This window comes from Thermoleptolyngbya sp. C42_A2020_037 (assembly GCF_015272455.1).
In the GTDB taxonomy this organism is placed as follows: Bacteria; Cyanobacteriota; Cyanobacteriia; order Elainellales; family Elainellaceae; genus Thermoleptolyngbya.
In genome coordinates, this window is the sequence record NZ_JACYLP010000035.1 from 1 (window position 1) to 57,671 (window position 57,671).

The 57,671-nt window shown below is 55.7% G+C and carries 42 protein-coding genes (1 of these 42 running past the window's edge); 22 read left to right on the plus strand and 20 right to left on the minus strand.

Translation table 11 applies throughout. The annotated features are described in order from the left end of the window. Positions 1-318: 318 nt before the first annotated feature. Positions 319-1,194 (plus strand): DNA adenine methylase, encoded by an 876-nt coding sequence (locus tag IGS16_RS11320; protein ID WP_297085499.1) that lies wholly within the window; start codon positions 319-321, stop codon positions 1,192-1,194. Continuing rightward, on the plus strand, positions 1,137-2,270 hold the full coding sequence (locus IGS16_RS11325; RefSeq protein ID WP_297085501.1) for a restriction endonuclease, SacI family: 1,134 nt from the start codon (positions 1,137-1,139) through the stop codon (positions 2,268-2,270). Before IGS16_RS11320 ends, IGS16_RS11325 begins: the two co-directional genes overlap by 58 nt. 237 nt (positions 2,271-2,507) lie before the next feature. On the opposite strand, the gene IGS16_RS11330 is transcribed toward IGS16_RS11325, so the two are convergent. Beyond that, positions 2,508-2,786, minus strand: a complete 279-nt coding sequence (locus tag IGS16_RS11330; protein ID WP_297085503.1) for a hypothetical protein — start codon at positions 2,784-2,786, stop codon at positions 2,508-2,510. A 578-nt stretch (positions 2,787-3,364) separates the two neighbouring features. Between IGS16_RS11330 and IGS16_RS11335 the strand changes: the two genes are divergently transcribed. The 4 genes from IGS16_RS11335 to IGS16_RS11350 all read left to right on the plus strand — a co-directional run bounded on the left by IGS16_RS11335 (position 3,365) and on the right by IGS16_RS11350 (position 6,037). After that, positions 3,365-4,231 carry a hypothetical protein gene (locus IGS16_RS11335; RefSeq protein WP_297085506.1) on the plus strand — a complete coding sequence of 289 codons (867 nt, stop codon included), beginning with the start codon at positions 3,365-3,367 and terminating at the stop codon, positions 4,229-4,231. Between the two features lie 113 nt (positions 4,232-4,344). Next, positions 4,345-4,824, plus strand: a complete 480-nt coding sequence (gene ispF / locus IGS16_RS11340) for a 2-C-methyl-D-erythritol 2,4-cyclodiphosphate synthase (RefSeq protein ID WP_172356556.1) — start codon at positions 4,345-4,347, stop codon at positions 4,822-4,824. Positions 4,825-4,893: 69 nt separating this feature from the next. Continuing rightward, the gene (locus IGS16_RS11345; RefSeq protein ID WP_297078283.1) at positions 4,894-5,451 is read left to right on the plus strand and encodes an NUDIX hydrolase; all 558 of its coding nucleotides are present in this window, start codon (positions 4,894-4,896) and stop codon (positions 5,449-5,451) included. 202 nt (positions 5,452-5,653) lie between these two features. Further along, positions 5,654-6,037, plus strand: a complete 384-nt coding sequence (locus tag IGS16_RS11350; RefSeq protein ID WP_297085508.1) for a RidA family protein — start codon at positions 5,654-5,656, stop codon at positions 6,035-6,037. Between the two features lie 654 nt (positions 6,038-6,691). Here the strand turns inward: IGS16_RS11350 and IGS16_RS11355 are convergent. Together IGS16_RS11355 and IGS16_RS11360 are read right to left on the minus strand one after the other, a co-directional pair. Next, the gene (locus IGS16_RS11355) at positions 6,692-7,717 is read right to left on the minus strand and encodes an AraC family transcriptional regulator (RefSeq protein ID WP_297085511.1); all 1,026 of its coding nucleotides are present in this window, start codon (positions 7,715-7,717) and stop codon (positions 6,692-6,694) included. A 14-nt stretch (positions 7,718-7,731) separates the two neighbouring features. Then, positions 7,732-8,703: an NAD(P)-dependent alcohol dehydrogenase gene (locus tag IGS16_RS11360; protein WP_367185781.1), complete on the minus strand. Its 972-nt coding sequence runs from the start codon at positions 8,701-8,703 to the stop codon at positions 7,732-7,734. A gap of 253 nt (positions 8,704-8,956) precedes the next feature. Here IGS16_RS11360 and IGS16_RS11365 point away from each other — a divergent pair, with 253 nt between their 5' ends. The 3 genes from IGS16_RS11365 (at position 8,957) to IGS16_RS11375 (ending at position 19,691) form a co-directional block, all read left to right on the plus strand. Continuing rightward, positions 8,957-9,625, plus strand: a complete 669-nt coding sequence (locus tag IGS16_RS11365; protein WP_367185778.1) for a TetR/AcrR family transcriptional regulator C-terminal domain-containing protein — start codon at positions 8,957-8,959, stop codon at positions 9,623-9,625. A gap of 251 nt (positions 9,626-9,876) precedes the next feature. Beyond that, on the plus strand, positions 9,877-11,127 hold the full coding sequence (locus IGS16_RS11370; RefSeq protein ID WP_297085517.1) for a hypothetical protein: 1,251 nt from the start codon (positions 9,877-9,879) through the stop codon (positions 11,125-11,127). A gap of 623 nt (positions 11,128-11,750) precedes the next feature. Next, positions 11,751-19,691 (plus strand): LamG-like jellyroll fold domain-containing protein, encoded by a 7,941-nt coding sequence (locus IGS16_RS11375; RefSeq protein WP_297085519.1) that lies wholly within the window; start codon positions 11,751-11,753, stop codon positions 19,689-19,691. 139 nt (positions 19,692-19,830) lie between these two features. On the opposite strand, the gene IGS16_RS11380 is transcribed toward IGS16_RS11375, so the two are convergent. After that, positions 19,831-20,988: a SpoIIE family protein phosphatase gene (locus tag IGS16_RS11380; RefSeq protein ID WP_297085520.1), complete on the minus strand. Its 1,158-nt coding sequence runs from the start codon at positions 20,986-20,988 to the stop codon at positions 19,831-19,833. A gap of 150 nt (positions 20,989-21,138) precedes the next feature. Here IGS16_RS11380 and IGS16_RS11385 point away from each other — a divergent pair, with 150 nt between their 5' ends. From IGS16_RS11385 to IGS16_RS11395, 3 genes are all read left to right on the plus strand, one after another. Beyond that, positions 21,139-21,579 (plus strand): ATP-binding protein, encoded by a 441-nt coding sequence (locus tag IGS16_RS11385; protein ID WP_297085522.1) that lies wholly within the window; start codon positions 21,139-21,141, stop codon positions 21,577-21,579. A 51-nt stretch (positions 21,580-21,630) separates the two neighbouring features. After that, positions 21,631-22,014, plus strand: a complete 384-nt coding sequence (gene cutA / locus IGS16_RS11390; protein WP_367185782.1) for a divalent-cation tolerance protein CutA — start codon at positions 21,631-21,633, stop codon at positions 22,012-22,014. A gap of 261 nt (positions 22,015-22,275) precedes the next feature. Beyond that, complete coding sequence (locus tag IGS16_RS11395) at positions 22,276-22,926, plus strand: LON peptidase substrate-binding domain-containing protein (protein WP_068511235.1); 651 nt, start codon at positions 22,276-22,278, stop codon at positions 22,924-22,926. Between the two features lie 130 nt (positions 22,927-23,056). On the opposite strand, the gene pheA is transcribed toward IGS16_RS11395, so the two are convergent. Then, positions 23,057-23,899 (minus strand): prephenate dehydratase, encoded by an 843-nt coding sequence (gene pheA / locus IGS16_RS11400; protein WP_297085526.1) that lies wholly within the window; start codon positions 23,897-23,899, stop codon positions 23,057-23,059. Positions 23,900-24,349: 450 nt separating this feature from the next. On the opposite strand from pheA, the gene IGS16_RS11405 reads away from it, so the two are divergent. Then, positions 24,350-24,934, plus strand: a complete 585-nt coding sequence (locus IGS16_RS11405) for a DUF1997 domain-containing protein (protein WP_297085527.1) — start codon at positions 24,350-24,352, stop codon at positions 24,932-24,934. A 66-nt stretch (positions 24,935-25,000) separates the two neighbouring features. On the opposite strand, the gene IGS16_RS11410 is transcribed toward IGS16_RS11405, so the two are convergent. From IGS16_RS11410 to IGS16_RS11425, 4 genes are all read right to left on the minus strand, one after another. Beyond that, positions 25,001-25,624: a ribonuclease HII gene (locus IGS16_RS11410; RefSeq protein ID WP_297085530.1), complete on the minus strand. Its 624-nt coding sequence runs from the start codon at positions 25,622-25,624 to the stop codon at positions 25,001-25,003. 36 nt (positions 25,625-25,660) lie between these two features. Then, positions 25,661-27,766, minus strand: a complete 2,106-nt coding sequence (locus IGS16_RS11415) for an Rne/Rng family ribonuclease (protein WP_297085531.1) — start codon at positions 27,764-27,766, stop codon at positions 25,661-25,663. 902 nt (positions 27,767-28,668) lie between these two features. Continuing rightward, the gene (locus tag IGS16_RS11420; RefSeq protein WP_297085533.1) at positions 28,669-31,338 is read right to left on the minus strand and encodes a TIGR03960 family B12-binding radical SAM protein; all 2,670 of its coding nucleotides are present in this window, start codon (positions 31,336-31,338) and stop codon (positions 28,669-28,671) included. Positions 31,339-31,498: 160 nt separating this feature from the next. After that, positions 31,499-31,867, minus strand: coding sequence for an STAS domain-containing protein (locus tag IGS16_RS11425; protein WP_084782602.1), 369 nt, complete (start codon positions 31,865-31,867; stop codon positions 31,499-31,501). A 725-nt stretch (positions 31,868-32,592) separates the two neighbouring features. On the opposite strand from IGS16_RS11425, the gene IGS16_RS11430 reads away from it, so the two are divergent. Continuing rightward, positions 32,593-32,787 carry a hypothetical protein gene (locus IGS16_RS11430; RefSeq protein ID WP_068511224.1) on the plus strand — a complete coding sequence of 65 codons (195 nt, stop codon included), beginning with the start codon at positions 32,593-32,595 and terminating at the stop codon, positions 32,785-32,787. Positions 32,788-32,790: 3 nt separating this feature from the next. Here IGS16_RS11430 and IGS16_RS11435 read toward each other — a convergent pair whose 3' ends face one another. Beyond that, positions 32,791-33,243, minus strand: coding sequence for a hypothetical protein (locus IGS16_RS11435; protein ID WP_297085535.1), 453 nt, complete (start codon positions 33,241-33,243; stop codon positions 32,791-32,793). A 791-nt stretch (positions 33,244-34,034) separates the two neighbouring features. On the opposite strand from IGS16_RS11435, the gene clpS reads away from it, so the two are divergent. Both clpS and IGS16_RS11445 read left to right on the plus strand, forming a co-directional pair. After that, the gene (gene clpS, locus IGS16_RS11440; protein ID WP_068511220.1) at positions 34,035-34,316 is read left to right on the plus strand and encodes an ATP-dependent Clp protease adapter ClpS; all 282 of its coding nucleotides are present in this window, start codon (positions 34,035-34,037) and stop codon (positions 34,314-34,316) included. 90 nt (positions 34,317-34,406) lie between these two features. Continuing rightward, positions 34,407-34,796 carry a hypothetical protein gene (locus IGS16_RS11445; RefSeq protein ID WP_068511218.1) on the plus strand — a complete coding sequence of 130 codons (390 nt, stop codon included), beginning with the start codon at positions 34,407-34,409 and terminating at the stop codon, positions 34,794-34,796. A gap of 74 nt (positions 34,797-34,870) precedes the next feature. Here the strand turns inward: IGS16_RS11445 and hisD are convergent, their stop codons facing one another. Beyond that, a complete protein-coding gene (gene hisD, locus IGS16_RS11450) occupies positions 34,871-36,223 on the minus strand; it encodes a histidinol dehydrogenase (protein WP_297085540.1) in 1,353 nt (450 codons plus the stop codon). Positions 36,224-36,514: 291 nt separating this feature from the next. On the opposite strand from hisD, the gene rpsT reads away from it, so the two are divergent. The 3 genes from rpsT to rpoB all read left to right on the plus strand — a co-directional run bounded on the left by rpsT (position 36,515) and on the right by rpoB (position 41,930). Continuing rightward, positions 36,515-36,817, plus strand: a complete 303-nt coding sequence (rpsT, locus tag IGS16_RS11455) for a 30S ribosomal protein S20 (protein WP_068511214.1) — start codon at positions 36,515-36,517, stop codon at positions 36,815-36,817. Positions 36,818-37,018: 201 nt separating this feature from the next. Further along, positions 37,019-37,909 (plus strand): TatD family hydrolase, encoded by an 891-nt coding sequence (locus IGS16_RS11460; RefSeq protein WP_297085542.1) that lies wholly within the window; start codon positions 37,019-37,021, stop codon positions 37,907-37,909. A gap of 727 nt (positions 37,910-38,636) precedes the next feature. Further along, the gene (gene rpoB / locus IGS16_RS11465) at positions 38,637-41,930 is read left to right on the plus strand and encodes a DNA-directed RNA polymerase subunit beta (protein WP_297085544.1); all 3,294 of its coding nucleotides are present in this window, start codon (positions 38,637-38,639) and stop codon (positions 41,928-41,930) included. Here rpoB and IGS16_RS11470 read toward each other — a convergent pair. Next, positions 41,885-42,013: a hypothetical protein gene (locus IGS16_RS11470; protein WP_297085545.1), complete on the minus strand. Its 129-nt coding sequence runs from the start codon at positions 42,011-42,013 to the stop codon at positions 41,885-41,887. The genes rpoB and IGS16_RS11470 overlap by 46 nt on opposite strands. Before the next feature lie 109 nt (positions 42,014-42,122). Between IGS16_RS11470 and IGS16_RS11475 the strand changes: the two genes are divergently transcribed. Then, positions 42,123-43,997, plus strand: coding sequence for a DNA-directed RNA polymerase subunit gamma (locus IGS16_RS11475; RefSeq protein ID WP_297085547.1), 1,875 nt, complete (start codon positions 42,123-42,125; stop codon positions 43,995-43,997). A 76-nt stretch (positions 43,998-44,073) separates the two neighbouring features. Here the strand turns inward: IGS16_RS11475 and IGS16_RS11480 are convergent, their stop codons facing one another. Then, positions 44,074-44,220, minus strand: coding sequence for a hypothetical protein (locus IGS16_RS11480; protein WP_297085549.1), 147 nt, complete (start codon positions 44,218-44,220; stop codon positions 44,074-44,076). A gap of 5 nt (positions 44,221-44,225) precedes the next feature. Between IGS16_RS11480 and IGS16_RS11485 the strand changes: the two genes are divergently transcribed. Further along, positions 44,226-48,230 (plus strand): DNA-directed RNA polymerase subunit beta', encoded by a 4,005-nt coding sequence (locus IGS16_RS11485; RefSeq protein ID WP_297085551.1) that lies wholly within the window; start codon positions 44,226-44,228, stop codon positions 48,228-48,230. A 246-nt stretch (positions 48,231-48,476) separates the two neighbouring features. Here IGS16_RS11485 and IGS16_RS11490 read toward each other — a convergent pair whose 3' ends face one another. The 3 genes from IGS16_RS11490 to IGS16_RS11500 all read right to left on the minus strand — a co-directional run bounded on the left by IGS16_RS11490 (position 48,477) and on the right by IGS16_RS11500 (position 51,013). Next, entirely contained in the window at positions 48,477-48,935 is a 459-nt protein-coding gene (locus IGS16_RS11490; protein WP_172353951.1) for a DUF3531 family protein, read from the minus strand. Positions 48,936-49,047: 112 nt separating this feature from the next. Next, complete coding sequence (locus IGS16_RS11495) at positions 49,048-50,205, minus strand: quinone-dependent dihydroorotate dehydrogenase (RefSeq protein WP_367185783.1); 1,158 nt, start codon at positions 50,203-50,205, stop codon at positions 49,048-49,050. 223 nt (positions 50,206-50,428) lie between these two features. Next, complete coding sequence (locus IGS16_RS11500; protein ID WP_297085555.1) at positions 50,429-51,013, minus strand: hypothetical protein; 585 nt, start codon at positions 51,011-51,013, stop codon at positions 50,429-50,431. Between the two features lie 338 nt (positions 51,014-51,351). Between IGS16_RS11500 and IGS16_RS11505 the strand changes: the two genes are divergently transcribed. After that, complete coding sequence (locus IGS16_RS11505; RefSeq protein WP_367185784.1) at positions 51,352-51,564, plus strand: hypothetical protein; 213 nt, start codon at positions 51,352-51,354, stop codon at positions 51,562-51,564. 18 nt (positions 51,565-51,582) lie between these two features. Here the strand turns inward: IGS16_RS11505 and IGS16_RS11510 are convergent, their stop codons facing one another. From IGS16_RS11510 to ligA, 4 genes are all read right to left on the minus strand, one after another. Continuing rightward, a complete protein-coding gene (locus IGS16_RS11510) occupies positions 51,583-53,259 on the minus strand; it encodes an RluA family pseudouridine synthase (RefSeq protein ID WP_297085558.1) in 1,677 nt (558 codons plus the stop codon). Between the two features lie 10 nt (positions 53,260-53,269). Further along, positions 53,270-53,926 carry a peptide-methionine (S)-S-oxide reductase MsrA gene (gene msrA / locus IGS16_RS11515; protein WP_297085559.1) on the minus strand — a complete coding sequence of 219 codons (657 nt, stop codon included), beginning with the start codon at positions 53,924-53,926 and terminating at the stop codon, positions 53,270-53,272. Between the two features lie 357 nt (positions 53,927-54,283). Next, positions 54,284-56,161, minus strand: coding sequence for an alpha/beta hydrolase (locus IGS16_RS11520; RefSeq protein WP_297085561.1), 1,878 nt, complete (start codon positions 56,159-56,161; stop codon positions 54,284-54,286). Between the two features lie 38 nt (positions 56,162-56,199). Beyond that, positions 56,200-57,671 carry the 3' portion of an NAD-dependent DNA ligase LigA gene (ligA, locus tag IGS16_RS11525; RefSeq protein WP_297085563.1) on the minus strand. It continues 625 nt past the right edge of the window, so only the last 1,472 of its 2,097 coding nucleotides appear in the window; the start codon falls outside the window, past its right edge — the gene reads right to left on this strand; its stop codon occupies positions 56,200-56,202.

Sequence of the window (57,671 nt, forward strand, 5' to 3'; positions counted from 1 at the left end):
CGCGCCTATTCATCAGCCCCACTTATCTGAAGCCTTTGTAAAGCCATCTGCCTAACTCCCTGAAACAGGGGTATCGTACAGACAGTTGTCAGCCTAATTCCCCGATTTGGGATCTTAGACAGAGAGATTTCAGCCTAATTGCCCTCTGCGGGGTAGATAGGCAGATGGGATCAGTCTAATTAATAGTTAGCTGGCTCCAAGTTATCTGTAGGACGGTATCTGAAACCACTGGTTGAGCATAAAGTTTTCAAGCGACCCCCGTCTCAAGGGCATTAGTTCGTGTATACTTCTTGTCCAGAGTCAACGTTGGGAAAGCAAATGGGCAAGGTAATTGCATTTGGGTGGTACGGTGGAAAATTTAATCACCTAAACTGGTTGCTTCCTTTATTGCCCCAAGCGACCCACTATTGTGAGCCGTTTGCAGGCTCCGCTGCTGTACTACTCAACCGGGAACCCTCTCCAGTTGAAACCTACAATGACATAGATGGAGAAGTCGTCAATTTCTTTCGAGTTTTGCGCGACCAGCAAGAAGACCTGATTCGAGCAATTGGGCTAACGCCGTTTTCTCGAGAAGAACTGAGAATTGCAGTTGAAGAACCCATTGATAATCTTTCGGAATTAGAAAGGGCGCGTCGTTTCTTTGTCCGTGCTCGTCAAGTGAGGACTGGCCTTGCACAGACAGCCAGTGCTGGAAGATGGGCACACTGCAAGCTGACCAGTCGAGCGGGCATGGCAGGAGCAGTTTCTCGTTGGCTTGGAAGTGTTGAAGGACTATCCGAGATTGTGCAACGGTTGTTGCGAGTTCAGATAGAAAACGCGACTGCTATCGAAGTGATTCAGCGATACGATAGCGAGGAAACTTTGTTCTATTGTGACCCTCCCTATCCTCATGATTCGCGGGGCGATATTCATGCTTATGGGTATGAAATGACTGACAACGATCACCGGGAACTTGCCGAAGTTCTGACTAACCTTAAAGGTAAGGTTGCTTTGTCCGGCTACCGTTGTGAATTACTAGATAAACTCTACAAAGACTGGAACTGTATTGAATCTCCGTCAAAACAATGTTTATCAGTTAAACAACCTCGAACGGAGATACTTTGGACTAATTATGATGTTCCAGGGGATATGAGTAAATGGCAGAACCAACTGAAATCCTCGATGCCGCTCTTCGACGCGCTAATGCAAACCTAGAACAGTCACTCGTTTCTGATCCGCAGATTAGAGAACGTGCCGACTATGTTGCCCGTAACCTCAAGAATCGGGCAGGAGTACGTCTTTTGATGGCTTGTTTACTGGCAAAACTTCACCGTCCTGATGTCGATATCAGGAAACCATACACGGAAATTGGAGATACTGACGCCTTCTCAGGCAGAACTTACGATGAGCGTTATATTACAACTTTTATTAATGAACATAATTTGCCATGCAATAGCACAACTGCTTTTCTTACACCCGCGTTACGGAACCGAAATACGACGCTAACTAAAGATGTGAATCTCGTCGGTAAACCACCGCAATTGTATCAGGCGGTACTCAGTCTGCTTGATGATGTTTACGGGGGGCGCGTGAGCGCCGATACTCTGATTGCCGAGATAGTCAGATTGCTTTTAATCGATAGAAATGAACGCCAGCAGCGCATTGAAGCATTAGTTGCAACGCTGAATACCACCAAAGATGCCGTGCCTTTGTCTTCTGAGGATATTGTCAACCTGATTGAAAAACACATGAGCCTCAAAGGAACGAGCCGTCTTTCTGTCCTTGTCGTAGCTGCTGCTTATCAATCTGCTGAAGAGTTTCTCGGAGAAAGAGTTCTCACACTGCAAGCACATAATGCTGCTGACATACAGACGGGTGCTTTAGGGGATGTTGAAATTACTCTTATTGGAGACGATGAAGTTATAACCAGTTATGAGATGAAAAATAAGCGAGTTAGTCGTGAAGATATAGACCGCGCCTTACAGAAATTGCTCTTAAGCAATAGGCGAGTCAACAATTATATTTTTATCACAACTGAGCCAGTGGACGAGGAAGTTCAAGACTACGCACGATTCTTGTACCATGAAACTGGAGGTATTGAGTTTGTCATTTTAGACTGTATTGGTTTCATCCGACATTTTCTACATCTGTTTCATAGGTTGAGAACTAGATTCCTTGAGGCTTATCAAGCATTGATTTTGTCAGAACCTCAAAGTGCTGTGAGCCAGCCAGTCAAAGAAGCTTTTTTGGCAATGAGACAAGCAGCAGAAACAGGGATAGAGGAGGAGTAGAGATGAACTTTAGTAAGTGACAGCCAGCTAACAAGACGATGAAGCGGACGGGCGAGAGATCTTGGCTGTGATGCAAAGGTTACCTGCCGCCGCTTATCTTTGTCGTTAGCCCTCAGCGTTTGGTTCAGTCAGCTTACGGGTGAGTAGGCGATTCGCCCCCTAATTGCGAAGATTTAGTGCTTCGAGATCTCGGTCAACCCGAAGAGTCCCAGACGCTTTCGGGTGAGTCGCTAAGGTTCAGTAACGATAAGCTTGGGTCAGCCGTTCGAGGTTCCGAGAGGTATCGGGGGGCGATCGCCGAAAGGTGCGGGTGCTGAGAGAGACGGGCGATCGCCCAGAGGTGCGGGTGCTGCCAGATGAGGGCGATCGCCCAGAGGTGTTGGTGTTGGGAGATGAAGGGCGATCGCGAAGGCTAACATAAACTGTGTTGCAGCGGATTGACCGAAACCGCTTGGGTTGGATGCAAAGACCTCGGCAACCGCTGACCCGAACCGTTAGAACCAGTCGATTCCCCAAGTCGCAAAACCCCCAAATCTCTTCCAGGGATTGAAACGGTACGGGATTAGAAAGGCTTCCACTTTCACGGCGGATACTTTGGACGTATGCCGCGATACGGGCGGCGTGGTGGCCCGCGTTTCGTCCGCTACGTCAAACGGACTCTTCAGGCGGCCAGTTTTTTGGATTCAGTTCCGATGAGTCTTTAAGAGCGTTTAAGTTTGCCTGCGGGATGGGGCTAGTGTGGCTGTCAATCAGGCGACTGGGAAGGGCACGTAGCGGGCGGAAACGGGGCGGATAGAATAGCGCTGAGGAATTCTGTAGCCAGTTCCTATTTGCTGGACAAATGTAACCAAAAACGCAGCGGTGAAGCAGATCCGGTTTTGGGACTGGTGAAGCACGGATACGACAATCAGGGGCACTTGAAAGTTTGTCGCCGCTGGATAAAGCGATACTATAAAAACCTGGTGATAGGGTTCGGAGCATACATAATAAAGGGGCGATCGCATTCCGATCGCCTTTCTTTGTTTACAATGGGTTTCTACAAACCGTAGTCTTAAAAATCACTGGAAACGCCATCAGGCTGCTGCCAAGCGATTATGGTAGACCCCATCGACGATATCGAGCGTCAGGCACGTCAAGGAAGCGTGTCGGCGATCATTCAGGTGCTGAACGAACGGCTGGCGGATGCTGGCGTGCGGACTCGTGCGGTGCTGGATCACGGCGTGCTTCAGCTTTTGTGTGAGGCGGAGACGCTGGAACAGTTGGAACAGCAGTCGCTCGTTGAAGATGTCCGCTACATCTTGGAGCGGCTCAGTCCCAATGGCATTCGTCGTGTCAATATCAACAGCCGTATTGTGCGAGAGCAGCAGCTTCTCTGGCTTGAGGATATCCAGCGCGACCCCAAAAAACAACTCCTCTGGTCGCAAGAAATTACCCTGCCCCAGCCCAACCCGCTCCAGCGCATGGTCGAAGACTGGCGCTATAACCGAATGCTCGACATTGCTAAACCTGCGGCCCAATCCCCCACCGAGGCACACGCCAAGCAACAGTTTTGGCGGGGCATTTTGATTGGCGGGCTGAGCCTGGGGGTGCTGGCGCTGCTGGTGGGCTGGGCCCTGGCCGACTGGCTGGGCATTCCTCTTCCCAAACCAATGGAGCAGGTCGTCGCGCCTGCCTCGCCAGTGGAGTCGTCCCCGTCCCCTGCGCCCGCCCCCACGCCCGATCCCTTTGTCCAGGCGGTGCGGCTGGCAGAGGCGGCCGTGCGCGATGGGCAAACGGCGCAAACCTCGGCCGACTGGCTAGATCTGGCCAGCCGATGGCAGCGAGCGTCCGATCTCATGGCCCAAGTGCCCGCCACCGACAGCCGCTATACCACTGCCCAAAACCGCGTCGTGCTTTACCGGGAGAACAGCAACGCCGCACTGCAACAGGCGGATCGACTGCGGCAAGGCGGCGGCAATTAGCCTGCAACCGGGCGCTGGGCGATCGCCCGCTTTCGAGCAGGGCTTAGCGTGAGAGAGCATCTTTTCTGCGACACACTTTCCACGAAACTCTTTCCACGAAATTCTGAAACTCTATGGCGATTCGGATTGGGAACGGCTACGACATTCATCGACTGGTGGGCGATCGCCCCCTCATCCTGGGCGGCGTTAAGATAGACCATGAACTAGGGCTGCTGGGCCACAGCGATGCCGATGTGCTGACCCATGCCATCATGGACGCGATGCTGGGAGCGCTCAGCTTAGGCGATATTGGGCACTACTTTCCGCCCACCGACCCGCAGTGGGCCGGAGCCGACAGCCTGAAGCTGCTGGAACAAGTCCACGCGCTAATTCAGTCACAAGGTTGGCAGATCGGAAATATCGATTCTGTCATCGTGGCAGAACGGCCCAAACTGAAGCCGCACATTAAAACAATGCGCGATCGCCTCGCCACCACCCTCCAACTCGCCCCGGATCAAATCGGCATCAAAGCCACCACCAACGAAAAGCTGGGCCCCGTCGGACGAGAAGAGGGGATCGCGGCCTACGCAGTGGCTCTGCTGATGCGAGCGTGACGGCATTATCCAGCAACCGTATCTCGTCCTCCCTCACCCCAAGATCTCGTTACCTACCCCTTCCAGACCATGGCCCACGAACCTCCCCAGCGCCTCAAGCAAAAGCTCCTCTTTCAGGGACGCAAGTTCAACTTTGAGGTGAGCCGCCTGCGCCTGCCAAACGGAGCCGAGGGCGATTGGGAATGTGTGCGGCATCCGGGCGGGGCAGTGGCCGTGCCCATGACGGCAGAGGGCAAGCTGGTGCTGGTGCGGCAATATCGCTTTGCGGCATCGCGGCGACTGCTGGAGTTTCCCGCAGGCACGATCGAGAAAGACGAAGACCCACTAACCACTGCCCAGCGCGAAATCCAGGAAGAGACCGGTTACAAAGCCAGCCAGTGGCACAAGCTGGGGCAGTTTTTCCTGGCTCCGGGCTATTCCGACGAGATTATCTATACTTACCTAGCGACGGAGTTGGAGAAGCTAGACACGCCGCCGGGATTGGATGAAGATGAGGATTTGGAAACCCTCTTGTTGACCCCGCAGGAGCTAGAGCAAGCCATCCTAGACGGGGAAGCAGTGGATTCCAAGTCGATTTCCAGCCTGCTGCTGCTGCGCTCCTACTTGCAGGCTCGGCAGTTGGGCTGAGGTTGATTTTGGATTTTAGATTGGCAGTTTTAGATTAGCGATTTTTAGATTGGCTTTTAGATGGCGAGTCTAGGAGGCTGCAAGGCTTCTCGTGATTTCATTTGGAACGCCGTTTGCAAGACTTGAATAGAAGCGCCTCGTTCATGATGAGGCCGTGGCTCTGTCCAGATTTCTGCAACCTAAAACCTGATTTCTCTGCATCATGAGTCGCCGCCTGATTTCCTCCGGTTCCTTTTTTGAACGTGAAGTCGCCTATTCTCGCGTCGTGGTGGAGGGCGATTGGGCGTTTGTGTCGGGCACCACGGGCTACGACTATCGCACCATGACGATTTCGGACGACGTAGTAGAGCAGGCAGAGCAAACCCTGAAAAATATCAGCGCCGCCCTAGACGAAGCCGGGTTTTCCCTGGCGGATGTGGTGCGCGTTCGCTATATCGTGCCCAACCGAGAAGACTTTGAACCCTGCTGGCCTGTGCTGCGAAAATACTTCGGAAAGATCCGCCCCGCTTCGACGATGATCGTGGCGGGATTAGCCGATTTGAATATGCGAATAGAAATCGAAGTGACGGCCTATCGCCCTTCCTGACCTGAGATTGGGGAACTTGGGGATGCGTGTGCTGTGTTGTGGAAGGAGAAGACGCGGGGGTTTTGGATTTTGGATTTTGGCGGTCGAGTCTGTCAATCCAAAATCCAAACTCCCCAATCCCCAATCGAAAATTTCAGGTGGTGGATTATCGTAAAGGATATAAAAAAGGTAAAGCTGTCATATTCGTAGATTTTGGGGGAGTAGGCTCCATGACCATCGAGATGACCCGTCCAACCTGTGGGTCTCATGACATCTCCAAGAACCGTCCACGATTATAATCGCCGTGTCAGAGAGAATCTGACAGAACAGGGCAGGCTCAACGTTTCCTCTGTCCTTTACTAAAAGGTACTACCCTCTAAGGTTAGGTAGATTCAGTAGGGTATCAAGGTGAAAGTCCATAGCGGCTACAGTCCGACTAACTGTAATGTAGTTTACAGGAATCACCTGAAACCCAGAAGAGCTGCTCAGGTTCACTATTTTGACTGTTAACAGGGCGAACAGGGACAATGCCAGAAATGAAATCCTCGCTCCATGCCGGTTCAATTGTGCTTGGAGGACTTGCTTCAATTCGCTATATTAGCTCATAGGGTTTCTACAGAGTGTGGTAACTTTGATGAGACCCTACCCTCCTCATTTCAAGCTTTTTGTCCCGTACTAAGACCGCGTTGACCGATAGCCCTGAGGAGTTTTCCCTGTCCAGCGTTTGAAAGCGCGGTTAAATGCGCTCGGCTCTGAAAAACCTAGCAAGAACGCAATATCGTGAATTGAAAACGTCAGGTTTTCCAGATGCCGCAGCGCTAGATCTTGTCGAGTTTTATCGAGCAATTTTTGAAACGAAGTTCCTTCTGCTTTTAGTTCTCGTTGGAGATGGCGGGTACTAATCGAGAGTTTAGAGGCGATCGCCTCGATTTTGGGAAGTTCTCCCTTAAGATGCTCTGCAATGAGATAAGTAACTTTTTGGGTGTAGCGATCGCTCCCGTTCAGTGTCCCCAACATCGCGTCTGCCTGCTGCTCAAAAAGAGGGAGTAAATTCACATTGCTGGACAACACAGGCCAATCTAGATATGCCGCATTAAAAGCCAGACGGTTGAACGGCATTGAAAACTTCAAATCAGTTTGAAAAATGCGCTGATGCTCCGATAAATCCGCAGGAGGAGTATGGCGAAATGCAACCATTGATGCCCGAAGCTCTCTACCTGTGAGTAATTTAATCGCAGATAAGGTCGAGACAAATGTACATTCAGTATCGTAACGCCATTCTTCTCGTTGGTCATGCTGGATTGTCAATTCAGAATTAAAGTTGTACTCAAAAAAGGCCATTCCTTCTGAAATTGAAAGTCGGCTGGGCATCCCCTGGCAAAAGAGAGAGCTGTAGCGACAATATTTCTCGAAGACTTCGGCCAGGGTTGCACAATTCAACAAGATGTACCCAACAATTCCATAGCTGCCTAGATTAAATGCTTCCCCAAAATGGAGACCCAGATTCTCGTCTTCTGTCTGTTTTACAACCTCTCGCCATACAGCATAGTGGACAGAAGGCACGATTCGGTGATCCGGGGTTGTCAGTGCGACTGGATCGAGTCCGACCTTAGAACAAAGCTGCTCAATATCTATCCCCTGATAAGCTGCAAACTGAATCAGGCTACGAGTCAGATACCCAGAGACCGTTTTTTGTTGCATCGATCTACCCCCTGTTAAACCCGAACAACGACTTTTCCAGTCACCTGTCTTTGCTCAAGTTTGGACATAGCAGAAGGTAGCTCGTCCAGGGAATAGATGTGGTCAATCAAAGGAGCGATCGCTCCTGACGCAAGCCAGTCTTTCAAAATTTGGAGATCGGCTTGATTGGGAGTAGAGACCAATGTGGTGACTCTACGACGGCTGAATTTTGAAATCAAAGATCCGAGGAGCAAAATTTGAAACAATCGGGCTATAGATCCCCCAACTAAAACATAGGTTCCACCGGGTTTCAGAATCGAGAAATAATCAAAAACTGAGCGATAGGCAGCCGCATCCAAAATCAGGTCGTAATCAATACCGCTTTGAGTAACATCAATTTGGGTGTAATCAATAATATGATCTGGGCCGAGCGATCGCACCTTATCTATTTTTTCTGTACGACACAGAGCCGTAACTTCTGCGCCAAAGACTTTGGCAATCTGTACCGCAAACGACCCTACACCACCAGATGCACCACTGATGAGTACCTTCTGTCCGGGCTGAATGTGTCCGCAGTCTCGAAGCCCCTGCAATGCTGGCAATGCGGCTCCAGGAACGGCGGCGGCTTCCTCAAACGAAATAGTGTTAGGCTTCAAAACCAATGCTGATTCTGCTGCACAAACAGACTCGGCAAATGCTCCAAAGCCGCACTCAGAGAGATCGCCAAAGACCTCATCACCGGGCTTAAATTGGGTGACATCATTACCAACAGCTTCAACTCGTCCGGCTACGTCAAAACCGAGAATTTTTATCTTGGGCTGACGCAACCCGCCGTAGATTAGGCGAGTGATCAACGGCGTGCCCCGCATCAGGTGCCAATCTCCCGCATTAACCGACGTGGCATACACTTTTACCAACACGCCCTGATTCGACACGATCGGCTTATCTACTTCTTCCAGGTTCAACACCTCCGCCGAACCATATTCAGAACGGGCGATCGCCTTCATTTTTTCATTTGTTGTTTCATTAACCAAGTTTGTCCCTGAGGTGGAGCGACGCGAGGATGTTGCGGGCATAGATTTTTAAGGTTTGTAGGGAAATAGGGGTGAAGCGGGCTTGGCATTTTGAGCTAGACTTACAGCGTATGTCTGTGCATAAAGCCAGTTTAACTTACGCCGTAAGTTTGTCAAGCTAATCGCACGACATCCCCATCTATGGAGGCTAGAGCGATTGGTGGCAAGGCAATGCACCATAAAATCGATGGCTAAGACAGAGACCAGTTCCACATCAACTCCAGCTCCGTTAAGTCGGGAGCGGATTTTGCAGACGGCCCTCCGCATAGCAGACGAAGGGGGGCTTGAGGCTCTTTCGATGCGAAAGGTTGCCCAAGAATTAGGCGTGAAAGCGATGTCGCTGTATAACCACGTTGCCAACAAAGACGACATAGTTGATGGGATTGTGGATATGGTCGTCAGAGACATTGAGTTGCCTCGCTTTGACTTGGATTGGAAAACTGCCATGCGGCGACGGGCGCTTTCGGCCCACGAGGTCTTGCTAAAACACCCCTGGGCAGTGATGGCCATCATGTCACGCATCAACGTCGGCCCAGCGATGCTGCGCTATGTCGACAGGACGATCGGTTGCCTGCGGGAAGCGGGATTTTCCTGGGAGATGGCGGATCATGCGTGGAATGCTATCGACAGCCATATTTACGGATTTACCCTCCAGGAACTCAACTTTCCTATCGAAGCAACCGAATATGCCGAGACGGCAGAAAGCTTTATTTCGTACATTCCACCAGATCAGTACCCCTACATGCATCAACTGTCGCGTTACATCATGGATGGCCGTTATAACGGTCTACATGATTTTGAGTTTGGACTCAATTTTATTCTGGATGGGCTAGACAAGTTGCGCGATCGCAGTTGAGGGCGATCGCCCGCAGGACAGGACGCAATCGGCCAATTGATTGGCGCGAATGGTCAATGAGAAAAAAATTGCTCTGCTTAGCATGGTTATAGTCTTCATTTGCGCTTTACCTGTTCCGCAAAAGCAGGACGATGATGGCTACAGTTCATTCCGTGCGATTTGGTAAGGATTGTAGTCAATAACCACCAGCCAGCGATGCCTAAATTAGCACTGCTGACCTGTTTCCATCCTTGTTTCTCAGCAATCAATCTATGTCACTGACAGATAATACGCTTGCAACCGCCAACAACTTGGGAAACCTTTCAAGCCCAGTCAATATTTCTGATGTGATTGGTGGAACCGATCCAGTTTCCTACTACAAATTCACCCTCTCTCAAAATAGCGATATCGCTGGATTTGTGGACTGGGGAGTGCAATCTGGCACTCCTCCATTTCTACGACTGGTGGTCGATTTTAATGGCAATGGCTTCGTTGAAGATAACGAGCGCATTAGAACACTTTCGGCAGGAGGAGATACATCATTTTTCCAATCATTGCCGCTTGGAACCTACTACCTCGAAGTCGCGACCGGCAACTTTTTGACGCGCGACTACAGTATTCAGTTGAGTGCTACACCTAAACCAGGTAACGTTTCTCCCGATCCGGGCACTACGTTTGGTCAAGCTTTTGACCTGGGCATACTCTCAACGCAGCGTGTCCTCAAAGATTATGTTAGTAACGTCATCGATCCCGTTGATACCTACAAGTTCACCCTGTCTCAAAAAACCAATATCGGTGGTTTGATCAGTGGAACGACAGAAAACCTGAGACTTTTCTTTGCGGCAGATACCAACGGGAACGGGGTCTATGACTCGAATGAAACCCTGGGCACCTTTGGCGGCGGCTCCAACACAACTTTTTCTATCACGCTGGCTCCAGGAACTTACTTCTTGCAAGTGGCGAATCCTCGCAGTTCTGTACTAACCGCAACTCAGTATGAGTTAACGCTCAACCCGGTTCCTGATTTTAGTGGCGACGACACTCTCACAGGTACGCCAGGCCAGGACGTAATCAACGGCTTTGCAGGTAACGATGTCATCTCTGGGCTGGATGGTGGCGATCGCCTGCTTGGAGAGGTCGGGAACGATCGCCTGTTGGGCGGAAATGGCAATGATGTCCTCACAGGCGGTGACGGTAACGATACCCTCATTGGCGATAACGGTAAAGATAAACTGTTGGGGGGCGCTGGGAACGATCGGCTAATAGGCGGCCGAGGCAAAGATATGTTGAAAGGTGGTCTAGGCGCTGATACCTTCGTGATTGAATCGTTCAAGGGGCCAGATGCAATTCTGGACTATAAAGACGGTATCGATAAGCTTTTATTGAGTGGTGTTCGGTTTGGCAATCTCATCTTTACCCAAAAGAATAGGAACGTTTTGATCAGTGATGGAAACAAAGTCCTCGTTGAACTTCGAGGGGTAGATGTTGATGTTCTCAATCGCCTCGATTTTATCGTCGCTTAGTGCAGAATCGATAGCCATCGAACATGTTTCACGCTGGTGAAATACAGGGGGTGTAAGGGTCGTTTTCCCACGTAGAGGATTACACCCCTACGCCCCTAAATTTATACCTTGTTAGCACGGATCTCTAGCTACGGGCGATCGCCCACGATTCTACTGGGCATTTTTAGATAAACCAAAGATAAACAAAATTTCTGACGAATTCGGAATTGCCTCTTTCGAGAGTGAAGGCACAGATAGTGTTCCCCCCGCTTCGCTGCAAAAGACAACATTCATCCCGTTAGAGCGCACCACAACACCCAAACTGTCTGGCATTAACGCCGAACTGGTGCTGCTTTAACCCTTGCCCCCTCTGCTGCCCCTCTACGAATTGATCTTCAATATCTGTATCCCAACAAACTTCTAGTTAATTGCCGATTTTGCCTTGCAATCGGCTCTCCGTGTTGCGCTGGATATTGAGTGGATTGAGACTATTGGTTTAGCACAGGTGATGCCCAATCTCAGACATTCTGGGGCTTGGGCAATGTTCTGCATGTATTTTTTGCAGACTCAGCTTTTTGCAGATTCAGCGGAAGTTTATCTCGACATTCTAAATCCTTACTTCAAGCAACAGGAGACAAGCCCCCATGTCCATCCTCGAACGGAATTTTGTCAAAGTCTATGAACCCTCTAGCGCCGCCGCTGGATCTGCACAAAAGACCTATGTCTATACGACTATGGTGCGCCATAACGGAACGGTGATTGCCTTTGCGATGGATAGCGATCGCCACATTCATTACACAGTTCTCGACATGGAACGCGCCAACGTTTCAACCTCTCTGGATAAAGCATTTTGGGATATTGAGCCAAAAGAATTGATCTTCCCTGATGAACTGGCGATCGTTGGCGTGTCAGTTGCGGGCACGCATCGGATGCCACTCGTCAATCGTCACGGAGTTGAACTGCCAGCAGGAACGATCATCGAACCCAAAGAGCGAGATAGTTTTAAGTCCACAACTGCACGCCTCAGCGCCAGCTTGCCGAAAGGAGATCTGAATGGATTTCGACCGTTTCAAGTCCTGTCAGATGAACAGTATGTGTATGTCTTTCGGCAGTCGGCAGCACGCACCGCGCCCGACATGGTGTGGCGGACAGACGCACGCGGCGAAATCCTGAAAGATTCTCAGGGACAGCCGATTCCCGTAGCCGACAACACGCTGCTGATGGATCGGTTTGTGTTTACGGGTGGACAACTCCAGCCCAAGCTGGAAGTACGCTATCAGCGCAGCCGCCGCAAAGACTCGCCCGCCAGCCGCAAGGACGGACTGGGCTACGAAGATCTGGAAAAGAAAGCCTTTTACGAGCCGACTCAAACGCTTGACTTTGTTCGCAATTTAACGAACGGCTGGTTTACGGTACTGCTGCTGCCGACAGCAATTCCCGATGTGCAGCGCTGGCAAATTTTTGCCTACAATCGGCTCACCCAGCGGTTTGATTCTTTTAACATCGAGCGATCGCCCAACGGCTCCTTCAACACCCGCGGCACGCAGTATTACACCAGTCCCAAACCAGAGCATCAGCAGGACGTGTTTGAACGGCAACCGGGCACCTGTCCTTTTTCGGGCGAACCGCTGATTCCGCTGCTGAGCCAGTCGGGCTTTGCCGAGTCGGCGCTGCTGCTAGATGGCGTGGATGATGCCGTGTCGATGCGCTCTAGAGAGCGGCTAAACCTGTCGGGGATGAGTGGCTTTACGCTGGAGATGTGGCTGCTGGCTGACCCAGAACAAATTAGCGAAGCCAATTCCCAGGAAGAACCCACCGCCCAGTTCAACATTCTGGAAAAAGGCACGGGACGCGGCGAATGTCCCTATGCGCTGCGCTATCTGAGCAACGGCAAACTCGGCTTCTTCCGCACAGACGGGCAAAAGACGCTGGCACTCATTTCTAACCAGACGCTAACGGATGGACAGTTTCATCATGTGGCGGTGGTGCGGACATCCACGCCCCGCGCCGACCAGGAACACGCCGAGTTGCCCACGATTACGCTGTACATCGACGGGGTAGCCGCAGGCACGGTGGACGATGACCTGTCCCGCGCTCCGGTCAACGATGATCCGCTGTTCCTGAGCAACCGCACCGCCCAGGGCGATTATTTCAAAGGACAGATCGACGAGCTGCGGCTCTGGAGCCGCGTGCGATCGCCCCGTGAGCTAGAGATCGAGCGGCATCACCGACTGGTGGGCAATGAGCTGGATCTGGTTGGCTACTGGCGCTGCGACGAGGGCATAGGCACCGTGCTGTATGACCAGACGGATTTTGCCCAGCACGGGCAGATCACGGGCAGCGAGCATCCCTGGATCAAGTCGGAAGCGCCCGTGGGCGAACATCCGGGCATTCGTCGCTCCAGCTTTGCCTTTCAAAATCGCGCCGTGACGGCTGGCTGTACCTCGCTGTTTTATTACCAGCAGGAACCGGCCGAGGCAGGCTACACCGCTGGCGAGAAAAAGCCGATCAAGCGCAACGGCCGCGTCATGTTTGCCGTGCCGACGGAAGATCGCTCCACCGACACCGCCGCCAAGCCACTGATTGCCGTGCTGGACTTCGCCGTGTCGCGGGATGGCAGCCTGGCGCAAGTGCCCGACCTGCTCAACCTGAAGCAGCTCGAAGCCGCCAAAATTGGCGATCGCACCCTCAGCGAAACCCTGGAAGCATACAGCCAGCTCCAGCAAAATATGCAGCGCTGGACGAGCGATCGCGTCACCAAGACCACCGTTCTGGAGGGCGTGCGGGCAGAGCTGGCAAACTTCCCCATCTGCACAGGCGAAAAGCGCTATCAGCTCAACGCCTGGGATACGCGTGGAACGCAGTACTACAGACTGCTGTTTAGCGGCAAGGCTCGGACGATGGCTGCCCACATCCGCTTTGGGGCAGATGGGCTGACACCGGCTGAGGCGATCGCCGTTCGTCCTATCCAGCAGATCCTGAATCTTCCCGGCAATTGGGATGGGCTAGATACGCTGGTCACCTTCCGGACAGATAATCACGTCTACTTGTTCCGAAATGCGGATTGTCGGGTGAACTACAACTTCACTACACCGGTAGAAAATAAACATCACGGCTCATCCATTCAGGCAGAGTTTAATCCGCCGGGAATTGAGAGCGGGTTGGATTGGACGCAGGGTATTGATGCGGCTGTTCGAGTTGGTCAGGAAGTCTTCTTGTTCAAGGGCGATCGCTGCCTTCGATTTAGCAGTTGGGATAGCCAGCAGAGCTTAATCCGAACGCTTTTGAATAACGGCAACCCAGCCTATCAGCGCTATGCCACCCGTCAGATTTTCCCAGGTCTGCCAACAGACTGGACGCGCCTGGATGGTGTCATTTATCGCGCTGAAACGGGGCATCTCTACTTCTTCAAAGGCGACCAGTACGTCAAGCTGGGCTGGGATGGCGTGCCCCGGGAGCAATCCCCCGTTGCCCCGCTGCATTACACGGCACTGCGGCAAGATGGCATGGGATACGTCGCTGATTTTTATGAAGCGACAGCGGGCGAAATGCGGGCCGAGCGCGATCGCCTGGAATCGGAAATTGCCATTCTGAATCAGCAAATTGCCGAGGGCGATCGCCAGCTTGCTGCCCTGCGTCTGGCTATGCACCAGTTTGGGCAAGACAATCCCTTGCCGATGCCGTTTGTCTGCGCCGACCCGACCGGACTCACTGTGTCAGGTGCTGTGCTGGGCTTTGCCTGGACGAAGGACACACCGCTCTTGTTTGAAAGCGTCACGGGTCGCCTCAGCCTCTATTACCGGGGCACCAGCGACCAGTTCTTTGCCGCATATTACGACGTGGTGACGGGTCGCGCCAGCTTTAGCCAGCCCGAAACGCCGGGATTGCGCTGGATCGCCCGCGCTGCCGGGGCCGCCCTCGACAGCAGCCAGATTACCATCACAGCAGAGGATGCCGACACCTGCACCGTGGCGATTCAAAACGCGGCAACGGGCATTCAGGAACAATGGCAGCGAGTGCCGCGCGATCGCGCTCAGTTTGCCGCCGTGCTAAACGGCATGGCGCGTCCGGTTTATCTTGGCAAGCTCACCGAAGCCTTATCCGGCAGCGTCGCCCAGTTTGACCTGGAGAGCGCCGCAACGCATTCCCTCAAGGCGGGCGACACCCTGCTGATCGGCAGCGGCAAGACCAAAGCTGTCGTGCAGGCGGCGCAATCCGTGCTGCCCAAGGGAAAGGCTCCCGGCTTCCAGGGGCGATCGCTCTCGTTGAACGGTTCCACCGATTTTGTCGAACTCGCCACTGCCGAGGCGCTGGGCCTGCCCAACCGCAGCTTTACGGTGGAAGCGTGGATCAACCTGGCGGCCGATGCACCGAGAGATTGTCCCGTGTTGGGCAGTGCGGCTCCTCGTGTGGCGCTGCGGGCGCTGCACCTAACGATCCGCGATCGCCGTCCGTATCTGGGCTTCTTTGGTGAAGCAAACGACCTCAGCAGCCCCACCGCGCTAGAGCCAGACCGCTGGTATCACGTCGCCTGGCGCTACGACAGTGCCGCCCGCACCCAGTCCATTCTGGTGGATGGGAAACTCGTCGCCACGGCCGCCAACCGTTCCGCGCTGTTGGGCGGCGGGGCGCTGTTCATCGGGCAGTGGAATGGCGATCGCCACTTCAAAGGGCAAATCGGCGAACTCCGCATCTGGAACGAAGCCCGCAGCGAGGTGGAAATTGCCGCCGGAATGCGCCGCGTGCTGAACGACCCCACCGGAGCCACCTGGCAAACGCTGGCAGGAAGCTGGCGGTTTGCGCTGAGTGAGGGCCGCCTGGTGGCCCAGGACGACTCGCGTCATCAGCGCCACGGCAAGGTGTTGGGCAGTCCCGCTCTGCGCCGGGTCAATTCGCAGATGATGCAGGTGCAAATCGACCCCGTAACGCTGGCGTGCAAAGCTGACGAGGGCGTGTATCTGCTGCCCTACGACTACGACGCTCATGCCCAGGTCAACCAGATTGCGCGATCGCTCCAGGATGGTTCGCTGCTGTTTTTGGTTAATGGGGGCGACAATTTGGAGCCTGTGCAGCCAGGAACCGCTGTTCTCAGCGACGACACCCTCAGCAACCGCTGGGTCGCCGATGCCTATGGCTATGCGCTGTCTTTTGACGCGGCATCTCGCCCCGTGACGACGACGCAAAAGCTAGCGGATTATCAAACCGAAGCCAACCTGACGATGGAAGCCTGGGTGAAGCACGGTGCGTTTCCCAAAGGCTTTACGGAAATCCTGCGGCATCAGTCGGGGTCGCCGGCCACCAGCTATCGCCTGGGCATCAGTCACGACCTGGATGCGCTCCAGGAAAATGCGCCCATTTATCGCGTGTTTGCCGAAGTGGGTGGCAAGCTGATCTACACCGAGCCGATGGCATCGGCAAACCAGTGGCAGCATCTCGCGGCAGTGTTTGAGCAGGCTCATGCGCTGAAGTTTAAGGCGGGCGATCGCCTGGATTGTGGCAGCGACACAACGCTGGAACTGTCGGGCGACCTGACGATCGAGGCTGTCATTCGGCTAGATGACTTGGCTCAGCCCCAGGGCATTTTGACCAAAGGTAAGATACAAGACGGCAGTGATGATGACTGCACTTACTCCCTGTCAGTGAACAAAGAAGGGAAGCTTGTTTTCGCCTTTGAAGACAATCAGGATTCACCCGGAAATCACTTTCTAAAATCCTCATTTTCACTCCAGCCGAATCGGGTTTATCACATTGGTGTCACCCGCCAGCACCGCACCAAAACAGACGACAGCAATGCTCAGGTGACAGTCAAACAATGGTATGAATTCCATTTCTATGCACGCAGTCAGGAAGGTGTGCAGTACGAGATCTGGAAAGATATCAGCAAGATAGAAGATCCGGAGCGATTTGAAGGAACCGTCGGCAGCGGCAGCCAGCCCCTCGAAATCGGCTGGTCCATCTGCCAGACCGATCCGCGAGACTCGACGAAGATGGCGGCTCACACCTTCCGGGGCGAGTTGGGCGAGGTGCGCCTGTGGAGCCGCGCCCTGGCAGAATCGGAACTGGGCAAAGCCATCAAGGGGCGCGAAAAGGGGCTGGTGAGCTGGTGGCAACTGGAGGAAAACCAGGGGGCGATCGCCCAGGATGCCAAGGGCACAAACCACGCCACGATCTACGGTGCAAGCTGGGTCAAGAGCAGCGACCCCGAAGCCTCGCGCCTCCGCCTGTATCTCAACGGCGATGTCATCATGACCCACGTTTGGAGTGCAGACAACGCGCCCTACGGCTGGGGCAAGCAAAAGCCGCTGTTTGACGCGATGCCTGGGTTTGCGCTGGGTGCGGCAAAAGGAGAAGCGACCGCTAATCCCGCCTTGCAACGTCACGCCTTCACGGGCGAGCTGGATGAAGTTCGCATCTGGAAAGTTGCTCGCACGCTGGAGCAAGTTCAAGATAATCTGTTCCGCCCGATCGCGGGTGATTTTGAACAGCTCCTCGCCTACTACCACGCCAGCGAAGTGAGCAACACACTGCAAGATGGCTCTGGGCGCGGGCTGCATCTGGCGATTCCCGGCACCATGCCCGACTCGCCGCTGACAGATGCGACGCTAACTTACTTTGCCCTGTCTACGGCTCCCGTCAGCACGGAAACCGCGCAGGTTCGCAGCGCTCTGGCCCAGGTCAAGACCGACTTTCACGACGTGTTGACGAACGCGCCCGCCGTCCAAGAATACGGCGATATGCAATCCGATTCGGCGGGCAACCTGATAGGCGTGATGAAGCGCTGCTACGCCTACATTCGCAATGGCAAATGGCGACTGCTGACGGGCTACAAGGTCGGCGATCTGGAGATGGAGTGGGTAGGTCAGGCACAGTATGACCCGCAGTTGATCGGCTTTATCGAGGGTGCGCCGCCTGTGCCCAGCGAAAACCTGACGGTGCGCGGCGACTATGGAAACGTGAGCGCGGTGCAACTCACCGAAGCCGACCAGATGATGTACACCTACGCCAACACGCGCGATCGCAGCTATAAAACTGCCCTCAGCATGAAGCTCGGTGCTGGCTTTAAGGTGAAAAACGAGGCTGGGTTTGGGCTGGTGGTGGAAACCGTCAACACGAACCTGGTGATGGGCATCAAAGGCAACATGGAAACCAACACAAGCTGGCTGCAAGACAGCACGGTTAGTTTTGGCAAAACCACCAACACCCTCAGCCGTCTGGCGGCCCAGGGCGATTGGGAAGATGCCGCCCGTCCCCGCTATCCCGAACTGGGCAAGCGCTATGTGCCGAAAAACGTTGGCTTTGCGCTGGTGCAGTCGGAAACAGCGGATGTGTTTGTGATGCGGCTGAAGCATCGCGACCCGGCACGACGGGTGACGGTGGCCCTGCGGATGCAGCCCAACCCCGACATCCCCAAAGACTGGAACGTGATCATGTTCCCGATGAATCCCAAGTATGTGAAACAGGGGACGCTGGACGGGCGCGTAGGGCTGAATGCCGATGCGGTGGATTATCCCAACGCCAGCGACTCTAGCCCCGACCGCAGCTACTTCAAACCGATCGAAGCCTATGCCCTGAAGCAGCGCATCGAGCGAGAACAGAAGGAGCTAGAGTCGGACTATCGCAGCTTTGATGTGGAGCCAGCCGGAAAAAATGGCATGGGAAAAGGCTCGGCGATTCCGCTGGTGGGCAACAGCATCGGCGCGGCGATCGACGGCGGCATCGCCCTAAATAAGGAAGATAAGTTACCAGAGCTGACTCGGCGCAATTTGTTCAACACCTACGTTTGGACGGCAGATGGCGGTCTGTTTGCCGAGACACAGCAGTTTATGGAAACCCAGCAGGAGGTGATCGGCGGCACTTTCTCGCTGTCGGGGCAGATTGGAGCGTTTGTAGACTTCAACACGGCGATCGCCGGAGTTGCGGTGAACTTTGAGCTGGAGTCCTTCTGGGGCGGCAGCCAGACCCTCACCAAGACCAAGACCAGCGCCTCCCAAAGCTCCTTCGGAGTGACGGTGGATCTGGATGTGGAGCGCAACATCCAGGTCGCCAACCCGCAGCAGGCGGAACGGTTGGGTCTGTCGCTGTATGATGCCAAGGGCGATCGCGCCAAGTGTCCTGGGAAGGTCGATGGCTATCGGTTCATGACGTTCTATCTAGAGCCGAGCCAGGAACACTTTAAGGACTTTGAAAACAAGGTGATCGACCGGGCCTGGCTGGAACAGAGCAACGATCCGAATGCGATCGCCCTGCGTCAGTCGATCAAGCAAAAAGTCGGCAAGCCCTGGCGCGTCATGCACCGCGTCACCTACGTCAGCCGCGTGCTGCCCCGGTATGGCTCTCCCGCCGCCACGCCCGCCGAAGATACCCTGCGCGCCGCCAACATCGAAAGCAACTGGGAACTGATCAAACGGTTGGAACCCTACGTGCAGTCGAAAACACGCAGCTATGGGGAGCTAGCGGATGCCATTCGAGACGTGATTTCTCGGTTCATGCCAGAACTGGCCAGCGCCGAGAGCTACATCATCGAATACATGAGCCGCTACTACCAGGTCTTCCCAGATTCGGTGCTGCAAGGCCAGGTGCAATAAGCGACTTCCGGCAACCAATTGCCTGAGGGTTCTGTAAATCGTGGGGTGTGCTGCTCGCTCTTAGAGTGGCACACCTTTTTTGATTCACGCATCGAGTAAGTATGTCCCATTTGTGTGTTGGCGGGGTGATCGGCTGCAATTAGTGAAACGCGATTTGCAGAATAGACAGATCATCGCTAAAAGTAGACACGCCGCCCTGACTGCGAACTGCTTGCAGCAAGAGATCGAGATTCGGGATAGTTGCACCACTGGATGCACAGTTGGACAGAGTGTTGATAAACGGATGCAATCCCCAAGTGGGCTGCCCCGCAGAACTGGGCAAGTCATAGATGCCGTCGCTGAAGATATACAGCAGGCTGCCGGGGGGGATGGTGCAGCGATCGCTCTCAAAGATGGTATCAGACAGCATCCCGATCGGCACTCGACGCATCCCCAGCAGGCAAGTCTCAGAGGGTTTATCCGGCTGGGGCAGCAGTCGTCCCGGCATCAGCACAGCGGGCGGATGTCCGGCGCAGGCGTAGGTGAGCTGCCGCTTGACTTTGTTGTACACGCCATACCAGATGGTAAAGTACTTGTCGTGCTGGCTGTCCATTTGAAAGGCTTCGTTCAGCGCCCGCAGCACGACGTGGGGCTGGTAAAAGTTGACATTGGGCAACGACTGCGATCGCAGCAGGTTTAGCACCGTAATCGACGGCAGCGCCGCGCCCAGTCCGTGCCCCGACACATCCAGCAAATACATCGCCAGATAGTCTGGGTCGAGCCAAAAATAGTCAAAACAGTCGCCCCCAAGCTGGCTGGAGGGAATAAAGCGGCTGTCGATTTCAATGTCGCCCGTCAGTGGAGCCGGGAGGAGCGATCGCACGTAGGAGGCGGCTTCCGATAGCTCCTTTTCGAGCAGGCGCTTTTGGGTTTGCAAATCTTCACTCAGCAAGTGCAGCCGTAGCCCCGCCCGCACTCGCGCCTGAAGCTCATTAATTTCAATCGGTTTCGCCAAAAAGTCATCCGCGCCCGTATCCAAGCCCTGAATTCGATCTTCCACAGCGCTCTGGGCAGTGAGTAAGATGAAGAAAGTGGTGGATAGATCCGGGTTTGCCTTGACCCGGCGGCAGACTTCTAGCCCGTCCAGTCCTGGCATCACCCAATCCGACACGATCAGCGCCGGCCGCAGCTTCTCGGCTAGCGCCAGCCCAATCTCCCCATCCTCTGCGATCGCAACCTCATATCCTTGGGATTGCAGCGCTTTTTTCAAAACCGTTTGAATAATTGAGTCGTCGTCGATGATAAGAATCTGCGGCATGGGAAGACTAGGGCTAGAGCAATGACACCTTGACGATAGTTATTAAGATAAGCGTTTATGTCGTCCTCTTCCGGCTTCACCTCCCAAGAGACGAGGATTTCCTGCGAAGTCTCACCCACTCGATCGGCTCCTCGATCGACTCAGCTAACCATGCTCCGGAGCGAGCAGATCCAGGTCGATACGCAGCTCAGCGAGCTAAATCATGTCTTGGCCTGGTTTGACAGCCTGCGATGCGCGGGTATTCCAGAGCTAGTCTGGCTGCAATGTCAGTTGGCGCTGGCCGAAGGCTTCACCAATGCCGTCCGCCATGCCCATCGCAACCGTTCGCCAGACACCCCAATCGAAATTAGCGTCACGATTTTCAAAGAGGTTTTGGAAATTCAGATCTGGGACTGTGGCCCGACGTTTAATTTGCGAAAAATGCTGGAAGCGATTCCAGATGAGGTAGACCGGGATGCCGCAGGCGGTCGGGGGCTGCTGCTGATGAAAAAAACAGCGGACATTCTAGACTATCGGCGATCGCCCGATCAGCGGAACTGCCTCCTTTTTGTGAAACATTACACCCGGCAAGACTTAGCCAGACCAGACTAGAGCAGCCTCAACGCATCAGTTCCGCAGCACCGTATGAGTGACCTCCCCGCAATGCGCGATCTCCCAGCGCCGTATGGTCTGGTGCTGACGACGGCCGCTTCTCGCACCGAAGCAGAGGCGATCGCCCGCGCCCTAGTCGCCGAACGGCTGGCGGCCTGCGTCAGCCTGTTCCCCGTCCATTCGGTCTACACCTGGCAGAATACCTTGGAGCAGCAAGACGAGTGGCAGCTTGTGATCAAGACTGACCTAACCCTGTTTCCAGACCTCGAAACCAAAATCCGGGAACTCCACAGCTACGACGTTCCCGAAATCCTCGCGCTGCCGATCGCAGCCGGATCAGCAGACTATCTCAACTGGTTAGGAGCATCAGTTAGCCCCCTGTCGCCTCTATCGAGGGTCAGCCTTCAGAATCAGGACGACAAGTCAGAACGCTAAAACTTCAGACCACTAAAAGCGAAGATCACTAAAAGCTCAGAACACCATGCAGAGCGCTGAGCGCAGTTTGTCGAACCTTGGGAAAACCAGAGGAATGCGATAAACTGAAGGACAAGTGCCCAAAGCTTTGTGTACACGGCAATGGCGGTTCACCAGCACCATCATCAGCGCTGCATCGGCGATCTATAGTCGTTGCAGTGTGTGTGAGTGCAGGTACGTCTCTAGCGCTCTCTGGCTCTGATACTGATTAGACAGAACTCAATGGCATTTTCTTCATCGGTTGCGGTTCGAGAACTCCCCCTCTTCCCCCTTTCGGAGGTTGTTCTGTTTCCGGGGCGGCGACTCCCCCTCCACATTTTTGAATTCCGCTACCGAATCATGATGAACACCATTCTTCAGAGCGATCGCCGCTTTGGGGTGCTGATGGTCGATCCTGCGGATGGTCGCGTTGCGAGCGTGGGATGCTGCGCTGAAATCACCAACTTCCACCGGATGCCCGACGACCGCATGAAGATTATGACCGTGGGGCAGCAGCGCTTTCGAGTGTTGGACTACGTGCGCGAAAAGCCCTATCACGTCGGTCTAGTCGAGTGGATCGAAGACCACCCCACCGAGCGAAACCTCCACTCTCTGAGCATTGAGGTCGATCAGCTCTTGCGAGATGTGGTGCGGCTCTCGGCCAAGCTGACCAATCAGGAAATCGAAGTGCCCGATGATATTCCAGATTTGCCGCTGGAGCTGTCTTATTGGGTCGCCAGCAATCTGTACGGCGTGGCTCAAGAGCAGCAGGCATTGCTGGAGCTTCAAGACACGGCGGCTCGTCTGGAGCGAGAAGCGGAGATTTTGACCTCGACTCGCAGCCACCTTGCCGCTCGGACTGCGCTGAAGGATGCCCTGCGCTTCGATGGCTAGTGCAGGTCAGCGTAAGTAGGCCGGCCGCTCGTAGTGGTGACTTCGATCGCCCGATTCACGTCTACTCTCCCAAAGGCAGGCTAAAGTCTGCATGGCAGATTGCTTCGCTCCCTAAAACGCTGGAGATGCGCTAGTCCGCAGTCGCAATGGAGTAGCTACCCAGCAGTTTTAGGGTTTCGGTGTGCTGCCCTAGCTCCTGGAGGGCCTGCTGAACGGTAGGATCATCCGCGCTGGCTTCAATGTCGATAAAAAAGACGTAATCTCCGAGCGATCGCTTGCTGGGTCGAGACTCGATCCGACTCAGGTTGAGATTGCGGGTCGCAAAGACTTGGAGCGGCGTGACCAATGCGCCAGGGACGTTGGCGGGTACGCTGAAGGCCAGGGAGGTATGGGTGCCGCCGGGAGATGGCGTTAGCCCCAAGACCCAAAAGCGAGTGCAGTTGTCAGGGTAGTCGTTAATCGGGTAGCTCAGCACGGGCAAATTGTAGAGCTTGGCTGCGCGGCGAGAGGCGATCGCCCCTGCCTGAGGCTCTGAGTCTAGCCGGTGCAGGGCTTCGGCGTTGGAACTAGCGGGCATCAGTCGCGCCTCTGGCAGCATCCGCTCTAGCCAGCCCTGACACTGGGCGAGGGCCTGCGGATGTGCATACACCGTTTGCAGGGATGCCAGATCGGGGGCGCGGGAGATGAGCGCATGGTCTATCGGCAACACAATTGCCCGCTGGATTTGCAAGGAATTCATCTGCCAGAGCGTATCCAGGGTGGTGGTAACGCTTCCCTCAATCGAGTTTTCGACCGGCACGACCGAAAGCTGGGTTTCGCCGCTCTCGGTGGCCCGCAGCGTTTTTGGAATGCTGGAGTAGGGACGCAGTTCGCTTGACAGTCCTGCCGTGCTTTCCAACCATGCCCGACAGGCGATCGCCGCATCTTCGGCATAGGTTCCGGCTGGCCCAAGATGAGCAATCAAGATAGTCATACGGTGTCTAGTAGAAATCTCAGCATTCCCTGTAAAACCTCCGTATACTACCTATAGTCAAGGTAGATTTCTGGGAAAAGCTGTAAAATTTGTTTAAGGGATTGCCAACACGCTTGTTTGCAGCTTCATATTGCTTCAGGATGAACTTAGCTGACGCAAGTAAAGCCACGCAAGTAAACCCATGAGTCGAGTGCCTGATCAACTGCCAAATCCAGCATGACTTCTGGCGATTCCCTGATGCTCCGGATCGGGTGCTGTGAAAGCTTTGGGTATTGCTCACAATACAAACTGACTGGATGTCGCTCGACTTGAGCGCTGAGCAATTTAGGGCTGGCTTTTTGCTACTGAGTCTTTTGTCTTTTTGCAATGGATGGTTAAGCGGGTGGCAAGGTCATTCAGTTTTTATGTTTCCCGCCCTGCAATTTATTTTTTCTCCTCACGCTATCTGACATGCAGACTCGTTTCTCCGCCTCCCAATCGGTCGAACTCAAGGTTCCTGAGCAGCCGATTCCAATTCAGCACTATTTGCGTCAGCCCCATCGGTTGATTACGGCGCTGGTTGACCCTAGCCGGGTTGAAGCATTGGGGGGCGATCGCTTTCGCCTCAAGATGCGCCCGATTACGTTCCTCACGCTCAGCCTCCAGCCGACGGTGGATATTGACATTTGGACCGATGCGGAAGGCGGCATTACGCTGCGGTCGGCGGGCAGCGAAATTTTGGGTGTGGACTATATTAACGAGCGGTTTCATCTCGATTTGCTGGGGCAACTGATGCCTGTGCAAACGCGCTATGGAACTCGCCTGCTGGGTCAAGCCAATTTGCAGGTCGAGGTCGGGCTGCCGCCTGCGCTCTGGGTTACGCCCCGCCCTTTGCTAGAGGCAACCGGAAACGGGCTGCTGCGGAGCGTTTTGGGCACGATGAAGCAACGGCTCATGCATCAGCTTTTGGTGGATTATGAAAATTGGGTCAGGGCGCAGCTCGCAGAGCCGGCCCGCGCTTCACTCTCCTTCGCACCAGATTTGGCAGCAGACTGAGCCAGTGAACCCAATGCTCAGCCCAGATTTGGGCGCTATGTCTCCCCACGTTTCAGAGGCGAGGCTTTAGGAGCCACAGTCGAGGATCTGCTGGATTGGAGGGTGATCTAGGTGATCTATCTGACAAGGCTTAAAACTGCGGCGGTGCTGGGGTGTGCAGCCGTAGGTTTGAATCGCTAGCCGATGGGCGGCCGTGCCATAGCCCTTATTGGTGGCCAGGTCGTAGTGGGGATATCGAGCCGAGAGTCGGACGATCAGGCGATCGCGCCATACTTTGGCAAGGATACTGGCAGCGGCGATCGCCAAACAGGTCTGGTCGCCCTTGATGATCGGCTGCTGAGGAATTAGCAGGCCAGGAATGCGCTGGTTGCCGTCCACTAAGCACAGATCCGGCTGTGGGCTGAGGCGGGCGATCGCCCGACGCATGGCCAGTAGCGATGCCTGCAAAATATTGAGGCGATCAATTTCCCGCACCGAGGCAAAACCAATCCGGCAATCCATCCCAAGACGACGCACCTGTTCCACTAGGCGATCGCGCTGAGCGGGCGACAGGAGCTTGCTATCTGTCACACCCAGCGCCGTCAGTCTGGCGACAGCGCTGTCTGGCAAGATCACGGCGGCGGCCACCACGGGCCCAAACAGCGCCCCCCGCCCGACCTCATCCACGCCCGCGATTAGCTCGGCTGCCATCTGCCCTCTTCTACCTCAGGTACATCCGGTGGCTGACTAGGAGGCCGACTCGTCGGCTGACACAGACGATCGGCGGCGGCGGCGACGACGAGGGGCGCTGCTATCCCCAGCCGCATCGCCGTCCTCAGGGTCGGAACTAACCGGGGCGATCGCTACTTCAGTGGGCAGGCTTTCTGCATGGGCCACAGGCTCAGCCAGCGCAGCCGATTTCAGAATAGGGTCTGGCGCTGGCGTAGATTCGGCTTTTTCTTTTTCTTGTAGCAGCGCAGCAGAGATCCCGCTGCCATTGCCAGAAGTTGTGCCAGAGGCCGTCGAGTTGGCTGCCTGCCGCCCTTGCCCTGGCAGCGCAACCATCACCACCGTTGTTTTTGGATCTTTCACTGGTTCCGGTGCCAACACCAGCGGCGAAACCCCCATCAGCGCATAAATCTCTTGCTCCTCTGGGGTCATCTCCACCGTGATCACCTGCTGTGGCTCTGCGGCGGCTCGCTCTCGTCGCCCGCGTCCACCCCGCTCCGGCTTTTCTGAGCGCCCTTCTCGCCCCTCTCGCCCCTCTCGGCTCTCTTTCCCTAGGGTTGGTGTGGAGCCGTTTAGCACGGGCAGTTCTTCAAGCGCAACGGGCGCGTCTGTATCCGCCTCAAGGTCGGGCGATCGCCCCCCATTCCCCCGCACCACCGGCTCAGCAGAGCGGGGCGGGCGGCTGCGGCGGCGGCGGCGACTATCCACTCGGCTTCGGTCTTGATAGCTGGGGTGGTTGGTCAAATCTAGCTCCTGCTGCTCTGCCAGTGCCGGAGAGCCAAACTCTAGCTCCGGAGCGTCCCAAGGCTCTCTCAACTGCACAGCCCGCGACTCATGAGCAGCCGGGAACGTGCGGGGCACTTCAGCAGGCACAGCCACCTCCTCAGCATCTCCGGGCAAATGCACCACATGCCCCAGCCCGCCGCAGGTCGGACACGCCTTTCCAAACAATTCGTAAATATTTTTCCCCTGGCGCTTCCGGGTCAGTTCCACCAGTCCCAGTTCCGTTAGCTGAGCAATTTGGGGCCGGGCCTTATCAGCCCGCAGCGCCTTATTAAACTGCTCCAAAACCTGGAGTTTGTCCCGGTGGGAATCCATATCGATAAAGTCCACCACGATCACCCCAGCAATGTTACGAAGCCGGAGCTGGCGGGCAATTTCTGCTGCCGCCTCGCAGTTCGTCCACAGCACGGTTTCTCGCGCTGTCGCAGAGCGAGTAAAGGAACCAGAGTTCACGTCAATCACCGTCAGCGCTTCGGTGCGCTCGATGATGATGTATCCGCCAGAGGGCAGGTCTACTCGCGGCTTCAGCGCCTCGCGAATCGCCGCATTCACCCGAAAATATTCCAGAATGGGCGTGCGTTCGCGATGGTGGTCAATCAACACGCCGACCGGAGCCTTACCGCCGCTCCAGTTCATCAAATGCTGTTTAACGCGCTTTGCCCCCGTATGGGAGTCCACCACGATACGGTTTACGTCAGCGCTATAGACATCCCGCAGCACCCGCTGAATAAAATCATCATCTCGATTCAGCAGACAGGGCGGACGGGTATTGGCAGCTTCTAGCTGAATAGCTTCCCACTGTTTTTGCAGCGCTTCCAAATCTTCGATAATGGCTTCTTCCGGCACGCCCTCCGCTTCGGTTCGCACCAATAACCCCATGCCCGCTGGTTTTACCAAAATCGCCAGGGCCCGCAGGCGATTTCGCTCGTTTTCATTGCGGATTCGACGCGACAGATTCACGCCCCGTCCAGAGGGCATCAATACCAGATAGCGTCCGGGCAGGCTGATGTTTCCGGTGAGCCGGGGTCCTTTATTGCCGGTCGGCTCTTTCATAATTTGCACCAGCACCTTTTGCTGGGGCACCAGCAGTTCGGTGATGGGGGCGGCCGCTTTTTTGAGGCGGAGCGGGCCGAGGTCAGACACATGGATAAAGCCGTTGCGCTCGCTGTCTCCAATGTTCACAAAGGCAGCATCAATCCCCGGCAAGACATTTTCCACAATACCCAAGTAGATGTCGCTGACCTGGTGGCTGCCTGTTGCAACAATTAGCTCTTGAATTTGGTCTCCTGAAAAGACGGCGGCGATTCGATGCTGCTCAGCAATAATAATTTGTTTTGACATTCAAGTTCCTCAGAACGGGGCAACGCAGAGCGAACAGATTCGCGGGATGCGCTTCTGCGGTGATTTTGTGTGTAGATCTGTAAACACGGAAGACCCTGGTATCGGCGAGTAGACGAGGAATGCCCTACTACCCATCGATTCGACAGCGTACTGCTTCTAACTTCTCTGGATGTAAAGACAATTAAAGAGCTGCCTGCCGTTTCAATACCTGGAGCTTTCTGATACCCGGAGCTAGCGCTCGCTAGTGGTCTGTCAACGCTCGACTCATGGGCTGATTGACTCACGAGTTGGCTCACGAACTGCGGATGATGCAGCTGGTGAGTCCGCAAAAGCTGCTTGACGCAACACTAGTCAAGCTTGATAGAACTGGGCAAACCTTCCAATGGAGCCAGGTTCCCAATTTGACTCATCTAACAGAGTCGTCCTCAGTCTCAAAACCTGCGGAGGCGAACTCCCTCCCAAACGGTCTGCCTATTGAACCACGGGCAGCAACATGGGCGCTCAGTTCGCATCAGCGTCTTTTGAAATGCATTATAGCGTGTCGTTAAGATTGTGCTACTAGCCGCTGCATAATTCCTATCACAGGGGGAACAGGGATGGAAAAATGCCGTGGCTGAGGTTCAAAACGTCCGCAGCTCTGGATACGGGGTGCAAGCGCTTCACTTGAGGTGTCTCGAGCCGAGATGCCTCGACGAAACGCATTAAGTATCAATTCTTCTAGGCGGAGCTACGAATGAGATTGCTAGAAGCCCAGCAGATGCTTGACTGGCAATCAAAGCTGCAAATCCAAAATCGAGAATTGATACGAACCCTCATCTCTAATTGTAGACAGATGAATGGAGCAATCTGTTAAAAAGCGCACTGTTATAGACTGGGCGGTGATGGAGGCGCTGGGTAAAGCACTAAAAGATCAGGCGATCGCGGTGACTGTGGAGCAGTTGCAGGGGCTGCTGGCTGGCCTGTTCTAGCAGGTGGACGACGTGTTCTGGGCGCAACAGCGTGCCGTCGTTGCGATAGCTGCCGACGTAGCGCAGGGCGATCGCCCGGTCGGGGTCAACGGCTGCCAGGGCTGCGGCGATAGAGTCCGGCAGCGCATCGGCAGAAATCAGGGACAGTCTGCTGAGGCGATCGCGCAAGTTGATTTTCTGCACGTTGCCCGATTTGGTGGTCTGGTCATACCAGAGTTCGCTGGCGGCGAGGATCGACTCCACCCACTGGGCGGGCTGCTGGGGCGAGAGCGGCGGGGCTGCTTCGTCGGAGAGGGCGATCGCCAGGGTGTATTCTGCTTGGTCGAGCTGCTGGGTGGCGGTGGGGCCGTCGGGGGCGATCGCCTCCACGCCATACAGCGGAACGTCGGGGGGCAGTTGAGCCGCTAGCTTTTCCAGAAACTCGGTCGGCTCCATCACCCGTGTCAGATCAAAATCGACCGCTTCGCCTGTGCTGGTAGACCCCAAGGGCAGGGCACTGGCCACCATGATCCGCGGGCTGGGGTGGAAGCCGCCCGTGTAGGCGATCGGCAGCGCGGCGCGGCGAATGGCTCGGTCAAACAGGCGCAACAAATCTAAATGACCAATCAGCGCCATGCTGCCTAGCTTGCCATAGCGCACCCGTAGCCGCTGGGCACGGCAGGTTTCGGGCGTAAAGTGATGCTGGAACTGGGGAATCGGCGGCGGCGGCACGACCACGTTGTGTCCAAAGTCTGCCCCGCACACGCCGCAGTGAGAGCAACCGTCAAAGGAGCAGTCGGGAACCGTGGCGGCTGCCAGGGCGCGGTGCAGGTCTTCCTGGAGCCAGGTTTTGCTGATGCCTGTGTCGATGTGATCCCAGGGCAGGGGGGCGCTGTAGTCCGGCGTGGGGCAATCGGATGCGGGGGACGGGTGGCCAAACAGGTTCCACTCGCCGCTTTCGACTTGGCGATATTTCCAGGTGAGTCCGGCTTCGGCGATCGCCTCTGTCCAGGCCGCAAAGGCCCGCTCCAGGCTTTCCCACCAGGAATCTTCGCGGGCCCCCAGTTCCCAGGCGCGACGCACGACGGCTCCCAAGCGGCGATCGCCCCGCCCGACAAAATCTTCCATCGCCGAAATCCGCACATCGGTAAAATTCGCCTTGAGTCCGCGAATCGTGCGAAATTCCTGCTGCAACAGCCTTTGCTTGCGCTCAAATTCTGCCGTAGACACCGAATGCCACTGAAACGGCGTGTGAGGCTTGGGCGTAAAGTTGGAAATCGTCACATTAAAGCTCAGCGGCTTGCGCCCCTTCAGCCGACATTCCCGCTGGAGCCAGCGCATTGTTTCGGCAATGCCCAACACGTCGGCATCCGTCTCTCCCGGTAGCCCAATCATGAAATAGAGTTTGACCCGATCCCAGCCCTGCTCGTAGGCAGTTTTCACACCCCGCAGCAGTTCCTCGTTGGTCAAGCCTTTGTTGATAATGTCACGCAGCCGCTGCGTGCCCGCCTCTGGCGCAAAGGTCAGCCCGCCCTTGCGCGTGCCGCCGATGATGTTGGCAATGTTTTCATCAAACCGGTCAACGCGCTGGCTGGGCAGGCTGAGGGAAATATTTTCATCCTTCAGGCGGTTCTTGATTTCCAACCCCACCGCAGGCAGCGCCAAATAGTCGGAGCAACTGAGCGACAATAGCGAAAATTCGTTGTAGCCCGTCGCCCGCATACCCTGCTCGATGGTTTCGATCACCTGCTCTGGCGCAACGTCTCGTGCGGGGCGGGTCAGCATTCCCGGCTGGCAAAAGCGACAGCCCCGCGTGCAGCCCCGGCGAATTTCGACCACCAGGCGATCGTGTACCGTTTCCACGTAGGGAACCAGCCCAATAGAGTAGGCAGGTATGGGGGCAGCAACGCGGCGCAGTACCCGTTCTGGCACGTCTGACCGCAGGGGACGCACTGCCCCATCCACCGCCATTTCATAAAACTGGGGTACATAGACACCCGGAACCTGGGCCAAATCCAGCAGCAGTTCCTCGCGGCCAAGTCCCTGCGCCTTGCCCTCTTGCAGCACTAGGCCGATTTCGGGCAGCAGTTCCTCACCATCGCCCAGGGCAATAAAGTCGAAAAAGTCGGCGTAGGGTTCGGGGTTGGATGTGGCGGTCTGTCCGCCCGCAAAAATCAGCGGAAAGCTTCCCCGTTCGACGTTCCAGACCCCAGACTGCTGCCGCTCTTGCCAGGTGAGCGGAATCTGGGCCAGGCTCAGCATTTCTAGGATATTGGTTGCGCCCAGTTCGTAGCTGAGGCTGAAGCCAAGGATGTCGAAGTCAGTCAGGGAACGGCGAGACTCGACGGCAAATAGGGGTGTACGGGATTCCTTGAGCTTGGCAGCTAGGTCTGAACCGGGCAAGTAGGCGCGATCGCACAGTTGTCGAGGCTGCGCGTTGAGAATGCTGTAGAGAATAATGTGGCCCAGGTTGGATGCGCCGACCTCGTATACTTCGGGATAGGTCAAAACCCAGCGGATGTCTGCATCCAACCAGGGCTTGTGAACAGCCCCTAGCTCATTGCCCAGATATCGAGCAGGACGGGCAATGTCGGGGGTGAGCAACTGCTCAAGGGCGATCGCCACAGAAAACCAGCCTCGCTAAACTAAATCCCTACCCACCCAGTATACGAGGACGACGCGAGTCTAACAGGGCTACGCGGTGAGCGCCACCTAGGCAGGAGCGAGAGGAGGCGAGGGCAAAACCGATGGCGAAACCGATGAGCAATAGTGATGTTTGTCTGGCTCAAGATGCGAGAGACACTTCGTAGTCAGCCCGGCTCTCGAACAGGGTAAATGCCCGGTCGAGCTGTGTCACTTCAAAGATGATGCGGATAGAGGGCGAAACGCCGCAGATGCCAAATCGCTTTTGGTGCTGGTGAGCGGCGGTTTGTGCCGAAATCAGCACCATTAGCCCCGCGCTGTCAAGCGTTTCTACCTGGCTAAGATCGACCAGCACGGACGAACAATCTGACGCAAGAAGCGTTGCCAACTGTCGTTGAAACAGGGCTGCGTTTGAGGCATTGAGCGCCCCCACAGGCTCTACAACCGTTGTTGAAGCAGAACCGACTGGCGAAAATTCAGAGAGCAGAGATTCTGATAGTAAGGTTTGCATCACAAGCTAATTTCACCCCGACAAGAGATAAATAAGAATTTAGAATTGAACCGCGTTTAGAATTTAGGGTTCAGAGTTCAGGCTGAGTTGAATCCTACCGACTGAGTTGAATCCTGCCGAACGAAAATCGAATGGAAGTCGATGGAAAAGGCCGGCTTGGCAAGGGCGTAATCCTCCTGCCCTGACTAAATCCCAACGGTACACGGACACGTTGAACCTCTTGAACCTCAAAACTGATACCGAGTGGGAACACAAACCGTGATCCTTGAAAAATAGTTCGTTCAACAGGTTCCGTGCCAGCCTATTTCCGTGTATTCGCGGAATCTTTAAAAGCAATCCGCTCTTCTATAAAGATTTAAATAAGTGTTCCTACGAGTGCGGCTTGCTACAAATTGCGCTAGTATCTAGCCTCACATCGCACTGAGAGCAGTCGGTGCTGCGATCGCCCCCGGAATATCCCACAAGCCTCAGATTTGCTCAGCGAGCCAAAGCGAAGCAGTTTTGGCGATTTGGCTAAAGGCTGATGTCACCCCTGAATGGATTCAACTTTCTGAACCGTCTGCAACCCTTCACTCCCGTTTCCGCCCAGCCTTGGTGATTTGGGTCACAAAAATTACCCGTTTTAGATCACTTGTTTCGCTCGGTGGAGATCACTTCTGTTCCCGAAGAAGCGAACGACAATTTAAACAGTGTGAGATGCCCCAAACATTGCGGTGAAGAATGCAATGAAGACTACCCATGTGATTCGTCAACTGGTTGCCAAAGCCCTCTATATCAAGCAGTTGACCCCTGACATTGAGAACGAAATCAACTATGAACTGACCCGACTGGGCTACATTTCAGACGCAGATTATGAAGCTCTGGAACTGCTGATGTCTGAAATGGATGCGGGCCGTGTGCGCCTGGTGCCTAGTCCATAAGGGTTAGCTGCATTTCTTCTCCGAAGACTCGAAGATTGTAGGATAGGCAGCCCAAAGTCTTTGTGTCAAAGAATGCAAAGGACTTTGAACGGGGCGATCGCCCTCAGCGGCAGGCTTGAGCGAGTGCAGCGCTGACCACAGCGGAATTAGCTCAACATCTAGCGCATGGCGCATGAGTGCAGTAGGCAAGAGCAGATCCGCCCCTTCGCGCAGGTCGATCATGCTGTGGATTTTCTCTGATTCTAGCGATCGCCCAAGCGGGGGGACAGAACTAGCCAGAGCGCTCACGTCGCAGGCCGCGGATTGCTCCTCAGAGACCAGCGTGACCAAAAGCAGCGGCCGTAGCCAGCAGACCGGGCGAGTTTCAGAAAGCTGGATCACTTCTGCATAAAGGCGGACTTCTTCATGTTCGATGCAGACGATTTCGCTGGGATGAAACGTAGAAGCTGAATCCATGAATGACTCTAGTTGGCGATCGCCCCCGAATAGCCGTTTACCTGGACGATAAGTTGCAGATTGCTCAGCCGCCAAAGATCTCACATGGGCAGGGAAGCGCTGGCTCGATGGAGACTTGATGCCGACTGACCTTCTTCTATCTTATAAACTGGGTTATCTAAATTGGGTTATCAAGTGGGCGGGGCACTGCTCCAGACTTTTACGCCGAGAGTGCTGCTTCGATGGAGCATCTGGCGGAGATTGAGAACTGCGAAGGCTGAGAACTGCGAAAGCACCTCTTTGAAGCGCGGAGTTCTGGCAGTGCGACACTCCAAGGTGTTGATATTCTCTTGACCTGGGATGCGTTCAATGTCAGTTTTTTGTAGGGTTGAGTGTTGAGCAACATTTAGAAATATGAATTCGCGCTAAGGTATTGATCGAAGAGCCATTTCAGACGGGCGATCGCCCACAGAGAGCAAGTCAATGCATGACATGATGCCTACTTGATGCATCCTGCTGAGTAGACCGGGCTGGATGAACAAGCTGACGCACACTCACCTACCTGTGTATGTCTACATATGTCTACTAGATTTATCTACTGGATACATCTACAGGTGGAACTGTGTACTTGCAAGGCCTCTCTCTGGCGTGTCTTCAGGCGCTTCATAAGACTTGTTAAGCTGTCACTACAGGTTTGCACTGGCGCAATTCAGGCAAGCGTGTCGTGACTGCATCTATATGACCGCAATATGACCGCAATATGACCGCACCTGCTACGTTGCTGTACTTTTCAGAAAAAGAGGATTAGAACTGTGGCTGTCGAGACTATTGAACAGCGTTCAACCTCCCGCAAGCTAGCTCCCCGCTATCGCGTGTTGCTGCACAACGACGATTTCAACTCGATGGAATACGTCGTTCAAACGCTGATGAAAACTGTGCCCAACCTTACGGTTCCGCAGGCCATCAACATCATGATGGAAGCGCACACCAACGGCGTTGCGCTTGTGATCACCTGCGCCCAAGAACACGCCGAGTTTTACTGCGAAACGCTGAAAAGCCACGGGCTGACCAGCACAATCGAGCCAGATGAATAGTGCCTGGATGGTACTCCAGACTCCATAACCCGGCTTAGTAACCCAGACCAGTAGCCTAGACCAGTACCCCAGACCATTCGCCCTGTCACCATGCTTGGAGTTTTTCAACACAGTGAGTTGCGGATTGAGCTAAATGCCTCCGAAGCCGCAATTCGAGATAGCTTGCTGCGTCCTGCGGAATTTCGTCAGTGGCTTGGGCCGCAGACCTTTTCGCCCGATTTGGGCGATCGCCTGGAACCAGGAATGCAGTTCACAGGCTGGCTAGGGCCGATTGCCATCCGGCATCAGGTCGATGTGCTGGACTCCAACAGTCTGCGGCTGCTGCTCAGTCAGGGCGTGGACGGGTTTCACCAGTGGTATTGGGGCGAGGGCTGGGTGCAGTCGTCTTTGCAGGGAATTTCGCTGTTGCCGCTGAATCTGGGGCAGACTGTGAGCCTGATGCGACTGCGACAGTACCTCACTCGCCAGAGTCAGTCCTAAGCTCAGTCCTAAGCATGGTGTGGATTGAACGGGTTAAGCCAGCAAGGTTTGGGAGAAGACGCTGACCCGTGGTGTTAAAAGCCCGCTTCGGGACTAATGGGATAATCGCCAGACACTTCTTGAGCGCTGGTCGGCTTTTGCACCCGCAGGCGCACTGAGTCGGCGTGGGATGGCAGTCCCTCGGCCATCGCCAAGGTGTCAACCGCTGTCGCCATTTCCTGAAGCGCAGCTGGGGAGTACTGAATCAAGCTGGAATGCTTGATAAAGGTTTCTACGCTGAGTGCGGAGGCGTAGCGAGCCGCGCCAGAGGTGGGCAAGGTATGGTTTGGGCCGGCAAGATAGTCGCCTACGGCTTCGGGGGTCGAGTGGCCGAGGAAGATGGCTCCGGCGTGGCGAATTTTTTCCAGCAGCACCCAGGGATCGGCAATCTGAAGCTCTAAATGCTCCGGCGCAAACTCGTTGGAAAGTTCTGCCGCCTGAGCTAAAGAATCGACCAAAATCACAAGACCGTAGTGGGCGATCGCCTTTTCGGTCAGCAGGCGACGGGGATGGTTGATCAGCATCCGCTCCACCTCCGCCACGACCTTGTGGGCCAACGTCGCGTCTGTGGTCAGCAAAATTGCCGCCGCCAGTGAGTCGTGTTCTGCCTGGGCCAGCATATCGGCGGCGACGTGGGTAGGATTGGCCGTGTGGTCGGCAATAATCAGCACCTCCGATGGCCCTGCCAGGGAGTCGATCCCGACCGTCCCGTAGACCAGTTTTTTCGCCAGGGTAACGTAGATATTGCCTGGGCCGGTGATCACGTCCACTTTTGGGATCGTGTCTGTGCCGTAGGCCAGTGCGGCGATCGCCTGCGCCCCACCCACCCGATAGATTTCCTGCACCCCCGCCTCTTGAGCCGCCACCAAGATTGCCGGATTCACGCTTTTATCTGGGCGCGGCGGTGTGGCGATCACAATGCGACCCACACCTGCCACCTTTGCTGGGGTCGCATTCATGATCACCGTGCTGGGGTAGGCAGCCTGCCCACCGGGGACATACAGCCCCGCCCGATCGACAGGCGTATAGCGCTTGCCTAAGACGATTTCTGGGTCTTCAAACTGCACCCAGCTTTTGGGAACGCGCTGCCGATGAAAGGCCTCTACCCGCTTGCAGGAAATGCGGATGGCATCGAGTAGATCCTTGGAAACTTGCTGGTAAGCTGCGTCTAGCTCGGAGCCGCTGACTCGCAGTTCTTCGGGCTTTAGGGATACCTGGTCAAACTCTTCGGCATAGTGCAGAACAGCGCGATCGCCCTGCCGCCTCACTGCCTGGAGCACCTGCTGAACCGTTGCCTCCTTGTGGAGGATTTGCTCATCGTGGGTGCGATCGCAAATTCGCCGCAGCTCCGTTGAGGCTTCAGACCGTTGATTGATAATTCGCAGCATTGCCACAGTGAGGTGAGAGACGCCAGTCCGGGAGTGCCCCGTCTACTCAAAGGTCGAACTCAAAAACCGAATCCATTCCCAGAAGCCTTCAACTCTGCCGCTCGTTGGAGGAAAACCGGACTGCCATTGAGTGCCTATGGGTACGACCTATCTCTAGATTAGCGGGATTTTTAGCGGATTAGTGTAGCCGTGAGCTAGATTTATAGGGAGTGGTTCTAGCATATTGGTGAGTTATTCGCTAGAATAGGTAGCTGCCGAAATTTTGTAGCCTTTACCCAATAGAGACAAACTGTGGCAAATATTAAGTCTGCGATTAAGCGGGTTCAGATTGCAGAGCGCAACCGACTGCACAATAAATCTTACAAGTCTGCGGTGAAGACCCTGATGAAGCGATATTTCACCACGGTCAATGAATATGCGGCCAATCCAACGCCGGAGCTAGAGAAAGAAGTGGGCGATCGCCTAGCGGCCGCCTACAGCAAAATTGACAAAGCAGTGAAGCGGGGCGTGATTCACCCGAATACCGGGGCACGGCGGAAGGCTCGGCTGGCTAAGGCGCTAAAGTCTCAAACGGAGACAGCCGCCAAAGCTTAGATGAAGCTTGGATGAAGCTTAGATCTAGGTTGCTCGAACCTGCCCAGAGTGCCCCGCCATGCGAGCCGGTAGTGGCTTGTGGGTGAGCTTTTAGGGCATCGGCAAGTTTAGATTCGGATTGGCTTTAGATTGGATTGGCCAAGTCTAGGCCAGCCCCCTGTCAAGTCCGAGCGCATTACATCTCAACATATCCAGCCTTTCTTGTCAGCCCTAGCGGGTGGCTTTATCGCTGTGACCCCACTGTTTCCTCTGATCGACACCCACGTTCATCTCAACTTTGACAGCTTTCAGCCTGATTTGCTGGAGGTTGCTCAGGGCTGGCGGGCGGCGGGTGTGGTGCAATTGGTTCACTCCTGCGTTGAGCCTGGGGAGTTTAAAGCAATTCGGGCGATCGCCGATCAGTTTCCAGAGATTTCCTTCGCGGTCGGGTTGCACCCGCTGGATGCCGATCGGTGGACTGCGACGATGGCTGACGAAATTCGCACTCTGGCCCGCTCGGATCATCGAGTCGTAGCGATTGGCGAAATGGGGCTGGATTTTTACAAGGCGGATAATCGGGCGCTTCAGTTTGAGGTGTTCGAGGCTCAGATCCGGATTGCGCGAGCGTTGGACTTGCCGGTCATCATCCACTGCCGGGATGCAGCGGCTGAAATGGCGGCGAGCCTGCGCCAGATCTGGGCGGTGGATGGGCCCGTTCGCGGCGTGATGCACTGCTGGAGCGGCACCCCAGAGGAAACCGACTGGTTTCTAGAATTGGGGTTCTATATCAGCTTTAGCGGCATTGTCACGTTCAAGAACGCAAGCCAGGTACAGGCTTCGGCTCAGCGAGTTCCGGGCGATCGCCTCCTCGTCGAAACCGACTGTCCATTTCTGACCCCCGTTCCCAAGCGGGGCGAACGGCGCAATCAGCCTGCCTATGTCCGCTATGTGGCGGAGCGTGTGGCGGAATTGCGGGGAGAATCCCTGGAGGCGATCGCCCACCAGACCACCCAGAATGCCCGTCGCCTGTTCCGGCTCGACGTTCCAGCCTCAGATCCCGTGTGGGCATCTCTGGATCGGCTGCCGTCCCTGTCTTCACCCCGAATGTCCTAGCGACAATTCTTAGCTTGTTGCAGATTCCATCCTGTTAGCAGCCCTAGCAAAAGTTTGTCAAGAGGGATTTGCGAAAAACTAGACACGGATTAGGCGACATGCGTCATAATCTTATAGGGGTCGCGCATAGCATCGCAGGGTTGTTGGTGGTATTCTGCTCTGCGGCTCTAGATTCAGCACCGTTTCATGGCTCCCTTGCCACTTTGCTGACAATCGGTTAGATTCAGATTTCTTATATAATGCTTCTCTATTTTTCTTTCTGCCGATATGCCCTTTGGCGCGACTCTCTCATCCAGTGGTTGCATTGCCCCTAGCGGCAACCCTCCCAACTGCGCTCACCAACCCTTCCCCTAGTCCGCCCAGCTTAGCTCATTCAGCCGATTTGAGATTCAAATTGATACCGTTCAGCACTGTTCAGCCTGTTCAGCCTGAAGTTGCCCCTGTCAGGACATTCACCTTGCTCTACTGCGAGCTTTTCCCTGAGTTCGATCGGCTCACCGAGACAGTTTGGAGAGCCTTTGCGTCCACGCAAGCCCTTGTTTTCTGCTAGTTCAGAACTCAGGAACTTGTGTGGCGATCGCCGTTTCACGTCATCTTAGCTCATCTCGGCATTGGGAATCCCTTATTCTCGCCTGTTCCTTGAGCTTGCAAACCCCTGACCGCGCTTTTGACCCTACTGCCTTGCTCTCTGGGATGCTCCCCAGAATTGACCTGTTCGAGGAGACGCATGACTACACAAGCCACTGCCAACTTTACGCTGCCCGATTTGGTCGAAATCCAGCGTGCAAGCTTTCGCTGGTTCCTGGAAGAAGGACTGATTGAAGAGCTAGACAGCTTTTCTCCTATTACGGATTACACGGGCAAGCTCGAACTTCATTTCTTGGGCAAAGACTATAAGCTGAAACGCCCCAAGTATGACGTAGACGAGGCTAAGCGGCGAGACAGCACCTACGCCGTTCAGATGTATGTGCCCACTCGCCTGATTAATAAAGAAACCGGCGAGATCAAAGAACAGGAAGTTTTTATTGGCGACCTGCCGCTGATGACCGATCGGGGTACGTTTATCATCAACGGGGCCGAGCGCGTCATTGTCAACCAGATCGTCCGCAGCCCCGGTGTTTACTACAAAGCGGAAACGGACAAGAACGGTCGCCGCACCTACAACGCCAGCCTGATCCCCAACCGGGGGGCCTGGCTAAAGTTCGAGACAGACAAAAATGACCTAGTGTGGGTTCGCATTGACAAAACCCGCAAGCTCTCTGCTCAAGTGCTACTGAAGGCGCTGGGTTTGAGCGATGGCGAAATCTTTGACGCGCTGCGCCATCCCGAATATTTCCAAAAAACCATCGACAAGGAAGGGCAGTTCAGCGAAGAAGAAGCCCTGATGGAGCTATATCGCAAGCTGCGCCCTGGTGAACCGCCCACTGTGTCCGGCGGTCAGCAATTGCTCGACTCCCGCTTCTTTGATCCCAAGCGGTATGACTTGGGCCGCGTCGGGCGCTACAAGCTCAACAAGAAGCTGCGGCTGAGTGTGCCCGAAACCATGCGCGTGCTAACTCCGCAGGACATCCTGGCGGCGATTGACTACCTGATCAACCTGGAATTTGACATTGGCATGGTGGACGACATCGACCACCTAGGCAACCGCCGGGTTCGCTCGGTGGGCGAACTGCTGCAAAACCAGGTGCGGGTTGGTCTGAACCGTCTGGAGCGGATTATCCGGGAGCGGATGACCGTATCGGATGCCGACACGCTGACCCCGGCTTCGCTGGTGAACCCCAAGCCGCTGGTGGCCGCGATCAAGGAGTTCTTTGGCTCCTCGCAGCTCTCGCAGTTCATGGATCAGACCAATCCACTGGCGGAGTTGACCCACAAGCGTCGCCTCAGCGCCTTGGGCCCTGGCGGTCTGACGCGAGAGCGGGCGGGCTTTGCGGTGCGTGATATCCACCCCTCTCACTACGGACGCATTTGCCCCATCGAAACGCCAGAAGGCCCAAACGCAGGCTTGATTGGCTCTCTGGCAACCCACGCCCGCGTCAATCCCTACGGGTTTATCGAAACACCGTTTTATGAAGTCAAAGAGGGCCGGGTGCTGAAGGATAAGCCGCCCGTCTATATGACGGCGGATGAGGAGGATGACCTGCGGGTGGCTCCTGGAGATGTGTCGGTTGATGAAGACGGCTACATTATGGGCGAGCAAGTGCCCGTCCGCTATCGCCGAGACTTCACGACCACCACGCCAGCCGAAGTGGACTATGTGGCGATTTCTCCAGTGCAGATTATCTCGGTGGCAACCTCTCTGATTCCGTTCCTGGAGCATGACGATGCGAACCGCGCCCTGATGGGATCAAACATGCAGCGTCAGGCAGTGCCCCTGCTGCGGCCTGAGCGCCCGCTGGTGGGAACGGGACTGGAAGCCCAGACTGCCCGTGACTCTGGCATGGTGATCGTCAACCAGTTTGACGGTGAGGTGTCCTATGTGGATGCGAACCGCATTCGGGTGCGCGGCGAAAACGGTAGGGAGAAGGAATACATCCTGCAAAAATATCAGCGCTCGAACCAGGATACCTGCTTGAACCAGCGCCCGATTGTCAATGTGGGCGATCGCGTCGTGGCGGGTCAGGTTTTGGCAGATGGCTCTGCGGCCGAAGGTGGTGAAATCGCGCTGGGTCAAAACATCCTGGTAGCCTACATGCCCTGGGAAGGTTACAACTACGAAGACGCGATTCTGATCAGCGAACGCTTGGTCTACGACGACGTGTACACCTCAATCCACATTGAAAAATACGAGATTGAGGCTCGCCAGACGAAGCTGGGCCCGGAAGAAATCACCCGCGAAATTCCCAACGTGGGGGAAGATGCGCTGCGCCAGCTTGACGAAACGGGCATCATCCGGATCGGAGCCTGGGTAGAAGCCGGGGACATTCTGGTGGGCAAGGTGACCCCCAAGGGCGAATCGGATCAGCCGCCGGAGGAAAAGCTGCTGCGGGCCATCTTTGGCGAAAAGGCGCGGGATGTGCGAGACAACTCGCTGCGCGTGCCGAACGGCGAAAAGGGTCGCGTGGTGGACGTGCGGGTGTTTACCCGTGAGCAGGGCGACGAACTGCCTCCTGGCGCGAACATGGTGGTGCGTGTCTATGTGGCGCAAAAGCGCAAGATTCAAGTCGGCGACAAGATGGCGGGTCGCCACGGCAACAAGGGGATTATTTCCCGGATTTTGCCGCTGGAGGACATGCCCTACCTGCCCGACGGTCGCCCAGTTGACATTGTGCTGAACCCGCTGGGCGTGCCGTCTCGGATGAATGTGGGTCAGGTATTTGAGTGTCTGATGGGCTGGGCCGCAGAAAACCTGGGGGTGCGGTTCAAGATGACTCCGTTTGACGAAATGTACGGCCAGGAAGCCTCGCGGCTGACCACCCACGCCAAGCTGCAAGAGGCCGCAGAAAAGACCGGCCAACCCTGGGTGTTTAATCCCGATAATCCGGGCAAAATCCAGGTCTACGACGGGCGCACGGGCGAACCCTTTGACCAGCCTGTGACCGTGGGCAAGGCCTACATGCTGAAGCTGGTTCACCTGGTGGACGACAAGATCCACGCCCGCTCTACGGGCCCGTACTCGCTGGTGACGCAGCAGCCTCTAGGCGGCAAGGCGCAGCAGGGCGGTCAGCGGTTTGGCGAGATGGAGGTGTGGGCGCTAGAGGCCTTTGGTTCTGCCTATATCCTGCAAGAGCTGCTGACGGTGAAATCCGACGACATGCAGGGCCGCAACGAAGCGTTGAATGCCATCGTGAAGGGCAAGGCGATCCCCCGTCCGGGTACGCCAGAGTCCTTCAAGGTGCTGATGCGTGAGTTGCAGTCGCTCTGTTTGGATATTGCGGCGCACAAGCTGCAAACCCAGGAAGACGGCACCAGTCGCGATGTGGAAATCGACCTGATGGCCGATGTCAGCAGTCGCCGTGCGCCGTCGCGCCCCACCTACGAGTCGATTTCGCGGGACGAGATGGACGACAGCGACGAGTAGCCGCCGGAGGAACCGTTGTGCGATCGCCCCACCCGAATCTGACAAAAATCGGGGACTGGGCGATCGCCCTCCAGTGCTTTCACCTTGCGGCTTCTTTAATTCAGGCAGGCTGTCCCAGTTTCCAACTCGCCTGTCTCTCGAATACGCTTCAAGCTTTTACGCGCCTCATCGTTACAGAAGGAAGGACAACGGATGCCCAAAATCGAACAGCGGTTTGACTACGTGAAGATTGGGCTGGCCTCGCCAGAGCGGATTCGCCAGTGGGGAGAGCGCACCCTGCCAAACGGACAGGTCGTGGGCGAGGTCACCAAGCCGGAAACGATTAACTACCGCACCCTCAAGCCGGAAATGGACGGCTTGTTCTGCGAACGCATTTTTGGCCCGGCCAAGGATTGGGAGTGTCACTGCGGCAAATACAAACGGGTGCGCCACCGGGGCATCGTCTGCGAGCGCTGCGGCGTGGAGGTGACGGAATCTCGCGTCCGCCGCCACCGCATGGGCTACATCAAGCTAGCGGCTCCGGTTGCCCATGTCTGGTACCTCAAGGGCATCCCCAGCTACATGGCGATTCTGCTGGATATGCCACTGCGAGACGTGGAGCAAATTGTCTATTTCAACTCCTACGTCGTCCTTAGCCCCGGCAACGCCGAAAACCTCAGCTACAAGCAACTGCTGACGGAAGACCAGTGGATCGAAATCGAAGACCAGCTCTATAGCGAAGACTCGCAGCTTACCGGAGTAGAAGTCGGCATCGGTGCAGAAGCCCTGCAACGCCTGCTGGAAGACCTGGATCTGGAAAAAGAGGCTGAGCAGCTCCGCGAAGAGATCGCCACGGCTAAAGGACAAAAACGCGCCAAGCTGATCAAGCGGCTGCGGGTGATTGACAACTTCATCGCTACCCAATCCAAGCCGGAGTGGATGGTGCTGGACGTAATCCCGGTGATTCCGCCCGATCTACGCCCGATGGTGCAATTGGACGGCGGTCGCTTTGCCACCTCCGACCTGAATGATTTGTATCGCCGGGTCATTAACCGGAACAACCGTCTGGCCCGGCTCCAGGAAATTCTGGCTCCAGAAATCATCGTCCGCAACGAAAAGCGGATGCTGCAAGAAGCCGTGGACGCGCTAATCGACAATGGACGGCGCGGTCGCACCGTGGTCGGAGCCAACAACCGCCCGCTCAAGTCCCTGTCGGACATCATCGAAGGAAAACAGGGCCGCTTCCGCCAAAACCTGCTGGGTAAGCGGGTAGACTACTCCGGTCGTTCGGTCATTGTGGTCGGCCCCAAGCTCAAGATTCACCAGTGCGGTCTGCCTAAGGAAATGGCTATCGAGCTATTTCAGCCCTTTGTGATCCACCGCCTGATTCGTCAGGGCTTGGTGAACAATATCAAAGCGGCGAAAAAGCTGATTCAGCGCAACGATCCCCAGATTTGGGACGTGCTGGAAGAGGTAATCGACGGCCACCCCGTGCTGCTAAACCGTGCCCCAACGCTGCACCGCTTGGGGATTCAGGCCTTTGAACCGATTCTGGTAGACGGTCGAGCAATTCAACTTCACCCGCTAGTGTGTCCGGCGTTCAACGCAGACTTCGACGGCGACCAGATGGCGGTGCACGTGCCGCTGTCGCTGGAAGCCCAGGCTGAAGCTCGCCTGCTGATGCTGGCCTCGAACAATATTCTGTCTCCGGCAACGGGTCGTCCGATTGTGACTCCAAGCCAGGACATGGTGTTGGGCTGCTACTATCTGACGGCAGAAAACCCCAATGCCACCAAGGGCAAGGATCGCTACTTCTCCAATCTAGATGATGTAGTTGTCGCCTATGAGCAGCAGCAGGTCGATTTGCACGCTTATGTCTGGGTGCGGTTTGATGGAGCGGTGGAGTCACCAGAGCCGGATGACGAGCCGATTGAAGAGCAGCGCTCTGAAGACGGTATGGTAACGAAGCTCTACAAGTATCGCCGCGTCCGAGAAGATGCCGAGGGAAACCGGGTGTCTCAGTACATTCGCACGACCCCGGGCCGCATTATCTACCACAAGACGATCCAGGAAGCGCTAGTCAGCTAGGGCAGTTGACAGCGATCGCCCTCCAGTCCTCTCGCAACTTTACTCGCACCTTGAGATGAGCGGCAGATTAGTAGCGTCAGGTTTGGGGGTGGACGGTGAAGGGCGATCGCCCTACAGGGCTTCTTGAGCCATTCGTTTCCGGTTTCGCGGGCTGCACCTCGGTGTAGCTGCCAGACAGCCACCCAGTATTGCTAACCTTTTTGAGTTCTGAAGGGCGGGACATCATCTATGACAGAGCAAAGTTCGATTCAACGATCCGAAAAGCCCGTCGTGTTTCGCAATCGCGTGATCGATAAAAAGCAGTTGCGGCGACTGATTGCCTGGGCCTTCACCCACTACGGGACTGCCCGCACCGCACAGGTAGCCGACGAGCTAAAGGATTTGGGCTTCAAGTTTGCTACGCGGGCGGGGGTGTCGATTAGCGTAGACGACTTGCAGGTTCCGCCCAGCAAGCGCAAACTGCTCGACGAAGCCGAGGACGAAATCCGCAAAACCGAGGAGCGCTACACTCGCGGCGACATTACCGAAGTAGAGCGCTTCCAGAAGGTCATCGACACCTGGAACAGCACCAACGAAGACCTAACCAGTGCGGTGGTTCGCAACTTCCGTGAGAGCAACCCGCTCAACTCGGTCTATATGATGGCGTTTTCTGGCGCACGGGGAAACATCTCTCAGGTGCGTCAGTTGGTGGGGATGCGCGGCCTGATGGCCAATCCGCAGGGGGAAATTATTGACCTGCCCATCAAGACCAACTTCCGCGAAGGGCTGACGGTGACGGAGTATATCATCTCCTCCTACGGGGCACGGAAGGGGCTGGTAGACACGGCGCTGCGGACGGCAGACTCCGGGTATCTCACCCGTCGATTGGTGGACGTGTCGCAGGACGTGATTATTCGGGAGCTAGACTGCAACACGGAGCGCGGCATTCCCATCCGCAGCATGACAGACGGAGAGCGAGTGCTGATTCCGCTGAAGGATCGGCTGCTGGGTCGCGTTCCGGCTGAGGATGTGATCCATCCCGAAACGGGTGAGGTGATTGTTCCTCGCAACGAGCCAATTTCCGACGATATGGCGGAAGAGATTGGTCGGGCTAAGGTAGAACAGGTGGTCGTGCGATCGCCCCTTACCTGCCAAGCCTCTCGCTCAGTCTGTCAACGTTGCTACGGCTGGAGTCTGGCGCACGCCCACTTAGTCGACATGGGCGAAGCCGTGGGCATCATTGCAGCACAGTCGATTGGCGAACCGGGGACACAGCTGACTATGCGGACGTTCCACACGGGCGGCACGGTGACGGGCGAACAGGCTCCGACGATCCGCGCCAGCTTCAACGGCACAGTTCACCTGAAGCTAAAGCGTAAGGACGAAGTGCTGCGCTCTCGCCCCTTCCGCACCCGCCACGGCGAAGACGCGCTGATTATCGAATCGCCCTCGGTGGAAGTGATTGTGGAACAAGGCAGCCGCAAGGAGTCCCACACGATTACTCAGGGTTCCATCCTGTTTGCCCAGGAAGGCGAGTCGGTCGTGGCCGATCAAATCCTGGCGGAACTGCCCGCGACGGGGCGTGTCCGCAAGGTGACGGAAAAAGCCAGTAAGGACGTGGCTTCTGACCTGGCTGGCGAGGTGAAATTTGCTGACCTGGTGCCCGAAGAGAAGCGCGATCGCCAAGGCAACATCACTCGCATTGCCCAGCGGGGCGGCTTGCTGTGGGTGCTGTCGGGCGAGGTGTATAACCTGCCACCGGGCGCGGAACCTGTTGTAAAGAATGGCGATCGCGTCGAAGCCAACAGCATCCTCGCCAAGACCAAGCTGATCACTGAAAACGGCGGAACGGTGCGCCTGCCCCAGGATGGCGAAGGCAAAGCGGGGCGCGAAGTCGAAATCATCACCGCGTCGGTGCTGCTGGATCAGGCCCGCGTCATTGCCGAAAGCCAGCAAGGCCGCGAACACTACATCATCGAAACCCAGCACAACCAGCGATTCTCCCTGATTGCCACACCGGGCACCAAGGTGGTGAACAAGCAGGTCGTGGCAGAACTGATTGACGACCGCTACCACACCCAGACGGGCGGCATCATCAAGTTCTCTGGCATCGAGCTAGAGAAGCGCGGCAAGGCCAAACAGGGCTATGAAGTCGTCAAGGGCGGCACGATTCTCTGGATTCCTGAAGAATCCCATGAGGTGAACAAAGACATTTCGCTGCTGCTGGTCGAAGATGGGCAGTTTGTGGAAGCGGGCACCGAAGTGGTCAAAGACATCTTCTGCCAGAGCAGCGGCGTAGTGGAAGTGACCCAAAAGAACGACATTCTGCGGGAAATCGTGATCAAGCCAGGTGAACTGCACATGGTCGATAACCCAGAAGCCGTCATGAGCCGCAACGGCACGATCGCCAACCCCGGCGAAGAACTGCTGCCTGGACTTGAACTGACGGATCTGCGCTACGTCGAATATGTCGATTCGCCCGAAGGCCCAGCACTGCTGCTGCGTCCGGTGACGGAATTCTCCGTGCCCGACGAGCCTTCGGTGCCCAGCCAGTCTTCGACCAGCGAGGAGTCGGGTCGTGCAATTCAACTCCGGGCGGTGCAGCGGACGATGTATAAGGACGGTGAGCGCGTCAAGTCGGTCGAAGGGCTGGAACTGCTACGGACTCAGCTAGTGCTGGAGATTGATCAAGATGCACAACTGGCCGCAGATATCGAGCTAGTGCCTGATGAATCTGATCCTGAACTGCTGCGCCTCCAGTTGGTGATTCTGGAATCGCTGGTGATTCGTCGCGACGTGCCTGCCGACCAAACCCAGGGCAGCACGCTGACCACGCTGCTGGTGAAAGACGGGGATCAGATCTCGCCAGGAGACGAAGTGGCCCGCACCGAGATCCTATGTAAGGAAGGTGGCGAGGTGCGCGGTGTCGGCAGCAACGAATCAGCCCGCCGGATTCTGGTGGTTCGCGAGTCAGACAAGCTGACGGTTGATACGCAGGGCAAAACGCCTAGCGTTAAAGCGGGCGATTTGCTGGTAGCCGGAGCGGCGATCGCCGATGGAGTCACCATTGAAGAGTCCGGCCAAGTCCTGTCGGTCAGCGATTCCCAGGTGCAACTGCGATTGGCGCGTCCCTATCGCGTATCGGCGGGTGCCGTGCTGCACATCGATGACGGCGACCTGGTGCAACGGGGCGATAACCTGGTGCTGCTGGTGTTTGAACGCGCCAAGACCGGAGACATCATCCAGGGTCTACCCCGGATTGAAGAACTGCTAGAAGCCCGCAAACCCAAAGAAGCCTGCGTGCTGGCGCGGCGGCCGGGCACGGCGCAGGTGGTCTACAGCGACGACGACACGGTGCAGGTGAAGGTCGTCGAAGCGGACGGCGTAATCACCGAGTATCCCATCGGCCCGGGGCAAAACATGCTGATCATCGATGGGCAGGAGGTGGGTGCTGCTGAACCGCTGACAGATGGCCCCGCCAACCCCCACGAAATCCTGGAGATTTTCTTTGACCTGCATCGGGAAACGCTGGGCGTTCACGAAGCCTCGCTGATCAGCCTAGAGAAGGTGCAAACCTTCCTGGTGAACGAAGTGCAGTCGGTGTATCAATCACAGGGGATCGAAATTTCCGATAAGCACATCGAGGTAATCGTGCGCCAGATGACCTCCAAGGCGCGGGTTGATGATGGGGGCGACACCACCATGCTGCCGGGTGAACTGGTGGAACTGCACCAGATTCAGCAGGTAAACGAGGCGATGTCGATTACGGGCGGTGCGCCAGCGGAATATACCCCGGTGCTGCTGGGGATTACCAAGGCCTCGCTGAACACCGACAGCTTCATCTCAGCCGCCAGCTTCCAGGAAACGACCCGGGTGCTGACCGAAGCAGCAATCGAAGGCAAGTCGGACTGGCTGCGGGGTCTGAAGGAAAACGTGATCATTGGTCGTCTGATTCCAGCGGGCACGGGTTTCAATGCCTACGAAGAGTCCACTAGCGTTGACCTCGACGCGCTGGACGACATGGGACTGAGTGATGTGGTGCTGGATGACCTGACCGCTCGCAGCTATGACCTAGACAGCGGCTTTGACGTGTTTCCGCCGCCGGAAGGTCTGGGAATGCGAGAAGGGACTGAGTTTCCGCGTCCGTCGCACGGCTTTGGTGACGATGCCTTCTCTGGTGTCCTCGAAGACGATGAATTGGCCGACGAGTACGCTGACGACGAGGACGATGAGGACGACGAGGACGAAGACTAGGGACGTAGGAGAAGCATAGAGCGCTTGCCGAATGCTTCTCCTACGCTCAAACGCCAGGTTCAAGCGCCCAGTTCAAGTACCAAATTCAAACCCAATTCAAAAAGGGTGGGATGGATCGCCTTCATCTCCCCCTTTTTGCTAAGTCCCTATGCTAAGTTCATAAATCATAAATGGCTTAAACATAAATGGCTTAAAGCAAACCGCTTGCCTCAATTTACCCGCCTCATCATCCGCCTCACATCCGCCTCAATTGTTGTAGTTTTCGTCTACAAAGCCGGGGTTGCTGCGGGCAGGAATTTTCCAGTCTGCGTTTTCGCCGCCAATAATGAGCCGCTCGATCGTCACATAGTCCTTGCTGAACTGCTTCAGACTGTTGATTAACACGTCCAGCGCCAGGGCATCGCTAGTCCCCATATCGATCCAGCAGCGGGCCCAGTTGCCTTCGTACTCGACTTCGCCCATGTTGTGCATCAGCGACATGAGGCTTTCATCGGCCTGGTCATTGTCATAGTCCAAATAGCTGATATCCAGCCCAGTGTCCTGAACCTGCAAGTTTTCGGCATTAAATCCGCCCAGTTTGCCCAGGAAAAACCAGGAGTTAAAGATCTCATCGATGTATTGCTGCTCCATTGCGGACGGCGGCAACGTGAATTCTAACCAGATCCACAGGTTGAAAAAGTCGCATTCTCGAAATTCGACGCGCATAGGCGTTGAGGTGTTGAAGTAACTGGGTGAGAGGCAAGATGTATCTCACACTTCATTCAGCATACGACTTTATAAAGAGATCAAGGGGGGTGTGTCTGTAAAGGGCTGGTTTTTAGGTATTCTGCCCGATCGCCCTTTCGATGTGGCTCAAACCGTGCGCCTCTAGTTTTTGGGCGAGGCCGTCGAGGATGCGGCGCACCATCCACGGTCCTTCATAAAACCAGCCCGTGTAGACCTGTACTAGGCTCGCACCCGCAGTAATTTTTTCCCAGGCATCCTCAGCGGTGAAAATACCGCCAACCCCAATGATGGGCAGGGTTCCGCTGGTCTTCTGATAAATCAGTCGGATGATTTCCGTGGAGCGTTGGCGGAGGGGTGCGCCGCTGATGCCGCCGGCCTCTTCCGTGAGCAGTTTCCCTGTTGCAGCGAGGCGCTGGGTGTGGAGGCGATCGCGCTGAACGGTTGTATTAGTCGCGATGATCCCCGCCAGGTGATGGGTCTGGCAGAGGGCGAGAATATCGGCGATCGCCCCCTCGTCGAGATCCGGCGCAATCTTCACCAGCAGCGGTTTTTGCCCTGCATTTTCTTGCTGCAATAGCCCCAAAATGCGGTCAAGCTGGTCGGCATCCTGGAGCGATCGCAATCCAGGCGTGTTGGGCGAAGACACATTCACCACAAAGTAATTGCCGCAATTCTGAAGCAGCCGGAAGCTGCCGAGATAATCTTCTGCCGCAGACTCCAGCGGGGTCACTTTGGACTTGCCCAGATTAATCCCCAAGGGAAACCGCAACGCAGAGGGGTCAGCGTCTTGAAGGGGCATGGCAGACGCACTCAGGCGGGCAGCCATCGCAGCGGCTCCTTCATTGTTAAACCCCATGCGGTTGAGCGCCGCCAAATCTTGAGGCAGTCGGAACAGGCGGGGGCGGGGATTTCCGGGCTGGGCCTGGAGCGTGACCGTGCCTAGTTCCGCAAAGCCAAAGCCAAAATCCTGCCACAGGTGCGCGACCCGTCCGTCCTTATCGAATCCAGCCGCCAGCCCCACCGGATTCTGAAAACTCAGGCCCCAGAGCGTTTGGCTGAGGGCAGGATGGGCGCTGCAAAAGGCCCGCCGACCCTGCTGTCGCACCCAGGAGGCCAGCGGCGGATTGCGGGTTGCGTCTGCCTCGGCAAGCCCGCTAAGTGCGTCTATCAGCCGACGGTGTAGCCATTCTGGGTCGGCCCGCAGCCCGCCAAACAGCAGCGGACGTAGCCCCTGTTTATAAAGATCCACTTTATAAAGCTCCACGGATATTTCCTTGGTGCTGAATCGTTAGGCTTCCCTGCAAGAGCATTCTGCCGAATCACAAATTGCGATTAAGCCACTTGTGATTAAGCCACTTGTGATTAAGCCACAAAGCAAGAATTAAAGCAGGAAATCTCGCTAGAAAATCTCACTGTATCAAGCGACGATTCAACAATCAATCTTGAGGCTTGGCAAGACTCTTGCAAGACCATTAGCGCCCCCCAAACTGAGTGGGGATGAGTCCATAGGCATGGCTCACAAGCTGTACGTTTGGGCCCTGCATTTGCCAAACCAGCAGTTCCTCTCGGTTAGAACGCTGACCTTGAACCCATAAATGAACGCGGATAAACTCATTCGCCTGATGATCGGATGGAAGCCATTCCCAGCCGAGGATCTCGAACGCACTTGTTCTACCAGAGTTGCGCTGAATCGCGTCACAGTACATTAAGAAATGAGGCAGCGAATTGGCTTTTTGAAACGTTTCACTAGACTGTTCATAAACAGAAAGACAGTCTGCCTGGTTGACTTGAGCATGAAATTTTTGAATCGCGGCTGTAATTTTATCTTGCTTTATTTTTAGATTTGTAATGTCCAGGAATTGATACTTAGCCGTAATTTCTGGTTTACAGCTAAAGGCGCCATTCGTAATATTAAATGAGCAGTTTTTTATCCCCAGCGAGGCTTCTCCGCGAAAGACCGAAAATAGCCCAGAAATAATCGAAGGCACGACAAACACGATGAAAAAAAGAGTTCCCAAGCAGCCCAAGCAGCTTGTTGTTCCAGAGGATTGAGCCATAGAACCTTGCGGGCGATCGCCAAACTCTACCAGCCAGAACCTATTGCTAAACCCTGAGGAACCTATACAGCCTGCTCCCGTTTATTTCTGACAAAGTTTATTTCTGATAAAGCCTCATGCCCTGAGACGGCAAACGGTTATTTCAAGACAGTTATTCCAAGACGGTTATTGCAATATGTAGCATTCTGTCAGCAGGGTTCCCCAGATGCCCTAAGCTAGTTAAGGTTTTTACTACTCAAACTACCGTCGTGTCTGAACTGCTCTACACGGGTTTACGCGAAGGGATACAGGGAGCGTTGTGGCTGGTGCATTTGGTACTGGTTCCAGTCTGTTTTGTGATGGCTTGGGGCATGGTGGGGCTGGTGGTCTGGAACCTGATTTCGGCAGGGCGAGACGGGCTGGCCCAGGCGCAACAAATGCACAAGATTCCCTGTTCTGAATGTCGATTTTTTACGGGCGATTATCACTTGAAATGCACGGTACATCCGGAGCGAGCGCTGTCGGAAGAGGCGATGAATTGTGCAGACTACGAGCCGCAAAGGTGGGGATAATTCTAGAACGGTACTGGTTTAGAACGGTACTGGAGCTTTTAGCGTTAGCGTTTCGTGCGTTTGCGGATGCTTGACCGTTATCTGGTGAGCGTGCAGATGGAGCCGAGGCGCGTGTGCTAGGCAACCGTAGAGGCGATCGCCCAAAATCGGCATTCCCAGACCCGCCGCGTCTGCCGCATGAACCCGGAGCTGATGCGTGCGCCCGGTCACAGGCACTAGCTCTACCCGACTGCGCCATACCCCATCGAATTCACAGTGCTCCTGTCTAAGCAGGCGCACTTGGGTCTGGCTGGGCTTGCCCCGCTGCCCATCGACCTGCTGCCGGGGACGCTCGGCCGGGTCGCCCCACAGCGGCAGACAAATTTCATCAGGAACGGACGCTAGACAGCCAGATAGCAGCGCTTCGTAGCTCTTTCGCACTTGGCGCTGCTGAAACTGCTGATGGAGCGCCCGGTGAGTTTCTGCGTCTTTTGCCAGCAGCAGCACGCCGGAGGTGTCTTGATCGAGCCGATGCGTGGAATAGAGCCGTGAGTGGGTTGGGAGTCGGGCGATCGCGCTATCTTGTCCATAGCGACCGGGCACCGACAGCAGTCCACTGGGCTTATTGACAGCCAACAGCCACGGGTCTTCGTATAGAATCCCTAGCGGTTCCGGTGCAGTGGTCTTCAAGACCTGAGCCGACAAGCCCGACAGCAAGAACCCCATTAGCGGCTGACAGCGCTCTGCACAGGCTTCATAAAACTGTCCTTGCACCCGATGCTCTCGCGCAGGCGACGGCCCCCACCAAAACTCCGCTAGGGCGATCGGCGTTAGTCCGTGGGTTGCTGCATAATGCAGAAGCTTTGGGGCGCAGCAGTCGCCCGTCCCGGTGGGCAAAAAAACAGACGGCATCAGCGCTTGCAGGGGTTGAGAGTCGCCCGCAAAGTTGGTGAGATGATGAGCGGTGTAAAATTCTGCCTGGAGTTGTCGAGATAGACTTTTGCGCTGCTGTTTCAGTTCTACAATCCGTGCATTTGCCTGGTCAATTTCTTGCTCTAGAGGCAAGAGGATAGCATTCCACTTTGCTTTCAAGTTGCGGCGCTCGATGCCATCCTGCTGGCTTTGATGATTAAGCGCCTGAAGTGCGATCGCCACTGTGTCGTCTTCCGGGCGCTGGCGCAACTGCTGCCGAGTGCGATCGCGGGCTTGCTTTCGATTCTGGTGCAGATCCGAAAGCTGCTTTAGTTCATCTTCAAACTTGAGTTTTTCAGCATGATAAACCTGGCGAACCGATAGAGTTTCTAGCTGGATAAGCTCCTGCTTAATTGCTTGCAGCGCACTCAGCGTTTCTAGTTCTAATGCAGCAATGCGATCGCGTCCCGGAATGAGCGGCACCCATCCTTCTTTGGTGCTGCTGCCATTGAGCAGTCCAGAAAACGCTTTGAGAAAATACAGTTCATTAGCTTGCGCTTTGACGAGCAAAACGCCGTACATCTTGCCTTCACGGTTGCAGTCCTCACAGGCTGCGAGTTCCTGCATGAGAGCGTGGGCGATCGCCTCTGCAAAGCGGGTTCGGGGCAGACATAGCCACCTGCCTGAACGCGGACACGCCCCACCATACCAGCCCGTCACAGTTGCATCTGCGAGAGACGCTTTAGCGCAGGATGGTAGCGGATGGAGCGTGTGGGCGATCGCTTCAGAATAAAGGCTCAGCAAGGCTCACAAGCTATACACTGGCGGTCGTCGGCGGGTAGCAGACCTTGGTGCCGCCCAGTCCGCAATAGCCCCCCGGATTTTTGGCAAGATACTGCTGGTGATAGTCCTCCGCGTAATAGAACTCTGGCGCATCCAGAATTTCAGTGGTGATGCTGCCATAGCCTTCTGATTTGAGAGCAGCCTGATAGCGCTGGAGAGAGGCTTCGGCGGCTTGCCGCTGGGCTTCAGAATAAACGTAAATTCCAGAGCGATACTGCGTGCCTACGTCATTCCCTTGGCGCATTCCCTGAGTGGGGTCGTGGCTTTCCCAAAACACCTTGAGCAGGTCTTCGTAGGAAATCACCGACGGGTCGTATACGACGCGCACGACTTCGTTATGCCCTGTCAGACCGCTGCACACTTCCTGATAAGTGGGGTTGGGCGTGATGCCCGCTGCGTAGCCTACGGACGTGCTGTATACGCCCTCCTGCTGCCAAAACTTGCGCTCTGCGCCCCAAAAACAGCCCAACCCAAACAGCGCCAGTTCCATCCCGTCGGGGAATGGCGGCTGAAGCGGGTTGCCGTTGACGAAGTGGCGATTTTGAATCTGCATTGGCTGCGATCGCCCCGGCAAAGCCTCTTCAGGAGTCGGCAGCGCCAGCTTTTTACCAAACCCAAATAGCACCATAGCGGTTTACCAACTGTCTCTAGAAGTGTGCAAAAGAAGCATACAGATCATTTTCAATAAGAAGTAAAAGTCCAGCAGAACGACCTAGCGCTTAAATCAAGCACTCCTAAATCAAGGGCGCAGAGAATTCATACTTCTTTACTTCTTCTCTCATAGTACCGCAACCTTAAAATGCTGGAGAGAGAAGCCCTAATATCAAAACCCTAATACCAAAAAGCGATCGAGTGCATCCCAGTTCTGTAAGACTCATCTTGAGAATTGCCCATTGAGGTAGGCACAACGCTGCTTCAGCACCTATGGGACGTTATCTTTGTCCCACAGCGTCCAAGCTGCAAACTAAGCTGAGGTAAGCCTGACTCAGGGTTTTCGAGCATTCGCCTGAGCGAGTTGATCCGGGGTGAAGCGCTCCACAATGCTGAGGGGTAGCTGGTCATCCTGGAGTTGCTCGATGTAGCGGGCGCTGAGAAAAGGGCGGTAGGTCTCGTCCTGATTCAGATAGGTTTGGAAAAAGGCGAGGCTGATGGTGCGGAGATAGTAATGGGCGATCGCCGGATCGGGGCCCACGACTTCCGGCGGCAGGTTAACCGCCACATTGTCTGCTGCGGGGACATCGATCGCGGAAAAGTGGGTCGCGTTTTGCAGCAGCAGCAGATAGCGGTGGGGTGTCGTCAGCCAGGTAAAGGGCGTAATTTGCTCCGGCAGCGCAGGGGTGACCGTATCGGCTCCGCTGGCAACGATTAGCGTGGGCACATCCAGCGTCGCATAGCCTTCTTCCCCAAACAGGCTGCTGCCCAGGGTGTTGATGGCGATAATGGCTTTTACCCTGGGATCGCGCAGGTTGTTGGAATCCAGCACCCAGTTTTGCAGGCGACATTGCAGCAGCAGCGACAGGTTCAGGGTTTCATCAAGCTTGCATTCCTGGTTTAGCCGACTGAGATCAATCGGGGTGCCCGCGATGGCAAAGGCTGTGTAGCCACCGAGCGACTGTCCAACCACGCCCACTTGCTCGGTATCGATCAAGTTCTTGAAGCGGGGGTCTCGCTCCAGCGTGTTGAGCAGACAGGTAATGTCTTGGGGGCGCTGGACAAATTCAGCGGGTTCGGTTTCGTTGCGAACAATCCCGTCGATCAGGTCTTCTAGGCGTTTGGTGTTGCTGCCAGGGTGTTCTGGCACCGCAACCGCAAAGCCATAGGACGCGAGATGTTGGGCAATGTAGCTGAAGGTGAGACGATTGGAGCCTAGCCCGTGGGAGATGACCACCAGCGGCATCGCATTGGGCGGCTGATTTTGACGATCTGCGACAGGCAGGTATAGATCGACCTCCAGCGGGCGATTGCCAAAGCGTCGTCCCACAAAGGTCGGGCTATAGTCAGCAGGGGAATGCAGACTGGTAGCAGTATTCAAACAGCCGCGAAACTGTTCCTGCGTGAGGGTCTGAAGCGAAACCGTGTAGCGGCCGGGACGCACCGGATTGATCTGGGACGTGGAAACCACTGGCTCCAGGCGGGCATTGTCTTCGGAAATCAGGGCGATCGCATCAATGGCCTGCTTGGTCTGGTTCACCAGCCGTTCGATGGACGAAATAATAGAAAACGCGCGGGTCAGGTCAATCCGCATCGTGTCTACTGGAAAATGCTCTAGCACATTGAGCGGGGTTAGCCCGTTTTCCCCGTCGGCCGCCGCTAGCACCAGAGCCGACCGCAGTGCCCGCTTGCCCGACAGGTTGGACCCGGTGCGAACGACTTCGCCCAGCCGTTGTAGCAACAGTTCGCCCTGGTCGGAATAGAGAAACTGGGACACGGCCCAGGGGGTCAGGTTTAGCTCCAGCCGGGTTTTGAGGAGTTGTTCGAGCTGTTGGAGTTGTTCTTCTGTGGCGTAGTGTCGGGCATAAACCCGCAGGTTTTCGGTATAGCGCCCCTCTTCGGCATAAATCCGCAGGGCGCGGACGGAAATTGAGCGCTCAAACGGCCCCAGCGACACCAGCACCCGCTCGGCTGCGCGGAGGGGCGGGGCGACGAGCGCTAGGGGCAGGGCAAAGGCGGATGCGAGCAGGGCCCGCCGCCAGCGTTTATTGCTGCAAATGGGGTGTCTGGGGTTGCATTGTGGCGATCGCCCGACCCTCAGCCCGCTTGCGCCGCTATTGCCAACCTGCTGACCAACCACGCCCACAATCCATCGGCGCAGGCAGCGTCGAACGGACAGGGCAGACGAAAACAAACCAGGAGGCACAGACATCGGTCAGGATTTGGCGTAGGTTGGCTTTGGAAAAACGCTTAGGACGGCACTTCCTCCGAATTTGACAACAATTTGAGGAGATCTGCCTCTGACAATTGGGTGATTTTTAGGGCGATCGCCTTTTCCAATTTTGACCCCGCTTCTTCGCCCACGACGACGAAATCAGTCTTTTTGCTGACAGAACCCGTCACCTTGCCGCCCGCTGCTTTAATCAGTTCAGCGGCTTCGTCTCGTTTTAGCGTGGGCAGCGTGCCCGTCAGCACGAAGGTCTTGCCTGCGAGGGTTTGGGGCCCGTCGGGGGTGGGGCGCGTTTCGCCTGCCAGCGTCAGCCCCGCCGCCCGCAGCCGCTCCACCAGAGCCTGGTTTGCAGGCACGCGGAACCACTGATAAACCGACCGGGCGATTTCTGGGCCAATGCCGTAGACAGCGGCAATGTCCGATTCTTCAGCGGCGGCTAGGGCTTCGACGGTTGGAAAGGCTTCGGCCAGCGTTTGCGCGTTGACTGCGCCGACGTGCCGGATACCCAGACCAAATAGGACGCGCCACCAGGGTTGGGTTTTGGATTGGGCGATCGCCCTAATCAGATTTTCGGCGGATTTTTTGCCCATCCGGTCAATGCCGATCAGTTGCTCCGCCGTCAGGTCATACAGGTCGGCCACGCTGTTCAACAAGCCGCGATCGCCCAACTGCTGCACCCACTTCTCGCCCAGCCCGTTGATATCGAGCGCCTGCCGCGATGCCCAGTGAACCAGCGACCCGCGCACAATTGCCGGACAGGATGAATTCACGCAGCGGGTGACGGCTTCATCTTCCGGGCGCACCAGCGGCTGTCCGCACACGGGGCACTCGGTCGGCATCTGAAACGGCTCCGCCCCGGCGGGTCGCAGTTCCGGCAGCACGCGCACCACTTCGGGAATGATTTCGCCCGCCTTTCGCACAATCACCGTATCGCCCACGCGCACATCCAGCGCCGCGATGAAGTCGGCATTATGCAGCGTCGCCCGCGAGACGGTCGTGCCCGCAAGCTGCACCGGGGCCAGCTCTGCCACCGGAGTCACCGCGCCCGTGCGCCCCACCTGCACCGAAATGCCCTGCACCACGGTCGGCGCTTCCTCAGCGGGATACTTGAGGGCGATCGCCCAGCGCGGAAACTTTTGGGTAAAGCCCAGCCGTTCCTGCAACGCCAGCCCGTTCAGCTTGATCACCAGCCCATCGGTGAGGTAGGGCAGGTCAAACCGGGCCCGCTCCCAGTGGTCGGCAAACTGGCGCACCTCCGCCAAAGATTCGCACAGCTTGCGGTTCGGATTCACCCGAAAGCCCAGCGTTTGCAGCAGATCCAGCGCTTCCCACTGAGACGTAGGCTTAGGGAAATCCCCATCTCCTGCAAGATGCAGCGTGTAGGCAAAAAAGTCGAGCCGTCGCCGCGCCACAATTCGCGAATCCAACTGGCGCAGGGTTCCCGCCGCCGCGTTGCGCGGATTGGCAAACAGCGCCTCGCCCGCTTCCTCGC

Bases quoted from the DNA above. Each gene is read 5' to 3' on its own strand.
- IGS16_RS11320 (WP_297085499.1), top strand. From the start codon at position 319: ATGGGCAAGGTAATTGCATTTGGGTGGTACGGTGGAAAATTTAATCAC.
- IGS16_RS11325 (WP_297085501.1), top strand. From the start codon at position 1,137: ATGGCAGAACCAACTGAAATCCTCGATGCCGCTCTTCGACGCGCTAAT.
- IGS16_RS11335 (WP_297085506.1), top strand. From the start codon at position 3,365: ATGGTAGACCCCATCGACGATATCGAGCGTCAGGCACGTCAAGGAAGC.
- ispF (WP_172356556.1), top strand. From the start codon at position 4,345: ATGGCGATTCGGATTGGGAACGGCTACGACATTCATCGACTGGTGGGC.
- IGS16_RS11345 (WP_297078283.1), top strand. From the start codon at position 4,894: ATGGCCCACGAACCTCCCCAGCGCCTCAAGCAAAAGCTCCTCTTTCAG.
- IGS16_RS11350 (WP_297085508.1), top strand. From the start codon at position 5,654: ATGAGTCGCCGCCTGATTTCCTCCGGTTCCTTTTTTGAACGTGAAGTC.
- IGS16_RS11355 (WP_297085511.1), bottom strand. From the start codon at position 7,717: ATGCAACAAAAAACGGTCTCTGGGTATCTGACTCGTAGCCTGATTCAG.
- IGS16_RS11360 (WP_367185781.1), bottom strand. From the start codon at position 8,703: ATGAAGGCGATCGCCCGTTCTGAATATGGTTCGGCGGAGGTGTTGAAC.
- IGS16_RS11365 (WP_367185778.1), top strand. From the start codon at position 8,957: ATGGCTAAGACAGAGACCAGTTCCACATCAACTCCAGCTCCGTTAAGT.
- IGS16_RS11370 (WP_297085517.1), top strand. From the start codon at position 9,877: ATGTCACTGACAGATAATACGCTTGCAACCGCCAACAACTTGGGAAAC.
- IGS16_RS11375 (WP_297085519.1), top strand. From the start codon at position 11,751: ATGTCCATCCTCGAACGGAATTTTGTCAAAGTCTATGAACCCTCTAGC.
- IGS16_RS11380 (WP_297085520.1), bottom strand. From the start codon at position 20,988: ATGCCGCAGATTCTTATCATCGACGACGACTCAATTATTCAAACGGTT.
- IGS16_RS11385 (WP_297085522.1), top strand. From the start codon at position 21,139: ATGCTCCGGAGCGAGCAGATCCAGGTCGATACGCAGCTCAGCGAGCTA.
- cutA (WP_367185782.1), top strand. From the start codon at position 21,631: ATGCGCGATCTCCCAGCGCCGTATGGTCTGGTGCTGACGACGGCCGCT.
- IGS16_RS11395 (WP_068511235.1), top strand. From the start codon at position 22,276: ATGGCATTTTCTTCATCGGTTGCGGTTCGAGAACTCCCCCTCTTCCCC.
- pheA (WP_297085526.1), bottom strand. From the start codon at position 23,899: ATGACTATCTTGATTGCTCATCTTGGGCCAGCCGGAACCTATGCCGAA.
- IGS16_RS11405 (WP_297085527.1), top strand. From the start codon at position 24,350: ATGCAGACTCGTTTCTCCGCCTCCCAATCGGTCGAACTCAAGGTTCCT.
- IGS16_RS11410 (WP_297085530.1), bottom strand. From the start codon at position 25,624: ATGGCAGCCGAGCTAATCGCGGGCGTGGATGAGGTCGGGCGGGGGGCG.
- IGS16_RS11415 (WP_297085531.1), bottom strand. From the start codon at position 27,766: ATGTCAAAACAAATTATTATTGCTGAGCAGCATCGAATCGCCGCCGTC.
- IGS16_RS11425 (WP_084782602.1), bottom strand. From the start codon at position 31,867: ATGCAAACCTTACTATCAGAATCTCTGCTCTCTGAATTTTCGCCAGTC.
- IGS16_RS11430 (WP_068511224.1), top strand. From the start codon at position 32,593: ATGAAGACTACCCATGTGATTCGTCAACTGGTTGCCAAAGCCCTCTAT.
- IGS16_RS11435 (WP_297085535.1), bottom strand. From the start codon at position 33,243: ATGGATTCAGCTTCTACGTTTCATCCCAGCGAAATCGTCTGCATCGAA.
- IGS16_RS11445 (WP_068511218.1), top strand. From the start codon at position 34,407: ATGCTTGGAGTTTTTCAACACAGTGAGTTGCGGATTGAGCTAAATGCC.
- hisD (WP_297085540.1), bottom strand. From the start codon at position 36,223: ATGCTGCGAATTATCAATCAACGGTCTGAAGCCTCAACGGAGCTGCGG.
- rpoB (WP_297085544.1), top strand. From the start codon at position 38,637: ATGACTACACAAGCCACTGCCAACTTTACGCTGCCCGATTTGGTCGAA.
- IGS16_RS11475 (WP_297085547.1), top strand. From the start codon at position 42,123: ATGCCCAAAATCGAACAGCGGTTTGACTACGTGAAGATTGGGCTGGCC.
- IGS16_RS11480 (WP_297085549.1), bottom strand. From the start codon at position 44,220: ATGTCCCGCCCTTCAGAACTCAAAAAGGTTAGCAATACTGGGTGGCTG.
- IGS16_RS11485 (WP_297085551.1), top strand. From the start codon at position 44,226: ATGACAGAGCAAAGTTCGATTCAACGATCCGAAAAGCCCGTCGTGTTT.
- IGS16_RS11490 (WP_172353951.1), bottom strand. From the start codon at position 48,935: ATGCGCGTCGAATTTCGAGAATGCGACTTTTTCAACCTGTGGATCTGG.
- IGS16_RS11500 (WP_297085555.1), bottom strand. From the start codon at position 51,013: ATGGCTCAATCCTCTGGAACAACAAGCTGCTTGGGCTGCTTGGGAACT.
- IGS16_RS11505 (WP_367185784.1), top strand. From the start codon at position 51,352: ATGGCTTGGGGCATGGTGGGGCTGGTGGTCTGGAACCTGATTTCGGCA.
- msrA (WP_297085559.1), bottom strand. From the start codon at position 53,926: ATGGTGCTATTTGGGTTTGGTAAAAAGCTGGCGCTGCCGACTCCTGAA.
- IGS16_RS11520 (WP_297085561.1), bottom strand. From the start codon at position 56,161: ATGTCTGTGCCTCCTGGTTTGTTTTCGTCTGCCCTGTCCGTTCGACGC.